The sequence below is a fragment of the Marinobacter sp. MBR-99 genome (assembly GCF_040547575.1).
Classification (GTDB): Bacteria; Pseudomonadota; Gammaproteobacteria; order Pseudomonadales; family Oleiphilaceae; genus Marinobacter.
In genome coordinates this window covers 172,017-229,687 of record NZ_JBEPPY010000001.1, presented here as the reverse complement: position 1 = coordinate 229,687, position 57,671 = coordinate 172,017, and the positions used below count along the sequence as shown (strand labels likewise).

Annotated in this window: 51 protein-coding genes (2 of these 51 cut by a window edge); 7 read left to right on the top strand and 44 right to left on the bottom strand. The window is 57.4% G+C overall.

Features of this window, described 5'->3' with window-relative positions; translation table 11 throughout:
- The 5 genes from ABIE59_RS01090 to leuC all read right to left on the bottom strand — a co-directional run.
- A protein-coding gene (locus ABIE59_RS01090) for a FimV/HubP family polar landmark protein (protein ID WP_354443456.1) crosses the window boundary here: on the bottom strand, positions 1 to 288 show its beginning. Its footprint begins 2,724 nt before the window's first position; 288 of the gene's 3,012 nt are visible here — the first part of the coding sequence; its start codon is at positions 286 to 288; its stop codon lies off the left edge, out of view.
- Between the two features lie 313 nt (positions 289 to 601).
- Entirely contained in the window at positions 602 to 1,717 is a 1,116-nt protein-coding gene (gene asd / locus ABIE59_RS01085) for an aspartate-semialdehyde dehydrogenase (protein WP_354443454.1), read from the bottom strand.
- A 126-nt stretch (positions 1,718 to 1,843) separates the two neighbouring features.
- Complete coding sequence (gene leuB, locus ABIE59_RS01080; RefSeq protein WP_072677381.1) at positions 1,844 to 2,917, bottom strand: 3-isopropylmalate dehydrogenase; 1,074 nt, start codon at positions 2,915 to 2,917, stop codon at positions 1,844 to 1,846.
- A gap of 17 nt (positions 2,918 to 2,934) precedes the next feature.
- A complete protein-coding gene (gene leuD, locus ABIE59_RS01075; RefSeq protein WP_138435589.1) occupies positions 2,935 to 3,582 on the bottom strand; it encodes a 3-isopropylmalate dehydratase small subunit in 648 nt (215 codons plus the stop codon).
- 17 nt (positions 3,583 to 3,599) lie between these two features.
- Entirely contained in the window at positions 3,600 to 5,018 is a 1,419-nt protein-coding gene (gene leuC / locus ABIE59_RS01070; protein WP_354443451.1) for a 3-isopropylmalate dehydratase large subunit, read from the bottom strand.
- A gap of 361 nt (positions 5,019 to 5,379) precedes the next feature.
- Between leuC and ABIE59_RS01065 the strand changes: the two genes are divergently transcribed.
- A complete protein-coding gene (locus tag ABIE59_RS01065) occupies positions 5,380 to 6,255 on the top strand; it encodes a LysR family transcriptional regulator (protein ID WP_354443449.1) in 876 nt (291 codons plus the stop codon).
- Here the strand turns inward: ABIE59_RS01065 and ABIE59_RS01060 are convergent, their stop codons facing one another.
- The 10 genes from ABIE59_RS01060 to ABIE59_RS01015 form a co-directional block, all read right to left on the bottom strand.
- Positions 6,256 to 7,401 carry an MFS transporter gene (locus ABIE59_RS01060; RefSeq protein WP_354443693.1) on the bottom strand — a complete coding sequence of 382 codons (1,146 nt, stop codon included), beginning with the start codon at positions 7,399 to 7,401 and terminating at the stop codon, positions 6,256 to 6,258. It abuts the gene before it with no gap.
- A gap of 30 nt (positions 7,402 to 7,431) precedes the next feature.
- Entirely contained in the window at positions 7,432 to 8,526 is a 1,095-nt protein-coding gene (gene aroC, locus ABIE59_RS01055; RefSeq protein WP_354443447.1) for a chorismate synthase, read from the bottom strand.
- Between the two features lie 36 nt (positions 8,527 to 8,562).
- Positions 8,563 to 9,468: a 50S ribosomal protein L3 N(5)-glutamine methyltransferase gene (prmB, locus tag ABIE59_RS01050; protein ID WP_138435593.1), complete on the bottom strand. Its 906-nt coding sequence runs from the start codon at positions 9,466 to 9,468 to the stop codon at positions 8,563 to 8,565.
- Between the two features lie 78 nt (positions 9,469 to 9,546).
- A complete protein-coding gene (locus ABIE59_RS01045) occupies positions 9,547 to 10,773 on the bottom strand; it encodes a patatin-like phospholipase family protein (RefSeq protein ID WP_354443444.1) in 1,227 nt (408 codons plus the stop codon).
- Between the two features lie 4 nt (positions 10,774 to 10,777).
- Complete coding sequence (locus ABIE59_RS01040; RefSeq protein ID WP_354443442.1) at positions 10,778 to 11,689, bottom strand: DUF4892 domain-containing protein; 912 nt, start codon at positions 11,687 to 11,689, stop codon at positions 10,778 to 10,780.
- Positions 11,682 to 12,602, bottom strand: coding sequence for an alpha/beta fold hydrolase (locus tag ABIE59_RS01035; protein ID WP_072677389.1), 921 nt, complete (start codon positions 12,600 to 12,602; stop codon positions 11,682 to 11,684). The genes ABIE59_RS01040 and ABIE59_RS01035 overlap by 8 nt, the downstream gene beginning before the upstream one ends.
- 12 nt (positions 12,603 to 12,614) lie before the next feature.
- Positions 12,615 to 12,965 carry a PilZ domain-containing protein gene (locus ABIE59_RS01030; RefSeq protein ID WP_058089697.1) on the bottom strand — a complete coding sequence of 117 codons (351 nt, stop codon included), beginning with the start codon at positions 12,963 to 12,965 and terminating at the stop codon, positions 12,615 to 12,617.
- A 106-nt stretch (positions 12,966 to 13,071) separates the two neighbouring features.
- A complete protein-coding gene (gene holB, locus ABIE59_RS01025; protein ID WP_354443439.1) occupies positions 13,072 to 14,103 on the bottom strand; it encodes a DNA polymerase III subunit delta' in 1,032 nt (343 codons plus the stop codon).
- Positions 14,096 to 16,186 (bottom strand): transglutaminase TgpA family protein, encoded by a 2,091-nt coding sequence (locus ABIE59_RS01020; protein WP_354443437.1) that lies wholly within the window; start codon positions 16,184 to 16,186, stop codon positions 14,096 to 14,098. Before ABIE59_RS01020 ends, holB begins: the two co-directional genes overlap by 8 nt.
- A complete protein-coding gene (locus ABIE59_RS01015; protein WP_502915311.1) occupies positions 16,183 to 17,208 on the bottom strand; it encodes a DUF58 domain-containing protein in 1,026 nt (341 codons plus the stop codon). Before ABIE59_RS01015 ends, ABIE59_RS01020 begins: the two co-directional genes overlap by 4 nt.
- 237 nt (positions 17,209 to 17,445) lie before the next feature.
- Between ABIE59_RS01015 and ABIE59_RS01010 the strand changes: the two genes are divergently transcribed.
- Positions 17,446 to 18,060, top strand: coding sequence for a hypothetical protein (locus tag ABIE59_RS01010; RefSeq protein WP_354443433.1), 615 nt, complete (start codon positions 17,446 to 17,448; stop codon positions 18,058 to 18,060).
- Positions 18,061 to 18,197: 137 nt separating this feature from the next.
- Here ABIE59_RS01010 and ABIE59_RS01005 read toward each other — a convergent pair whose 3' ends face one another.
- Both ABIE59_RS01005 and ABIE59_RS01000 read right to left on the bottom strand, forming a co-directional pair.
- Complete coding sequence (locus ABIE59_RS01005) at positions 18,198 to 19,010, bottom strand: DUF6160 family protein (RefSeq protein ID WP_058089693.1); 813 nt, start codon at positions 19,008 to 19,010, stop codon at positions 18,198 to 18,200.
- A gap of 170 nt (positions 19,011 to 19,180) precedes the next feature.
- The gene (locus tag ABIE59_RS01000) at positions 19,181 to 19,759 is read right to left on the bottom strand and encodes a hypothetical protein (RefSeq protein WP_152438074.1); all 579 of its coding nucleotides are present in this window, start codon (positions 19,757 to 19,759) and stop codon (positions 19,181 to 19,183) included.
- 173 nt (positions 19,760 to 19,932) lie between these two features.
- On the opposite strand from ABIE59_RS01000, the gene pabB reads away from it, so the two are divergent.
- Positions 19,933 to 21,294 carry an aminodeoxychorismate synthase component I gene (gene pabB / locus ABIE59_RS00995; RefSeq protein ID WP_354443430.1) on the top strand — a complete coding sequence of 454 codons (1,362 nt, stop codon included), beginning with the start codon at positions 19,933 to 19,935 and terminating at the stop codon, positions 21,292 to 21,294.
- Positions 21,295 to 21,340: 46 nt separating this feature from the next.
- Here the strand turns inward: pabB and thrH are convergent, their stop codons facing one another.
- Positions 21,341 to 21,955 carry a bifunctional phosphoserine phosphatase/homoserine phosphotransferase ThrH gene (gene thrH / locus ABIE59_RS00990; RefSeq protein ID WP_354443428.1) on the bottom strand — a complete coding sequence of 205 codons (615 nt, stop codon included), beginning with the start codon at positions 21,953 to 21,955 and terminating at the stop codon, positions 21,341 to 21,343.
- Between the two features lie 245 nt (positions 21,956 to 22,200).
- Between thrH and ABIE59_RS00985 the strand changes: the two genes are divergently transcribed.
- Entirely contained in the window at positions 22,201 to 22,926 is a 726-nt protein-coding gene (locus ABIE59_RS00985) for a phosphoadenylyl-sulfate reductase (protein WP_061331122.1), read from the top strand.
- A gap of 70 nt (positions 22,927 to 22,996) precedes the next feature.
- Here the strand turns inward: ABIE59_RS00985 and cysB are convergent, their stop codons facing one another.
- On the bottom strand, positions 22,997 to 23,974 hold the full coding sequence (gene cysB, locus ABIE59_RS00980) for an HTH-type transcriptional regulator CysB (protein WP_058089688.1): 978 nt from the start codon (positions 23,972 to 23,974) through the stop codon (positions 22,997 to 22,999).
- A 214-nt stretch (positions 23,975 to 24,188) separates the two neighbouring features.
- Between cysB and ABIE59_RS00975 the strand changes: the two genes are divergently transcribed.
- On the top strand, positions 24,189 to 26,912 hold the full coding sequence (locus ABIE59_RS00975) for a winged helix-turn-helix domain-containing protein (protein ID WP_354443425.1): 2,724 nt from the start codon (positions 24,189 to 24,191) through the stop codon (positions 26,910 to 26,912).
- A gap of 244 nt (positions 26,913 to 27,156) precedes the next feature.
- Here ABIE59_RS00975 and dinG read toward each other — a convergent pair whose 3' ends face one another.
- The 5 genes from dinG to ABIE59_RS00950 are packed head-to-tail and all read right to left on the bottom strand — an operon-like array spanning position 27,157 to position 34,048.
- Positions 27,157 to 29,337 (bottom strand): ATP-dependent DNA helicase DinG, encoded by a 2,181-nt coding sequence (gene dinG, locus ABIE59_RS00970; protein ID WP_354443424.1) that lies wholly within the window; start codon positions 29,335 to 29,337, stop codon positions 27,157 to 27,159.
- Positions 29,337 to 30,050, bottom strand: a complete 714-nt coding sequence (locus ABIE59_RS00965; RefSeq protein ID WP_354443423.1) for a general secretion pathway protein GspB — start codon at positions 30,048 to 30,050, stop codon at positions 29,337 to 29,339. The genes dinG and ABIE59_RS00965 overlap by 1 nt, the downstream gene beginning before the upstream one ends.
- A 3-nt stretch (positions 30,051 to 30,053) precedes the next feature.
- Positions 30,054 to 31,751: an ExeA family protein gene (locus ABIE59_RS00960; RefSeq protein WP_354443421.1), complete on the bottom strand. Its 1,698-nt coding sequence runs from the start codon at positions 31,749 to 31,751 to the stop codon at positions 30,054 to 30,056.
- Positions 31,752 to 31,763: 12 nt separating this feature from the next.
- Entirely contained in the window at positions 31,764 to 33,251 is a 1,488-nt protein-coding gene (locus tag ABIE59_RS00955) for a DUF3336 domain-containing protein (RefSeq protein ID WP_354443419.1), read from the bottom strand.
- Positions 33,252 to 33,274: 23 nt separating this feature from the next.
- On the bottom strand, positions 33,275 to 34,048 hold the full coding sequence (locus tag ABIE59_RS00950) for an MlaA family lipoprotein (protein WP_354443417.1): 774 nt from the start codon (positions 34,046 to 34,048) through the stop codon (positions 33,275 to 33,277).
- Positions 34,049 to 34,137: 89 nt separating this feature from the next.
- Here ABIE59_RS00950 and ABIE59_RS00945 point away from each other — a divergent pair, with 89 nt between their 5' ends.
- Positions 34,138 to 34,545, top strand: coding sequence for an acyl-CoA thioesterase (locus tag ABIE59_RS00945; RefSeq protein ID WP_061331114.1), 408 nt, complete (start codon positions 34,138 to 34,140; stop codon positions 34,543 to 34,545).
- 6 nt (positions 34,546 to 34,551) lie between these two features.
- Here the strand turns inward: ABIE59_RS00945 and ABIE59_RS00940 are convergent, their stop codons facing one another.
- The 3 genes from ABIE59_RS00940 to ABIE59_RS00930 form a co-directional block, all read right to left on the bottom strand.
- Complete coding sequence (locus tag ABIE59_RS00940) at positions 34,552 to 35,673, bottom strand: beta-ketoacyl-ACP synthase III (RefSeq protein ID WP_354443415.1); 1,122 nt, start codon at positions 35,671 to 35,673, stop codon at positions 34,552 to 34,554.
- A 149-nt stretch (positions 35,674 to 35,822) separates the two neighbouring features.
- Entirely contained in the window at positions 35,823 to 39,683 is a 3,861-nt protein-coding gene (hrpA, locus tag ABIE59_RS00935) for an ATP-dependent RNA helicase HrpA (protein WP_354443691.1), read from the bottom strand.
- A 223-nt stretch (positions 39,684 to 39,906) separates the two neighbouring features.
- Complete coding sequence (locus ABIE59_RS00930) at positions 39,907 to 41,583, bottom strand: long-chain fatty acid--CoA ligase (protein ID WP_354443413.1); 1,677 nt, start codon at positions 41,581 to 41,583, stop codon at positions 39,907 to 39,909.
- Between the two features lie 234 nt (positions 41,584 to 41,817).
- Here ABIE59_RS00930 and ABIE59_RS00925 point away from each other — a divergent pair, with 234 nt between their 5' ends.
- Entirely contained in the window at positions 41,818 to 42,303 is a 486-nt protein-coding gene (locus ABIE59_RS00925; protein WP_058089678.1) for a MaoC/PaaZ C-terminal domain-containing protein, read from the top strand.
- 12 nt (positions 42,304 to 42,315) lie between these two features.
- Here the strand turns inward: ABIE59_RS00925 and ABIE59_RS00920 are convergent, their stop codons facing one another.
- The 17 genes from ABIE59_RS00920 to recR form a co-directional block, all read right to left on the bottom strand.
- A complete protein-coding gene (locus ABIE59_RS00920) occupies positions 42,316 to 43,248 on the bottom strand; it encodes an AgmX/PglI C-terminal domain-containing protein (RefSeq protein ID WP_354443410.1) in 933 nt (310 codons plus the stop codon).
- A complete protein-coding gene (locus tag ABIE59_RS00915; protein ID WP_106695666.1) occupies positions 43,241 to 43,729 on the bottom strand; it encodes an ExbD/TolR family protein in 489 nt (162 codons plus the stop codon). Before ABIE59_RS00915 ends, ABIE59_RS00920 begins: the two co-directional genes overlap by 8 nt.
- Positions 43,726 to 44,256 carry an ExbD/TolR family protein gene (locus ABIE59_RS00910; RefSeq protein ID WP_354443408.1) on the bottom strand — a complete coding sequence of 177 codons (531 nt, stop codon included), beginning with the start codon at positions 44,254 to 44,256 and terminating at the stop codon, positions 43,726 to 43,728. The genes ABIE59_RS00915 and ABIE59_RS00910 overlap by 4 nt, the downstream gene beginning before the upstream one ends.
- A 42-nt stretch (positions 44,257 to 44,298) precedes the next feature.
- Complete coding sequence (locus ABIE59_RS00905) at positions 44,299 to 44,946, bottom strand: MotA/TolQ/ExbB proton channel family protein (protein WP_354443406.1); 648 nt, start codon at positions 44,944 to 44,946, stop codon at positions 44,299 to 44,301.
- A gap of 25 nt (positions 44,947 to 44,971) precedes the next feature.
- Complete coding sequence (locus tag ABIE59_RS00900) at positions 44,972 to 45,307, bottom strand: hypothetical protein (RefSeq protein WP_354443404.1); 336 nt, start codon at positions 45,305 to 45,307, stop codon at positions 44,972 to 44,974.
- Entirely contained in the window at positions 45,304 to 45,795 is a 492-nt protein-coding gene (locus ABIE59_RS00895) for a tetratricopeptide repeat protein (RefSeq protein ID WP_152438058.1), read from the bottom strand. The genes ABIE59_RS00900 and ABIE59_RS00895 overlap by 4 nt, the downstream gene beginning before the upstream one ends.
- On the bottom strand, positions 45,788 to 48,583 hold the full coding sequence (bamD, locus tag ABIE59_RS00890; RefSeq protein ID WP_354443402.1) for an outer membrane protein assembly factor BamD: 2,796 nt from the start codon (positions 48,581 to 48,583) through the stop codon (positions 45,788 to 45,790). Before bamD ends, ABIE59_RS00895 begins: the two co-directional genes overlap by 8 nt.
- A complete protein-coding gene (locus tag ABIE59_RS00885; RefSeq protein WP_354443400.1) occupies positions 48,580 to 50,223 on the bottom strand; it encodes a tetratricopeptide repeat protein in 1,644 nt (547 codons plus the stop codon). Before ABIE59_RS00885 ends, bamD begins: the two co-directional genes overlap by 4 nt.
- 6 nt (positions 50,224 to 50,229) lie before the next feature.
- A complete protein-coding gene (locus tag ABIE59_RS00880) occupies positions 50,230 to 50,709 on the bottom strand; it encodes an AraC family transcriptional regulator (RefSeq protein ID WP_323847476.1) in 480 nt (159 codons plus the stop codon).
- Between the two features lie 437 nt (positions 50,710 to 51,146).
- On the bottom strand, positions 51,147 to 52,325 hold the full coding sequence (locus ABIE59_RS00875; RefSeq protein WP_061331102.1) for a vWA domain-containing protein: 1,179 nt from the start codon (positions 52,323 to 52,325) through the stop codon (positions 51,147 to 51,149).
- Between the two features lie 22 nt (positions 52,326 to 52,347).
- The gene (locus ABIE59_RS00870) at positions 52,348 to 53,190 is read right to left on the bottom strand and encodes an AAA family ATPase (RefSeq protein ID WP_061331101.1); all 843 of its coding nucleotides are present in this window, start codon (positions 53,188 to 53,190) and stop codon (positions 52,348 to 52,350) included.
- Between the two features lie 18 nt (positions 53,191 to 53,208).
- Entirely contained in the window at positions 53,209 to 55,236 is a 2,028-nt protein-coding gene (locus tag ABIE59_RS00865) for a VWA domain-containing protein (RefSeq protein ID WP_354443397.1), read from the bottom strand.
- A gap of 40 nt (positions 55,237 to 55,276) precedes the next feature.
- Positions 55,277 to 55,621 carry a hypothetical protein gene (locus ABIE59_RS00860; RefSeq protein WP_061331099.1) on the bottom strand — a complete coding sequence of 115 codons (345 nt, stop codon included), beginning with the start codon at positions 55,619 to 55,621 and terminating at the stop codon, positions 55,277 to 55,279.
- Positions 55,621 to 56,067, bottom strand: a complete 447-nt coding sequence (locus tag ABIE59_RS00855) for a YcgN family cysteine cluster protein (RefSeq protein WP_342632389.1) — start codon at positions 56,065 to 56,067, stop codon at positions 55,621 to 55,623. Before ABIE59_RS00855 ends, ABIE59_RS00860 begins: the two co-directional genes overlap by 1 nt.
- On the bottom strand, positions 56,064 to 56,357 hold the full coding sequence (locus ABIE59_RS00850) for a YcgL domain-containing protein (RefSeq protein WP_342632388.1): 294 nt from the start codon (positions 56,355 to 56,357) through the stop codon (positions 56,064 to 56,066). The genes ABIE59_RS00855 and ABIE59_RS00850 overlap by 4 nt, the downstream gene beginning before the upstream one ends.
- Positions 56,354 to 57,505 (bottom strand): ribonuclease D, encoded by a 1,152-nt coding sequence (locus ABIE59_RS00845; RefSeq protein ID WP_152438052.1) that lies wholly within the window; start codon positions 57,503 to 57,505, stop codon positions 56,354 to 56,356. Before ABIE59_RS00845 ends, ABIE59_RS00850 begins: the two co-directional genes overlap by 4 nt.
- A 16-nt stretch (positions 57,506 to 57,521) precedes the next feature.
- Positions 57,522 to 57,671: the 3' portion of a recombination mediator RecR gene (recR, locus tag ABIE59_RS00840; RefSeq protein ID WP_072677420.1), read on the bottom strand. Its footprint extends 453 nt past the window's final position; only the last 150 of its 603 coding nucleotides appear in the window; its start codon lies off the right edge, out of view; its stop codon occupies positions 57,522 to 57,524.

Here is a 57,671-nt window from a genome sequence, read left to right as displayed (position 1 = left end):
GACGTTAACAACGAGACTGCCGTCGGAAGCGGTAACCACCTCAAACCTCAGCCTGCTCAGAAACTGGTGGCGATCTATGCCAATCCGCTGATAAGCGGCTTCCGGTGCAACATTAACAAATACATCACCGGGATCCACCCCACGACTTTCACGGAGTGATATTTCCGCATCCAGGGGCTCATTCAGCCAGGACTGCAGTTCAATTTCCCCCAGCCCCAACGCCTGAGCGACACCGGAACCGAGCCCTCCCGCCAGCGCCATGGCAACCGCAAGCTTGCGTACCTTCATGCTTTTTCCTTTCCAGTCTCCGTTATTCTTTACTGCTGTATCTCAACAGAATCGGACGAGGTTGGATGACTTCCGTCTTTTTAGTTCTCGTTGTTATATCGCAATTATACCGTTCAGTTTGGCAAGTATTGTTGATAAAGCCTCTTTTATCAATCAATCAGCCGCAATCCTTGCACCGTTTTTTTACCAATCGGGCGGAACTCCTTAACAGCCCTGAAAATAACAGGGGCGGACGCTGAAATCAGCCTCCGCCCCACTCCGGCATACGAAAAACCGGACACAGTTGGCATTAATTACCACTGTGTAACACTATTTAACGTTCCTGCAGAATCCGCAGCATGCGACGCAGGGGCTCGGCGGCACCCCACAGCAACTGATCACCCACAGTAAACGCGGAAATGTATTCCGGGCCCATGGACAACTTGCGGATTCGGCCGATGGGGATACTCAGGGTACCAGTCACCCTCGCCGGCGTGAGCTCCTCCATGGTGGCATCACGATCATTCGGAACGACTTTTACCCAATCGTTCGCCTTAGCCAGAATACCCTCGATCTCGGCAACCGACAGGTCTTTCTTGAGCTTGATGGTCAGTGCCTGACTGTGGGAGCGCATGGCGCCGATACGAACACAGATACCGTCAATCGGAATCGGATTATCGCTGCGGCCAAGAATCTTGTTGGTCTCAACGCCCGCCTTCCACTCTTCCTTGCTCATGCCGTTATCGAGCTGCTTGTCGATAAACGGAATCAGGCTGCCCGCCAGGGGCACACCGAAGTGCTCGGTGGGGAAATCACCGGAACGCATGGTATCGGTTACCTTGCGGTCGATTTCCAGAATGGCCGAGGAAGGGTCCGCCAACTCGGACTTGACGCTCTCGTTCAGCGCGCCCATCTGATTCAGCAGTTCCCGCATGTTCTGGGCACCGGAACCGGACGCCGCCTGATAGGTCATCGGAGAGACCCATTCGATCAGATCCTGCTCCAGCAGACCACCCAGGGCCAGCATCATCAGGCTCACGGTGCAGTTACCGCCGATATAATCTTTTACGCCTTTGTCCAGGGCCGCATCAATCACGTTGCGGTTAACCGGATCCAGCACAATGACGGAGTGATCCACCATCCGCAGGGACGATGCCGCGTCAATCCAGTAGCCGTTCCAGCCTGCATCGCGCAGCTTCTGGTAAACCGCTGAGGTGTAATCACCGCCCTGACAGGTCAGGATAACGTCCATGCCTTTCAGGATGTCGATATCAAAGGCATCCTGGAGTGGCGGAACGCCTTCTTTGCCTACGTCCGGGGCCGGCTTGCCCGCCTGGGAAGTGGTAAAAAACACCGGATCGATGTCGGCAAAATCGTTTTCTTCACGCATGCGCTGCATGAGGACTGAGCCCACCATGCCACGCCAACCTACAAGTCCAACTCGCTTCATGTGCGACCTTTGAACCTCACATTATGCCCGCCCGCTACCGTTATCGCTGGCAGGGACAGGATGGATGATCCCGCAGTGGCAGCATCGCGCCACTGTCGGGTCTCGGTTTAGCGAATCAGGGCTGACTCAAAGCGCATTGAGAACAGCTTCACCCATTTCCCGGGTTGAAACCTTCTTACCACCGTCTGACATGATGTCTGCGGTGCGCAGCCCCTGATCCAGTACCTTGCTGACCGCCGCTTCAATCGCTTCTGCGGCTTTTTCCTCATTCAGGCTATAACGCAGCATCATGGCTGCACTGATGATGGTGGCCAACGGGTTGGCAATGCCCTGCCCGGCAATATCCGGCGCCGAACCGTGGCAAGGCTCGTACATGCCCTGCTTTTCAGAGTTCAGCGACGCCGACGGCAACATGCCGATGGAGCCGGTGAGCATAGCCGCTTCGTCAGAAAGAATATCACCAAACATGTTACCAGTCACAATCACATCGAATTGCTTGGGTGCGCGCACCAGCTGCATGGCGGCGTTATCCACGTACATGTGGGACAACTCGACATCCGGGTATTCCCGCTTCAGATCTTCCATGACTTCGCGCCACAGCACGGTTACTTCCAGTACGTTGGCCTTGTCTACTGAGCACAGCTTCTTGCCACGCTGTTGGGCTGCCTCAAAGGCGACGCGGCCGATGCGGCGAATCTCGGACTCAGTGTATTGATAGGTGTTGTAGCCCTGGCGTTCACCATTCTCCAGCTCGCGTACACCGCGGGGCTGCCCAAAATAGATACCGCCGGTCAGCTCGCGCACGATCAGGATATCCAGGCCAGAAACCACTTCCGGCTTCAGGGAAGAAGCGGAGGCCAATTGCGGGTACAGGATGGCAGGGCGCAGGTTGGCGAACAGCTGAAGGTTGGACCGCAAACCCAGCAAGCCCTTCTCCGGGCGCTTGGCCATCGGCAGGCTATCCCACTGAGGACCGCCGACGGCACCCAGCAGAATGGCGTCGGCATTGCGCGCCTTCTCCAGGGTTTCGTCCGGCAGCGGCGAGTCCGTGGCATCGATCGCCGCACCACCCACCAGAGCCTTGTCAAAGGTCAGGCCAAGATTGAACTGATCATTGACCTTGTTCAGAACCTTTTCCGCTTCAGCAACAATCTCCGGACCAATGCCGTCACCCGGCAGAAGCAACACATTACGGGACATATCAAAATCCTTGTTTATCAGTTTCCAGCGTTAAACAACCAGGGGGCAGTCTGGCGGCGAGCATCTTCGTAGGCGCGAATGGCATCGGCATCTTCAAGGGTCACACCGATATCATCAAGGCCATTGAGCAGACAGTGACGACGGAAATTATCGACATCAAAACTGTAAGACTCACCAGAGGGGGTCGTTACTGTCTGAGCTTCCAGGTCCACCGTTAATTCATAGCCTTCGTTAGCCTCGGTCTCCTGAAACAGCTTATCAACTATTTCTTCATCCAGGACAATGGGTAACAGGCCATTCTTAAAGCAGTTATTGTAGAAAATATCGGCAAAGCTCGGGGCAATAATCACCCGGAAGCCGAAATCATCCAGCGCCCACGGGGCATGCTCCCGACTGGAACCGCAACCGAAGTTTCTGCGAGCCAACAGCACACTGGCGCTCTTGTATCGTTCCTGGTTCAGAACGAAATCCGGGTTCACGGGGCGATTGGAACAGTCCTGATCCGGCTTGCCTTCATCCAGATACCGCAGCTCATCAAACAGGTTCGGGCCAAAGCCCGTGCGCTTGATCGACTTCAAAAACTGCTTGGGAATGATCATGTCCGTATCCACATTGGAACGGTCCATGGGGGCAACAATACCCTGGTGTTGCGTAAATGCGCGCATGGTCTCTCTCCTGTGGATCAGTTCAACAACTCACGAACATCAACAAAATGGCCAGACACGGCTGCCGCCGCCGCCATCGCCGGGCTCACCAGGTGGGTACGCCCACCAAAGCCCTGACGGCCCTCGAAGTTCCGATTGGACGTGGACGCACAATGCTCGCCCTGCCCCAGCTTGTCGGCGTTCATGGCCAGACACATGGAACAACCGGGATCACGCCATTCCAGGCCCGCCTCGATGAAGATCTTGTCCAGACCTTCCTGTTCTGCCTGGGCTTTCACCAGACCAGAACCCGGCACAACCATCGCCTGTTTCAGGCTGGCGGCCACCTTGCGGCCTTTCACCACGGCCGCAGCTTCGCGTAAGTCTTCAATGCGGCTGTTGGTGCAGGAACCGATAAACACCCGGTCCAGCTGGATGTCGGTAATCTTCTGGTTCGGCTGCAGCCCCATGTATTTAAGCGCGCGAACAATGCCTTCACGCTTGATCGGGTCTTCTTCCTTCGCCGGGTCCGGCACATTGCCATCAACACCGGTCACCATCTCCGGAGACGTACCCCAGCTTACTTGCGGCTTGATGGCGGCACCGTCCAGCTCAACCACCTTGTCGAATACCGCATCGTCATCGCTGTGCAAGGTGCGCCAGTACTCAACCGCCTTGTCCCACGTTTCGCCTTTTGGCGAGAACGGACGGCCTTTCACGTAGTCAATGGTGATGTCGTCCACCGCCACCATGCCCACGCGGGCACCGCCTTCGATGGCCATGTTGCAGATGGTCATCCGGCCTTCCATGCTCAGGCCACGAATCGCCTCACCACCGAACTCGATGGCGTAACCGGTACCGCCAGCGGTGCCGATCTTGCCGATGATGGCCAGAACCACATCCTTACCGGTCACACCCGTGCCGAGCTTGCCGTTCACTTTCACCAGCATGTTCTTCATTTTCTTCTGAACCAGGCACTGGGTCGCCAACACGTGCTCAACTTCAGAAGTACCGATACCATGAGCCAGGCAACCAAAGGCGCCGTGGGTAGAGGTGTGGGAATCACCACAGACAATGCTCATACCCGGCAAGGTTGCCCCCTGCTCCGGCCCGATCACGTGCACAATGCCCTGGCGCTGGTCTTTGATCTTGAATTCCAGAATCCCGAACTCGTCGCAGTTCTTGTCCAGAGTCTCCACCTGGGTGCGTGACACCGGGTCAACAATACCGTCGATGCCTTTGTCACGATCGGTGGTCGGCACGTTATGATCCGGCGTCGCGATGTTGGCATCAATCCGCCAGGGCTTGCGGTTGGCCAGGCGCAGACCTTCAAATGCCTGCGGCGATGTTACTTCGTGCAGCAACTGCCGGTCGATGTAGATCAACGCGGAGCCGTCGTCCCGCTGTTTGACCAAATGGTCGTCCCACAACTTGTCGTATAAAGTCTTGCCCGCCATGGTTGCTCTCTCACTCTCTGGGGGTTTCTGTTTATGCTCTCATGTCCCTATCTTACTCTTTCGCCCAGAATAACCTCAATTCATGTTTTTCATTCTTTGCATTCCTTTGGGTTATGGGTCTAATATTCCCGGTGTTTAGTGCACAGCAGAATGAATTCCCCGAGTTCGGTGGCAGGCACAACTGGGTGGGATAGGCTGTAACCCAAAGCTGGAGTTCCGGCTTGCGGGGCACCTTTCCAAAAATCTCGTAGGCCATGGATGGCCGGAGCGAAGCGCACATGGATGTGCTCGTAGCGTTTTTTGGGAGGGGCTCAGTGAAGCTGCTCCCAACTCCAAACAAAGCGGCAAGAGAAGAACCAAAATGGACGCAAACGCCTTAAAAGCCTTCCTGACCATAGTCGACCAGGGCTCCTTCTCAGAAGCCGCAGAAACCCTGCACCTGACACAACCGGCGATCAGCAAACGCCTCGCCGCCCTCGAAACCCAGCTTGGCACCAAACTCATCGACCGAAGCAACCGCGAAATCCGCGTCACCGAAGCCGGCGCCAGACTCCTGCCCCACGCACGCAAAATCCTTGATGAAATACACAACGCCCGCCTCGCCCTCAGCCCAAACGCCGACACCATAGAAGGCGAACTCCAGCTCATCGCCAGCCACCACATCGGATTGCACCACTTGCCAAACTGGCTCCGGCGCTACCGGCGCGAATACCCCCAGGTAACGCTGGACCTCCAGTTTATGGAATCCGACGCTGCCTACCACCAGATGAACAAACGCAATGCCGAGATTGCCTTCGTCACCCTCAGCGACAGCATGAACCCGGAATTCCGGATACTGGTGCAATGGCCAGATCCCATGGTGTTCGTCATCGGTGCGGAACACCCCCTCGCAGATCTGGACAATCCCGGCCTTGCAGACCTGGCCAAACACGCGGCACTTCTGCCGGACACCAGTACCGCAACCTATCGGGTGGTCAGCCGGCTGTTTCTGGAAGCAAACCAGCCGCTGAAACCTCTGATGCCCACCAACTACCTGGAAACCATTAAAATGATGACCAGCGTTGGCCTGGGCTGGAGTGTGCTACCGGTAAGCATGCTGGATAACAGCCTTCGGATACTTGACGTTGGGCACTCGGTTTCCCGGGTGCTTGGCGCGGTTGCACTGACAGGACGCCAGTTGAGCAATGGCGCCCGGGCGCTGCTTGACATCGTCGAGGCTGAAGAGATCGGCAGTTAATTAATGATCAGAATGGTCGCCCGGTGCCGGCATTGGCTGTAAACCACGCCAGGTCACCACAATCGCGATGGCCATGGCGAAGGCGCCGCCCCAGAACGCGGCGGAGGTGCTGATACCTTCCACCAGGAAACCGGACATCCAGGCGCCCAGCGCACCGCCGGCACCAAAGGTCAGGCCGCTGTACAAGGCCTGCCCCTGGCCATGATGGTGCTTGCCAAAGAACCCCTGAATGTATTGCACAGAAATCGCATGCAACGCACCGTAGGACGCTGCGTGAAGCAGCTGGGCGAAGATAAGTATGGGCACGACCATGGTCAATTCGGCAATGAGTATCCAGCGAATCATGGTCAGGAACAGAGCCCCGATAACAATCTGGCGCACACTGAACCGATGCGACAACCGGTGCATCACCAGAAACAGTCCTATTTCCGCCAGCACACCCAGTGACCAGAGCAAGCCAATCGACAGCTTGCCGTATCCATGTTGTTCCAGATGAATACTGAAGAAGGTGTAGTAGGCACCGTGAGATACCTGCAGCAGGAAATTCATCAGGAAGAAGGCAATCACAGCAGGATGGGTGACGATGGCTTTCAGGCTGCCTTTGGGAGCCGGCGGTTTACGCTCGCCCCGCTCTGCAGGCACCAGAAACGCCGATACCGCGATGCCCGCAAAGACGGGCAACAGCAGCCAGGGCAGATAACTGACCGGAACCCACTCCAAAATGGCTCCCACGACAGCCACGGCACCGATAAAACCCACCGAGCCCCAGAGCCGAACCTTGCCGTACTTGTCTTTCCTCGTGCCAAGTGCCCGTAGGGTAATCACCTCATACAGCGGCAGGATCGCGTTCCAGAAGAAGGTGAAGGCCAGCATCACCAGAAGCAGGCCATAGAACCCGGGTTCCATGAACACGCCGGCAAAGAACAGCGAGCCGGTAATGGCGCCAAAACGGACCAATCGCACCCGCTGGCCGGAACGATCCCCCAGCCAGCCCCAGACACTTGGCGCGACAATTTTGGTGAGCTGAATGGTCGCCATCAAAGTGGCGATTTGCAGGTAGGAAAACCCCTGCCCCTCCAGGTAGAGGGACCAATAAGGTAAAAGCCCTCCAAGGAGGGCGAAGAACCAGAAGTAGAGGTTAGACAGCCGCCAGTAGATGGTGTCGCCTCCCTTTGATCAAAGCTGGCCGATGACCGGAGTGCTCACTTCCACATCGCCATTCTGCCCCCGGTGGCGCAGGTAATGGTCCATCAACACGATGGCCATCATGGCCTCGGCGATGGGCGTGGCGCGAATGCCCACACAGGGATCGTGGCGACCGGTGGTAATCACCTCAACCGGATTACCATGCACGTCAATACTCCGGCCCGGCAAACGCAGGCTGGATGTGGGCTTCAACGCAATGCTGGCAACAATCGGCTGGCCGGAGGAAATTCCGCCGAGCACGCCGCCCGCATGATTGGACAAGAACCCTTCCGGCGTCATTTCATCCCGGTGTTCAGTGCCTTTCTGATCAATGCAGCCAAACCCGGCGCCGATTTCCACACCCTTTACCGCGTTGATGCTCATCAGTGCGTGGGCCAAGTCTGCGTCCAACCGATCAAAAATCGGCTCACCCAGTCCCGGCGGCAAACCATCAGCGACGACGTTAATGCGGGCACCGATGGAATCCCCTTCTTTGCGCAGGGCATCCATATAGGCTTCCATTTCTGGCACCTTGTCGGCGTCCGGACAGAAGAAGGGGTTCTGGTGCACCTGATCCCAATCGTGCTTTTCCGCCTTGATCGGCCCAAGCTGAGACAGGTAGCCACGAATGCGAATGCCCAGACGCTGCTCAAGAAACTTTCGGGCGACCGCGCCGGCGGCAACACGCATGGCCGTTTCGCGGGCCGATGACCGGCCACCACCCCGATAATCCCGTACACCATACTTATGCGTGTAGGTGTAGTCGGCGTGCGCCGGACGAAACTGTTCGGAAATCTTGGAGTAATCCTTGGAGCGCTGGTCGGTGTTCTCGATGATCAGGCCAATCGGCGTCCCGGTGGTTTTACCCTCGAACACACCAGAGAGAATGCGCACTTCATCCGCCTCACGCCGCTGCGTGGTGTGGCGGGAAGTCCCAGGCTTGCGGCGGTCCAGATCCTTCTGCATATCGGCTTCTGATAGTTCAAGGCCCGGAGGGCAGCCATCGATAATGCACCCCAGAGCAGCCCCATGGCTCTCACCGAATGTGGTTACGGTGAACAGTTTACCAAATGTATTTCCCGACATAATTCAGCACTTTATAAAGGTTTTACAAAATATTTTTTAACTGTTTCTGACCTGCCATTCGCGCAGGTCAGCAGCCGTTACCAGAAACACGCCATCGCCGCCGCTATCAAATTCCAGCCAGGTAAGCGGCAGGTCCGGATAGGCATCATCCATGGCACCCCAGGAGTTGCCCACTTCCACGATTAACAAACCGTTCTCGGTAAGGTGCTCCGCAGCCCCGGCAATAATACGATGAGCGATATCAAGGCCATCTTTACCCGCGGCCAGACCCAACTCGGGTTCGTGACGGTACTCTTCAGGCATGTCTGCCATGTCTTCAGCATCCACGTAGGGCGGATTGCTGAGGATCACGTCGTAACGGCCTTCGATGTTCTCAAACACGTCCGAACGGATGGTCTGAACCCGACCTTCCAGGCCATGCAACTCGATATTTGAGTCCGCCACTTCGAGGGCGGCCTCGGAAATATCAGACAGATCAACCTCGGCTTCATCAAAGACGGTGGCCGCGCCGATACCGATACAACCGCTGCCCGTGCACAAATCCAGTATCCGTTGAACGGGCTGGCTCCCCAACCAGGGCTGCAGGCCATTCTCCAGCAGCTCGCCAATCGGCGACCGGGGAACCAGCACCCGCTCATCAATGTTGAACGGCATACCCATAAACCAGCCTTCGCCCAGAAGGTAGGCGATTGGTACGCGCTCATTAATGCGGCGCTCGATGCGCTCAACAATCAGTTCGCGCTCTGTGCGCACCAGGCGCGCATCCAGGAACACATTGTTGTTTTCCAATGGCAGGTGGACACTGCGTAAAACCAGCTGCACGGCTTCATCCCACACGTTGTCGGTACCATGCCCGAAATACAACGGCGATGCCGCAAACCGTGACGCGGCGTAGCGCAGAAAGTCCCGGATGGTGTGTAGATCGTCAACTGGACTGGTCACAAAAACGTCTTCCTGGTCAGGCTAATGTAGCGCGGCATTATACGCCTATTAAGCACAGGCCTGCAGCCCACACACAGATTAAAGGGCCAACGGGCCGGAACTGCTGCGGCTTTGCTCAAACCGGTCCAGTGCGGCAGCCATACGCTCCCGGCCCAACTGAATCAGCTCCGGGGCCTTGTGATAATCGTAACTTCGGCTGGCATTCTTGGGGATATTAACCAGGAGATCAGGCGGATACCCGGCAATCTTGTATTGAACCAGAGCACTCTGCATGGTTTCGATGGTCAGGTTCATCACATCAAATTTACCAATGCCCAGCTTGTCCCAGTCAATGGTCTCGTGGTCATCCCGTTTCTGGTGATGAGCGGCTTTCTCGGGCTCCTCATGCCGGGCTTTCAAATCCTTCTCTTTATGCTTTTTCGCCATCTCCCGGGTGATCTTTTCTTCGGGAGATTCCCCGGTATCGAGTTTCCTTGAGGTCAGGGATTTAATGGCATCCCAGTCAAACCAACGGGAGGCTTTATCCCGGATGGCGTCGACCCATTCATCCATATCGCTGCCGGAGTCTTCATCGGCAAATGCCGCATCGGGAATTCGCCTTGGCTGTTCATCCTCGCCACTCAGGTTGACGGCCATGATCAAATCGGCGTGGGCAGAGATCGTCGGGATAATCGGCAGGGGATTCAGCAATGCACCGTCTACCAGCACCCTGCCATCCAGCACCAGAGGCGTCACAACACTCGGGATGGCAATGGATGCCCGGATGGCGCGATCCAGCGGCCCTTCCTGAAACCAGATTTCCTTGTGGGCAAGGAGATCGGTGGCAACCGCAGTAAACGCAATGGGCAAGTCTTCGATCCGGGTATCGCCCAGAATGTCACGGACCACCGAGAAGACCTTCTCTCCCCGAATAGCGCCGACCGAGGTGAAGGTAACGTCAAGCAGTTTAAGGACATCGAACTGGCCAAGCCCGGTCACCCAGTCCTTGTATTCCTTCATCTTGCCAGCCGCGTACATACCGCCGATCAGGGCGCCCATGGAACAGCCCGAGATCGCGATAATGTTGTAACCCCGCTCCTGCAGTACCTCAATGGCGCCAATATGGGCGTAACCCCGGGCACCGCCACTACCGAGGGTCAAGGCGACCGTTTTGCCGTTTCCGGTTTGCGAGGGCTTGCGTGCAGTATTGGCCGGAGCTTCGGCCGGCGATACGTCAGAACTTGCCAATACTTTGCTGACACCATCCTCCGCAGGCACTTGCTCACTGCCGACCTGTTGGTTGTCTGGCTTGTTGTCCCCGGACATTCCCTTACCTCTTGATTACCAGGATTTCGATGCGGTCACCCGTGCGGTTAGGGTCCGCTACCTGAACCCCCGGCCCGATAGCCAGGGTGCGGACCTGCTCCCGGGAAACTCCGGATTTCGCCAGCACGTCGGCCAGGGCGCCCGCAGCCCTTTCCGCCCTTGCGATCGAATCATTCAGGGTTTCATCATTTTCCAGCGAAGAAAACGCGGCAAGCACCACCTCGGCGCCCTCCTCTGCCGCCCACTCTCCCAGCCGCCGGCGATCCGTAGTCGACAGGTCAAACCGATGGGTAACACCGCCCTGCCAGGGCACAATAATGGGGCCCAGCAGTCGTGCAGCAGACGCCTGAAAGCCGGGAATGTCCGCCCCGGCTGCTACCTGGAGGTGTTCAACCCACACATATTCACGCTGATTGCCACGGGTAACGGTGTACACCAGGGTCAACCATCGGTTGCCATCAACATCTGCCACGGCACCGACGAAGTAGTCCTGGTCCTGATCCCGGCCGAGGAGTCTGGGTTGCTCAAAAATCTGGTTTGCCCAGACGTTGCTTCGGCCGCAGGCCACTCCGGAACATTCAAAAAGGATCTGGCCGCCTCGCGCCTGAAGCTCTCGCCGGTAGTGTTCCTGTGCGGCCCTACGGCTAGCATCCCGGTTGATTTCGAATAACTGACCCTTGCCGTTCACCGGCAGCCTGGCCATGACATCCGAGCGGATCTCTCCGCGTATTTCGCGAACCGGGCTCATAAGCACGAGGTGTCCGGACGACCGAATGTCCAGCGCCGACTGAAGGCTCGACTGGGCGAACTTCTCCAATGGCTCGCCAAGCTCCGATGCTGACGCCACTGAACCGCAAGCCAGCAAAGCAGCCGCCAACAGGCTCCGGAGTTTCATTACAACAGCACGATTATTCATTGAATAGAAACCTTTTTATAGCATGTGCAACCGGCGTGGTGTCACCATCCAGGTGACAATGATGCCCCCCGGGAACGTCCACTGTCGTCAGGTCGGGTATCAGCTCTGCACGCTTGTCCAATCCGCCACGGCTGGCCAACAACCCTTCCGACGCTCTTACGAACAGGGTTGGCGTCTGGATGGCGGCCAGCGAGGCATGAACCTGCTCTTCGGTCATCATTAAAGGCGTGGGATGCCTTAACCGTGCATCGGTGCGCCAGACAAAGCCATCTCCTTCAGCCCGCATGTTTCTGGGCACCAGCAATGCTGCAGCCTCGGCGCTCAATGGGCTAAGCCCGCCCTCACGGATCCTCGCCGCCGTCGCCACATCGGGATAGACCGCCGGAGGTGCCGATCCGTTCCGTTTTTTTTGCAAGGCCCGGCGCAACTGGGGGATGGTTTCCTTGGCGGGGCGACTCAGGGCACCCAGGCTGTCAATCATCACCAGCCGCCTCACCCGCTCAGGGAAAGCTGCCGCATACAGGGCACAAACGATACCACCCAGCGAATGGCCCACCAGATCAAGGGGGTACCGTTCGCTTTCCGGGAAATGATGGTCAATCAATTCACTGAGGTCTGCCACATAGTCCATCAGCCAGTAACCATAGCCCGGTGGTCGATGCCCCGAGTGGCCATGACCAGCCATGTCGATTGCGTGAACACTGGCATCGGAGGCCAGCGCTGGCGCCAACCGGGCGAATGTCATGGCGTTATCAAGCCAGCCGTGCACCATAAGTATGGGGGAGCGAACTTCGTGCGAGGGGTCCGTATGCCAGGTCAGGCCGGCAAGGGTCAGGTTATCGAGCGGCCAGCGTGCCTCCCGGCAGCCGGCCGGAATGTCGTGCCCACTGCCGGGTAACACAGTGTCAGTCATGCAAGGCGAGTCCTACATGGTGTGCGTTGGGCGATCAGAGCTCAGCGAGCCTGCCAGGTAAGACTCGATCTTGGTCCTTGCGGATTCATCGTCACCGTTAAACTGGACACCGATGCCTGCTGCACGGTTACCCTGAGCACCCTTCGGGGTAATCCACACCACTTTGCCTGCAACCGGAATTTTCTCCGGCTCGTCCATCAGGTTGAGCAGCAAAAACACCTCGTCTCCGAGTTGATATTGCTTCTGGGTAGGAATGAACAGACCACCTTGCCGAATGTAGGGCATATAGGCGGCGTACAGAACCGCTTTGTCCTTGATGGTCAGGGTGAGAATGCCGCTGCGTGCGCCAAATCCTGGGCCCATATCACATACCTTTTACGCTGGAAGTTCTTGTGTCGTTAAACATTGCCACAATGCTTCAGGAATTTCCTGACATTTCACAATCATAGCAGCTGAAATTGAAGAAAGCTCAGCTTGCTTTCCGCTTCCTTGGCATCAGTTCCCGCCAGGCAATCAGAAGCTGGCTGGCCTCCAGTTCCGGGCTGGCATTATATACCGCGGCACTGCGACTTTCCCTGACCAGGTCCAGAAGCTGATGAGCCCGCCACGGCGGATTGTTGTTTGCCAGATAGCCAAGCATGTCCGCCGCTTCCGGGTCAGATACTGCCCCCCCCACACTGGCCCGCGCCAGATCCGCGGCCCAGCTTTCAAATAACCAGAGCGAATCGTCCAGGCCAAGGGCCTTGAAGGATTTAGCCGCTTCGCCAACCGGGATCTGCCCTTTCATAAACTGCCGGAATGCTTCAAAGGCCTTGTCCCGAAGGGGCAGAAAATCTCCGAGGGCATAGTCCAGCGCCAACCGCGGTGCATTGCCCGCCAGCATCAGGCTTTTGGCCAAGGTCTCCGCCCCCGGCCGGCTTGCCTCATCCAGCTCAGCCACGCGGGCAGCCAGCCATTGCCCACCCTGCTCTGCTGTCGGCAAGGGTATGGTCAGCGCCTGACAACGGGAGCGAATGGTCGGCAGGACCGGCCGACCGCTCTCCTGCAACAGCAGCAAAGTCACGTCCGGCAACGGCTCTTCCAGGGTTTTCAGCAACGCATTGGCGGCATTGATGTTTAATTGATCTGCCCGGTCAACAATCGCGACCTTGTGGTGACCAACCTGGGGCGAAGCAACAGCAAACGTGGAGAGTGCCCGTATCTGGTCAACCTTCACCATGCGCGATTTTTCCGGGGTATAAACCCGCAGATCCGGATGACTGCCTGCAGCCATCAGCTCACACTGCTTGCAATGGCCACACGCCACCGCCGCGCCGGACTCTGATTTGGCCGGTGCTTCACACAACAGCAATCCGGCCACTGCCTGGGCCCAGGCGCGCTTTCCTACGCCACGCTCACCCACTACCAGCAATGCGTGGGGCAAACGACCCTGTGCCAGTCGGCTTTGCACTGCTGACCAGGCGCGGGCCAGCCAGGGCATTTCCTGTGCGATGTCAGTCATGTTTCGGCATCCGGGATCCGGTTTCCTGATTGCGTTTGAGTTGACGCTTCATGGTTTTCAGTAGCCGCCTCAGCCGCCGTGTATCGTCATCAGCCTGACGGGTTGAGGCAGAGCTATAGTAATGGCTGTTCACTGTCCGGGCAAAGATCCGGGCAGACTCCGCCACCGATGGCCGGGCCTCGGCCATGCGCTCCGCCAGCACCACCGGAGTTTCGCCACTGCGCACAGGCACACCGGCCTGTTCACACAGCCGGTGCCATGATCCGACCACGCGCCTGAAGCCATCCTGACGGGCTCCCCGGGTCATTGAAAGCGCCGACACTAACCCGGCCACAAGAAGGGCAAAACCAACCAGCCCGGCGGTAATGTAGCCAAGCTCCTTCATGCCAATGCCGCCTGGCAGCCGGGACATCAGGTTCATCTGGCTCTGGCCCTGATAGCCCACCACCCAACGCTGCCAGTGGTAGTTTATTCGGTCGAGCTGCAGCGACGCCCACTGCAAAACCGCCAGATCACCATACCGCTGGGGAGAGGTCAGATTGTTCTCCAGGAAGGAGCCCTCTTCGGCCATCGCCTCCCGCAATCCGAACTCAATACGATCAGGAGCAATTGCAGCAGTTGGATCAACCCGAACCCAGCCCCGGCCTTCCAGCCATACCTCAACCCAGGCATGGGCATCGTACTGCCGCACAATGAGATAATCGCCCCCGGCGCCGGCATCTCCACCCTGGTAACCCACCACCACACGGGATGGAATACCAGCAGCCCGGAATACAAAGGTGGCAGCACCAGCGTAATGGGCACAGAACCCGCGCTGCTCCTCAAACAACAGGGTATCCACACCATCGTTGGGCATCGCCGGTGGCCGCAGTGTGTAATAGTATTCTTCGTTACGGAATCGCTGCATGAGCTCGTTAACCACCTGGGCCGGGGAATACTGGCCCGCCAGCTCACTGGCTAATGCCCGTGCGCGCGGGTTCCCTTCGCCAGGCAATTGCAGGTAGCGCTGACGCGCTGCCTGGGTGAGCTCACTACCCGGCCGGGGTTGCCCGGGGTCTACCGCCAACCGGTAGCGCACCGGGCTGTCTGCGGGGCGACGGAAACGGAACAGGTCTTCCCCTGCGTCAAACACGTTGTCCGACACCGCAATGGAATTTTCCAGAGAGAAGGCCCATCGTTGGTCCGTCGGCTCCATCAGTACATCGTACTGGTTGCTCGCCAGCGCCCCAATGCCGCCATCCACCGCCACCCTGCCCGGGCGTTGAAATGGCTCCCGGTCGCGCTGTCGCCAGGTCTCGCCGTCAAGATAATCGAGAATCAGCCCTCGCCAATAGCGATCCCGATACTCCGGAATCGAACCACCAAAACTCACGCGGAACGCCCGCTCACTGCTCTGGGCCAGATTGGAGATATCGCCGGGGCGCATGGTATCGGAGATACCGCTGCGAGCCTCGCCGGAAACCAGTGGGACGCTCCACAGCGGCGCCATACGCGGAAAGAACACGAATAACAGGACGACTACCGGCAGGGTTTTCACCATCAAAAGGCCCAGCCGCTTCCAACCCGCCTTCAATGAACCGGGCAAATCCGGGGCATTGAGAATCTGCAGGCCCACCAGCAGGCAGGCAATGGCCGCAAACGTCAGCAGGGCCCACAGGATGTCCTGCTGGAACAGGAAGTTTACAGCCGCCAGGTACACCAGAATAAAAAACAGTACATAGAAGTCACGGGCGGAGCGGGTTTCCAGCCATTTGAGCCCCACCGCCAACACGAAGAACGACGCAGCAGTATCAACGGTAAAGCGGCCCTGAACAGTGCCCAGGTAGACTCCGATCAACACCAGCATAATGCCCGCACGCAACCAGCGCCCCGGCAATCGCACCCGACCACTCTGGGCTAGCCAGCGCCAACCGGCCAGCACCACACAGGCGGCAATCAGCCACCAGGGTAACCGGTTCCACTGCGGCAACAGTAACAGTGCAAAACTGCCAATCAGCCAGAGTAGCGCAGTGCCAGGAATGGCATCTATCGGTACTTCGGAACGGCGGTTTCTACCAAGGAGTACATCGACCAGGCGGCTCATACGCTGCCTCCCGCCGTAGCGCCGTCCACGGTTTTACGGGTACCAAACGGCAATGCATCCTGCTCTCTCGGCGGCTTTTCGCCCCAGACCGCCAGCGCCCGTAGGCACCGGTCTGTATGGATTGGGCCGGTGTCGGGTTCGATGACCTCCCCCGGCAGGTTCAAACCAAACTTCGCGCCTTTCTGTAGCCGGTCGGCCACCAACCAGGCCAGATAGCTGAGCCTGAGTTCAGTATCCGCGCCCGGGAAAGCGTTGAAATCCAGCCAGTGGGGGCTTCCTTGCTCCCCTTCCCAATCGGCAACCACCATCTGCCCGGAGCGGGCAAACCGTTTCCACATGACCCTCTGGCTAAGATCCCCTTCACGCCAGGGCCGAAGGTCGGCATTATCCTGACCGGCCACAGGCGCGGAAGAGCGGGCCTCACTGCCGTCATCCACCTGGCTGATTACCTCCGGCGCAACCAGTGGCCTGGGATAGGCTATGCCGGCCGAACTCGGGCGTAACCAGGACCAGGCCTTGAGCAACCCGAATGGGAAACGGGTTTCAATCCGAACCTTGTCTGGCCGAAGGTAACCACGATGGGCTGAGGGAATGGGCAAAATGACGTCCAAGGCTTGGCCAGCCGGCACATGGACACCTTCCAGCTTTGAATCCACAACCGACAGTGCAATGGCAAGCCCGCTATCCTTGCCAGCGGTAATCCGAAATCGAAACGGTACATCATCCCCGGCCTCGCCCTCGCCGGGCTGAACAAGGGCGAGCGTCAGCCCCGAGAGATTGCGATGGGTCTGATGCATGGCACCGACGAACAGGGCCCCGAGAATGAAGGTCAGCAGGTAAATAAGGCTGTTCTGGTAATTGATGCCGGTGATCAGCATGATCAGAAGCAGAACACCAAAAACCACCCCAGCACCGGTTGGCAGGATGAAGATGTTTTTCTGGCTGAATGTCTGGCTGTCTCCGCGGGGAACCCTGCGGTTAATCCAGTGCTGCCATCGTTGCCGGAGTTTTCGCGTTATCATGCCCATCAGGCCGCATTCTTCCTCAAAAGTTCACCCGTTACCGGCATGCATCAAACCACATTACCCGGCCGCCCATAAAGCTTTACTGCCCAACTGCGGATTCTGATCACAGACCAGGCACTTTCCGGTTGAAAAACTGTCTGACAAACCGAATACTCCGATAAGGAAGCGTATTGACTGAATAGAGTAGTCTCAGCCGCGCCCCTCAACTGATCCGGTAACGCAAGAGGCTATGCCATGACACGCCCAACACTGCTTGCAACGGCCATCACCGTCACTCTCTCCTCTCCGGCCATGGCCGGCGTTCAGACGATGACATCGGATGAGATGGTGGAAACCTATGTTCAGGATTCCGCGGTCATAGTTGTGCCAAGGGTCCAGCAAAGAAACGAAGCGGATCGCCAGCGAATTATCAGGGCGCTGACCATCTCGCCCGGCGAGCCGGTTCTGAGTGAAGCCGAAGAGGAAGCCTACCGCGAAGCGCTCCAGCGCTATATGGAAGATGGCAAGTCCGACGCTTTGAGCAGCGCCGAGGAGGAATTCCTGCGCAGGGCCCTGCTGCTACCCACTGAGGAGCTGGCCCGGGCCCAACCCCCGGCCAATTTTGCCGAGACGATTCCACAGCTGATTTTCGGTCAGCAGCCACAAATACCGGACGAACCTTTTACCCAGACGTTTCTTAACGACCAACTGGGAATTGGTTTTGACGGCCAGAACCTGAACTTCAGTATTGGTAATCCGCCGGGCATTGATCGTATTGATATTCCCCACGGCATCAACGAAGGGCCGATCCAACTGACCCCAAGACCCGGTGGCGGCTTCGACCTGTCCATTCAGGTGCCCGACCGCTGATTCAGAGCCCGCATCTTTAAAAATAAAACGGCGACCTGCTTCGGGTCGCCGTTTTATTTAGGCCAGATTTTTTCTAACCAACTAAAAACGCCCCGCAATGCGGGGCGCTCATCACCTACTCAGGTGTTCAGGTCAGATTAGTGACCGTAAACAGCCAGACGAGTGTCGGAGATGGTCAGGTTATCCATGGCGATGGAACCGATGGAAGCGCCGCCAATCTCGATCGCACCGATGGACATGTCCATGGTGATGTCGTTGATGTCGATACGCAGGACGTCAGTCATAGTGGATGCACCAAGACCATCGCCTTTATAAACATCTACGTTAGCAACAGCGAAAAGACCGGCTGCGCTAACTGGCTGGCCGTTAGCTGCAACTTCTTCAAAGAAGTTACCACCCATGATAGCCATGTCACGGATACCAACACCCAGGAATTCAACATCGAAGTCCATCTGCTGCACGTTGAATGCAACGTCCAGGTTCAGGGTGTCAGTCGCGGTATCAACACGAATGTCCAGCTGACCCAACGCACCGTAGCCACTCAGGTTGGAAACCAGCGTGGTGCTCTCGCTGCCATCAGCTGCAACCAGTTCCATGGAGCTGGCTGTCATACCCCAGTCGATCGGGGCGCCGGAGATGGAGTGAACGGAGATGACTGCGTCGCCATCAGCCTCTACATCGATATCGATGTACAGGTCGTCCAGCAGATCGGAGCCAGGACCGCCAGCAACACCAGAACCACCCAGAACGATATCGTTCACCGTGAAGCTACCTTCATCGGTGTACACGAACTGACCGATGCTGACTTTGGTTTCCAGTTCGATGGTCACACCAGCCTGGCCAGTAACGTTACCCATTGCGGTATCGTCAAGCGCTTTCAGGTCAGCGTGAGCAGCGAATGGCATAGCGGCAACGGCAGTTGCCAGAGCAATTTTCTTCAGGCCTTTCATTATTATCTCCTTGTGAAACTCATTTTATTCTTGTGTGAGTTTTTTAAGTGAAGTCCTTTACTCCACAGGTCCATTTAAGATTGTTTTACAGTCCTAGTCCGTGACTCCATTCACAGTCTTTTACGTTACATTTACAATTGGAAACAAGTATCGATGAGTTCGCATTCTGCTCAGGACTTTCCGCCTTTACCCTCGTAAAACCATTCAAACGGTTTCTCCTGAGAGACCGGCTCAGCCCAGGAAATCGCTCCATTACGAATCTCATAGCCAATCACCTTGTTTGAGGACACGCCCAAACGATGCTCATGCTCTATCACCAGAACTTCCGTCTCATTCCCCTCACTCACCCTACCGGTGTAGAGGATCGCCGCAGCGTTTATCTGTCCTCGCTGGGCAATCGACTTAATAGCTGCCCGATACATCTTTAATTGTGCGACCGCAGGCATGCCAACAGCCTGAGCATCAATATTGATCCGCTTTACGGTTTCACCATCCTTCATCAGCATCCAGGCTTTCGGCGTATTTGCACCCGGTTCCAAGATGGCTGACTGATATTCTTTCGTTGCCGCCTCCGACAACCGAATCAGCTGCTGCTGCGCGCTGAGAATAACCACACCCAACTCATCCTCCGAAATTTTTCCATCAGACAAGGGACCGTCTTGTGGCAAACCCTCCGCCAACGAGTGCGTCGCACCCAGGGCAAACAGACTGAACGTGGCGGCAAGTGCGTGTTTTCTGAAGCGAGACATAGGACAACTTCCGTTCTTGTTTTATGGATTTTCAGTTCATTGGCGTCAAAACCCGGTAAAATACGCCCCGGGCTGATCGGCTCCGTATAACCATTAGATCAGCGCCTGTCCTGATCGGACAACGGCCGTTTTGTGCATCGTGTATCATTCTTCCAATTTTTAACGGAGGTATCTTGGCCTTTCCTCTCTGCCAGCCTGTTACCCGGCAACAATACAACCGACTGTGCGCCCACGCCTCACAGCAACCGGACTTTATTTTTCTCGGCAGCCAGGCACCTTCGGGGGGCCGTGGCGAAGCCAGGGGTTTCAGCTGTCTTGCCGTGGAGCAGGCCGTCATCGATAGCACGCCGAATAGACGAATCGACACGCCCACCCTTGCCGGTGATCTGGAGGCGCTGGCAGATACCTACCGGCAGCCCGGGATCACCGATGCCGAGGTGCCCTGCCCACTCGCAGGCGGCTGGGTTGGCAGCATTGCCTACGAGTTCGGCTATGCCAGAGAACCAAGGCTGAACAGGCTGGCCAGGAACCTCCGCTACCCGCTGTTTTTCGCCGGGCTTTACCTGTGGACGGCCAGTGAGGACCTGGAAAGCGGCGCATGCTATCTGTGGGTCCACCCCCAACTGCCCGCCTCCACGGAAAAAAAGCTGGTCGATTGGCTTGACCACCCTGTTAACGATGATCATGAGCCCTGGTTGATAACCAACCATTTCAACCCAACACAAACACCCGACAATTTTCGGCAAAGGGTCAATCAGGTAAGGCATTACATTCAGTCAGGTGACTGCTACCAGGCCAATCTGTCCCAATCGTTTGAGGGGCACTACCAGGGCAGCCCCTGGGCCGCCTTCAGCGCGCTCAGCGATGCCAACCCGACGCCTTATGCAGCTTTTCTCCGCTTTCGGGGTAACGCGGTAGTCTCAGTATCACCGGAACGATTCCTGGCCATTCGCGACGGTGTGATTGAAACCAGCCCCATCAAGGGCACTCGTGCCCGGGGCCAGAACCCTGAACAGGATGAAGCCCTGGCGCAGGAGCTGCTGGCCTCGGAGAAAGACCGGGCCGAGAACCTGATGATTGTGGATTTGCTTCGTAACGACCTCAGCGTCCATGCCCTGCCCGGCTCAGTCAGTGTGGATGAGTTATTTGCCCTTGAGTCCTACCGCAATGTGCATCACCTGGTTAGCCACATTCGAGCCAAAGTGAAACCTGGCATCAGCCCGTTACAGGCGTTATTTGATGCGTTCCCCGGTGGCTCCATTACCGGCGCCCCGAAAATCCGCGCCATGGAAATCATTGCCGAACTGGAGCCCCACTGGCGGGGTCCCTACTGTGGCTCGGTGTTCTATTACGGTCTTGATGGCCATCTCGACAGCAGTATTGCGATACGCACCCTGCTGTGCGAACCGAACGGGACAGTCAGTTGCTGGGGAGGAGGTGGCATCGTGGCCGACTCGGAGCCGGAATCCGAATACCAGGAAACCCTGGCAAAAGTGCAGCCGCTGATGCGGTTTCTGGAACAACTGAAACTCTGACCTGCGCTACCGGGTTTGCGGCAGCGCAAGTCAGAGCCCCAAAGGATCAGGCCGGGTGAACAGCGCTGGCCTTCAGGAATTCCTGCCGCAGATCATCGAAATTGTGCACTGCAGGGAACTGCGGGAACTCGTCAATAACGTTCTGCGGTGCATGGAACAAAATACCGGCTTCTGCCTGACCCAGCATGGTAGTGTCATTGTAGGAATCACCGGCAGCAATCACCCGGTAATTCAACAACTGGAAAGCACGAACGGACTGACGTTTGGGATCACGCTGACGCAGCAGGTAGTTGGTGATCTGACCACTCTCAGCCACTTCGAGCTTGTGGCACAGCAGTGCCGGATAACCCAGTTTTTTCATCAGGGGCATAGCGAATTCATAGAAGGTATCCGACAGGATCACCACCTGGAACCGCTCACGCAGCCAGTCCAGGAATCCACGGGCGCCAGGCAGTGGGTCCAGAGTGCTGATCACTTCCTGAATCTCCGGCAGACCATAGCCATGCTCGTCCAGGATGCGCAGGCGCTGCTTCATCAGCACATCGTAATCAGGAATATCCCGAGTGGTTGCCTTGAGCTCCTCAATGCCGGTTTTTTCTGCAAATGCGATCCAGATTTCCGGGATCAGTACGCCCTCAAGGTCAAGACATGCGAGTTCCACAACGGTCTCCTGAAAAAGTCATAATTGGCCGGGCCAACAAGGCCCGGGTTGTCTGGGGCGTATGATATGAAAATCCTGGCCGGAATGCATCGTGAATCCCATGGATCACCTTATCAGCGAGGCATAAAGATATAGATGCTCATTCCTTCAAGCTATGAGGCATTTGGTGGTAGCCTTTATTTCAGGTTAGATCACGCCTTTATTCACTCCGTTGATCGCACAGTGGAAAAGCCCCCTGGAGCAACATGACTGATATTGAAAATCTCCGCGCTGAACTCGACGGCCAGAGCCCCCGGGCTATCCTCAAGGCGGCGCTGGCACGCTATGACAACATCGCCATTTCATTCAGCGGCGCCGAAGATGTGGTGCTGATCGAAATGGCCCACAAGTTAACCGACAACCTGCAAGTGTTTACCCTGGACACAGGCCGGCTGCACCCGGAAACCTACGAGTTCATCGAGCGCGTGCGAAAGCATTACGGAATCGAGATTGAAGTGCTGTTCCCGGATGCCGGTGAAGTTCAGGACATGGTGAACCGCAAAGGATTATTCAGCTTCTACGAAGATGGCCATTCCGAATGTTGCGGCATTCGCAAGGTCAACCCTCTGCGCAAGAAACTGGCAACCGTTGATGCCTGGATTACCGGGCAACGCAGGGATCAGAGCCCCGGTACCCGCAACGACGTACCGGTCGTTCAGGTTGATTCAGCTTTCTCCAGCGACAACAAGACTCTGGTGAAATTCAACCCGCTCGCGAACTGGAGCTCGAAAGAGGTCTGGGATTACATCCGGATGTCTGAGGCTCCCTACAACACACTGCACGAAAAAGGCTTCGTCAGCATCGGCTGCCAGCCCTGCACCAGGCCGGTGCTGCCGGGCCAGCACGAGCGGGAAGGCCGCTGGTGGTGGGAAGAGGCCACCCATAAGGAATGTGGCTTGCATGCGGGCAACCTGATCGGCAAATCAGGCTAGACCCATTTTGCACCTGTAAAAAAAGCCCGCACGTCATCACTGACGGCGGGCTTTTCTGTTATTCAGAACTTCAATAAACCGGCAGTTCAATATCCTTGAACAATTCCTGGATTTCTGTGCGACTGCCCTGATGCGCAACCACGTTATCGATCATGTCTTTGGTCAGGTGTGGCGCAAACCTGTGCATGAAATCGTACATGTAACCACGCAGGAAGGTCCCTTTCCGGAACCCGATGCGGGTGACGGAAGGCCGGAACAGTTTGCTGGCATCCAGCGATACCAGATCGGTATCCACTTTTGGATCAAACGCCATGCTGGCAATAATCCCCACACCAAGACCCAATCTTACGTAGGTTTTTATCACGTCGGCATCGGCAGCGGTAAACACCACTTTTGGTGTCAGACCACGTGACTGGAAGGCCTCATCCAACTTGGACCGGCCGGTAAAACCAAAGACGTAGGTCACCAGGGAATACTCCGCCAGCTCTTCCAGGGTCAGCTCCTGCCCTTTTGCCAGCGGATGATCCTTGGGCACAATCACGCAGCGATTCCACTTATAACAAGGCATCATGATCAGATCATTAAACAGGTCCATGCCCTCAGTGGCGATGGCGAAGTCCACAGCGCCATTGGCCGCCATCTCAGAAATCTGCATCGGCGTGCCCTGATGCATATGCAGAGACACGTCCGGATATTCTTCAATGAAACCACTGATCACCGGTGGCAAGGCGTAACGGGCCTGGGTGTGGGTGGTGGCAATACTTAAATCGCCCTTGCGCTGATTGCTGAACTCCTGGGCAATCTTTTTGATGCCCTCTACCCGGCGCAGTATTTCACCCGCTTCCCGGATAATAATCTCGCCGCCGGGGGTGATGCGGGTCAGGTGCTTACCACTGCGGGCAAACACCTCCAAACCCAACTCATCTTCCAGTAAACGAATCTGTTTGGAGATACCTGGCTGGGAGGTGAAGAGGCTCTGGGCGGTGGCGGAGACATTCAGATCGTGGTGCGCCACTTCCCAGATATAACGCAGCTGTTGTAGTTTCATTGAGTCTGTCGCTCCCTGGATGAGTCTTTTACCAGATAATACGCATAAGAAATTAATTTTTCATTCTTTTTGGGTATACGATTTAATCTGTATTCAGTGTAGACCAATTACCGGGATTCGCAGCGCTACCAACGCCTTGCGCCAACACAGCCCTTGACTTGTGTGTGGCAAAGCACACAATCCGGTAACAACGATACCCTGAATTCAGGAAACCATGCTGCTTACCACGAAATTTCTCAGGCCAACACCCGATCCCAGAGCCGTGCGCAGACACCGGCTCGACGCCCTGTTGGAGCCGGAGCAGGGTAAAAGACTGAACCTGATTGTGGCACCAGCCGGCTTTGGCAAAACCACTCTTGCCAGTCAGTGGTGTGCCCGCAACAGCACAAGCACAGCCTGGCTTTCGCTGGATGAGCATGACAACCAACCGGTGCAGTTCTGGCAGTACGTTATCGGAGCGTTCAAGCACGCCGGGCTTATGGGGATTGAAGACTGTGAAAAGTATCTGGCCCGGCAGCAGGGTGACGATCTGACCGCCACCATAACCGGGCTGGTCAATGCCTTGGCCGAAGATCGCAATCCCTGGCATCTGGTACTCGATGATTACCATGTCATCAGTAACGACACCATTCACCGCCAGTTGGCCTGGTGCATGGATTACCTGCCCCCGGGCATTCTCGTCACCATCGCCTCCCGCACCGAACCACCTCTGCCGCTGGCACGATGGAGGGTCAGGCGCCAGGTTCAGGACATTCATCCGGGCCTGATGGCGTTTTCGGAGGATGAATGCAGGGCCTTTTTCCAGGACACCATGGCGATGAACCTGTCTGAACAGGAAATCCGCGCTATTTGCCGACGTACCGAAGGCTGGGTTGCCGCCATGCAACTGTCTGCCCTGGCCGGAAAGACCGAAGCCCTGGAATCCGGTCACGCTGGACACGAACGGATTGGCACGCCGGATGGCGCGCTTATCAGTGATTATGTTCTCACCGAGGTACTGCACCAACTCCCGGACGAGCTTACTGCATTCCTGCTGGACACCGCATTCTGCCCTCGCCTGTCCAGTTCGCTGTGCAATGCGGTTCGCCAACGCGATGACAGCCAGGACATTCTCACTTACTTACTGTCGCTTAACCTGTTTCTGATTCCCCTGGACAAACATAATCAGTGGTTCCGCTATCATGACCTGTTTCGCGAAGCACTGCTGCTGCGTGTGGAGTCCATTAATCCACAACGGGCGCTGGAGCTGCAATCACGAACCATCGACTGGTTGCTCAGCCATGGTCAGGTCCAGGAGGGCATTGTCCAGATTGTCAGCCAGAACGACACTGAGCGCCTTGCCCGAGTGTTAGCGGAGCATGGTAACAACCTGATTCACGGTGGCTACCATCTGCCGGTCCTGGACTGGCTGGATACCATACCGCCCAGGCAACTGGCAGAAAGCCCGCAACTCCAGATGCTCAAAGTATGGGGGTTGTTCTTCGCCAACCGCGTTGAGGGCCTGGAGCCCCTGCTGGCGGAGGTTGAAGATCTGCTCGACCGCCGGGTAGCCGACTCCCACCCGGATGCCGAGGGGGCACTGGCCATCCACAGTGAAATTTCCCTGGTGCGTTCTTACCTGGCCCGTAGCAGAAATGACGAGAAGAATGCGTCAGACCTCACCCGCCAGGTGCTCAAAGACATCGACCAGATCCAGATACCGCTGAAATCCGTGACCTATTACGGCCTTGGCCTCGACTACTTCGGCAAGGGGGAACTCAACGAAGCCGAGGAAGCACTGGACTCCGCGGTCCACTATGGGCAGATAGAACGCAAAGCCAGCACCGCGCTGTCCTCCGGCGGACTGCTGGCGTGGATTCAGTACAACCGGGGCGATATTGAACTGGCCCTGAAAACCACCACCCGCGTTCGTCAGTGGGTAGATGAGCATTTTGCAGATCCAAGCCAACCACGGCTCATTTCCTGCTGGCAGAACAGTGCGCTAACCGAGATCTACCGTGAACGCAATGAACCGGAACTGGCCGCCAGTTACCTTTCGCCCCTTCTGGAGCATGTGGAAAAAGGTACGGAGCCGGGCCAGCATGTGGTCATCCAGTATGTTCGCGGACATCTTGCGTTCAGCCAAGGCAAGCTTGAAGAAGCCATCGAATTGCTGGAGGACGCTGTAACCGTTGGCAATAAACGCCGTGATCACATCCTGTTTGAGCCACCCGCTGCTTCAGCGCTCCTGGCCCGATGCTACCTGGCCCTGGACCTTCGTGATAAGGCCATGTCCACCCTGCAGGCGGCACTGAAAATGCCGGCCACCAACCCTCTTAACCGGGAACAGAACCAGATTGCATTGGCTCGGGTACAGGTTGCCCTCGGGCATGACCAGAAAGCGCAGGAAACCCTGTCCGCCCTGATACCCGTAGCGGAGGGAAATGCCCACAACCGGCATCTGGTGGAGATTCTGCTGGTATACGCGGATGCCCTCGCGCAGGAACATCGCACCGATGAAGCCGCGGCCATGCTGGAGCGGGCACTGGATCGTGCCGAAAACGCGGGTTTTTTAAGACTGTTTGCAGAGGAAAGTCCGAACCTGCGGGCCATGCTGCTGGACTGCCCCCGGCTGAGGACACCAGGGCGCTGGAACCGTGATCTGCTGACCATGCTGAAAGACCAGCAATCCGGTAACGCTAACACCAACGAGCCCGAACGCCAGCCTGAACGCCCCCCGGCGGTGACTGGCGCCCTGGCGGAACCCCTGAGCCAGAGAGAACAGGAAGTCCTGTCACTGATCAACCAGGGGCTCGCCAACAAGGACATCGCCACCAGGATGGCGGTAGCACCCGCTACCGTCAAAGCCCATATCCGAAACCTGTACGGCAAACTCGGCGTTAGCCGCCGCACCGAGGCCCTGGCCCGGGCACGGGAACTGAAAGTGCTTCAGGAGTAAAAGTGTGACCCACATCACACCTTTCGGGAATTAAGCCTCCTCACTACGCCCTTTGGACGATCCGTTTACGCCCCGTTAAGCCCTATTATTCAACCATGGTGAGGTTAACGCCTTGCCGGGAATTCTGAACTTCAGGCCTTCAGACTTCTTGTTCCGCGTTGTTTCGACGCCCGGGTTCGTTTGAACCCCTTTCGATAAGAGCCATCCCTCGAGGGTTGGCTCTTTTTTTATGGACGGTATCGGGTTAATGCTCGATGATCCGCCGGAACGGCGGCAGCGCGTCCAGCAGCAATTGGCCGTATCGACGCGCCACAATACGGCGGTCCAGGATGGTTACCCTCCCGGTATCCTGCTCGGTGCGCAACAGCCGCCCCACCGCCTGAACCAGCTTGACAGAGGCATCCGGCACGGTGATTTCCATAAACGGGTTGCCCCCCCTTTGGGTAACCCACTCCGCCAGACTGGCTTCGATCGGGTCGTCCGGTACAGAGAACGGCAAGCGGGTGATCACCACGTGGTGCAGGTACTTTCCAGGCAGGTCGATACCCTCGGCAAAACTGGCCACTCCGAACAGCACACTGGGTCGCCCTTCATCAACACGGCTGCAGTGCGTCCGCAACACCTCGTTCTTGGCCATGTCATCCTGAGTCAGAATCAACTCAGGGTAATCCGGCGCCAGGGCATCCCTCACCTGCTGCATCTGCCGGCGGGAAGTAAACAGAACCAGGGTGGCTTTCTCACCAGCCCAGAGATCCGGCAGTCGCTTGATCAGCGCCTCAGCAAAGCCATCATCGGTTGGCATGGCAGGCATCGCAGGCACTTCCACCGTGGCCATGTCACCATAACGGAAGGAACTGGGCACCACCAGATAGCGGCTCGCCTCTGGCAATCCCGCCCGGGAACGTAAACGGTCGAAGCGGCCCAGGGCCGTCAGTGTGGCACTGGTCAGAACGGCGCCATAGACTCGTGACCACAGCCGGGAATACAACAGGTTGTCCGCCAGCACCGGTGAGCTGAACAGGGTAATATCTTCTGCATGGTCCCAGCGCTGGCGCACGGCCCAGCGGGCAGACGGTGGACCTTTGCGGACCACCGGCGCGGCTTCCGCCTGCTCTTCGTTTTGCGGAACAGCTGGCCCGGATTCGCACCAGGCCGTCCACAGGCGTAACTGTTCCTCAGCCCGACTATGGAAAGCGCCAATCACCGGATACCAGGAGTCGGCGGTGTCCCGGTCCAGCTCCGGGTCTTTACGCTCATCGAAGGCACTTTGCAGTTCATCCACCAAGGTACCGAGGTGCCGAACCAGGCCGGCGGTAACAATCCGGGTCTCCGCCGCCAGCTCTGCCACCGCCTCCGGCAGCTCGCCTTCCGGGTAACGCCACTGGGCGCTGCGCCGTTCGTCGTTGAATTCCCAGCCTGTGTTCTGTTCAACCTCTTCGTAAACCTTGCCAAGGGCAAGATCCAGGTCACGGCCAGAGGTACTGATTTTCTCAACCGCTTTGGCCGCCTGGGAGCCGCCAGGTAACCAGGGCTGCATCTTTACCAGGGCCTGGGATAACTGTTTGAGCCATTGCCGCGTGGAGTTCAACGGCACCGATGCGGCAAAATGATTCAGCGCTTTATCCGGCAGGTGATGCGCCTCGTCAAAGATGAACAGCGCGTTCTCCGGCTCCGGCAAAATGGCACCGCCGCCAAGGGCAAGATCGGCCAGCACCAGATCATGGTTGGCCACCACCACATCGGCGTCGTCCAGGTCTTTTCGGGCATCGAAAAACGCGCAACTGTCGAAGTAGGCGCAATGGCGGTTGGTGCACTGGCGGTGGTCGGTGGTTACCTGGCGCCAGATCTCATCGGGAATCTGCTCGGGCCAATGGTCCCGGTCGCCGTCCCATTCACGGGAGCCGTAGGTCGCCAGCATCTTCTCAAAAGTTATTCGGCTGGCTGCCTCGTCATCCATGGGCTGATCAAGAAGGAACAGGGGCATGGTGTCGCTGTCACCATGGCCCTCGTCGTGTAACCGGGCCTCCAGGCGGGACATGCATAGATAACGGCCCCGCCCCTTGGCAAGGGTCCAGCTGAAATCCAGTTTGCTGTGTTTGCGAAGATCGGGAAGGTCCTTCAGAACAATCTGATCCTGCAACGCCACGGTTGCCGTGGAAATGACCAGTGTTTTACCCAGGGCCTTGGCCACAGGTATTGCTGCGATCAGGTACGCCAGGGTTTTGCCGGTACCGGTGCCAGCTTCCACCACGCAGGCTGCCGGGGGCGAGGTACGCTGGCCATCGTTGTCGGTGATTTCACCCATGTAGCGGGCAATCTCCGCGATCATCAGCCGCTGGCCGTAGCGGGCGCGAACGTCCTTACCGGCCAACACATCACGATAAGCCTGCTGAATCTGCTGTTTGACGTCGTCGGTCAGCGCCATTATCTCGGGCTCACCCAGTCACGCACCGTCCCTACCCGAAAACGCTGGCCAGACTTGCTCAGAATCACGCCATCTTCGGTGATACGCTCAACCACCAGGCTGGCAAAGGTGTCACCAGGCCTAAGATACTGGTTGTTGATCATGACCCGGCTGGCCATGGGGTCGGACGAATAGATATGGCTATTGAAGGTCAAATCAGGAACGCTCTTTTGAAACGACAGCGGTAGTTCTACCAGGTGCGGCACTCTGCCCTGAGAGTCTGCCGGCGTCAACACCCTTTCCCGAACAGACTGGTCCGGAACAATCACCAGGGGAGCTTCATTGCCGGATTCAGCCAGGGGCTCGTCTGCCACCTCAAATGCTGCAACCACTTCCTGGCTTGGCTCAGACTGTGGCGTAGCCTCAACCGGCGCAGGCGTCCGGCCCGGTTGCCCCTGTGCGGACACCAAGACATCCGGATCGCCAACCAATGGCGCATGTCGGGCCGCTGTTGGCGCGTCGTCAACCGGGCGCGGATCTGACGACTGCGCTGGCCAGAACAGGTAAGCCATCGCAGCAGCATTGAGCAACAGCGCCAGAACCACCCAGACAACGGGTGATAACGGCTTCTTTTTGGGCCGATAGACCATTTGTACCTGCTGCCCCAGGTCTGGTGCCTTGCCCTGTCGCCGCTCGGCTTCGGATTTTCTCAACGCATCAAGAATATATGACATAGCCTACCCGCTATTGCCCACACGGGCCGCTACCAGCCGGGGTACATTCGTGCCCAGGTCATTATTGATCTGGATAATGGTCATCGGCCCGGCAATCCCATCCACCGTCAGTCCTTTGACCTCCTGATACCAGCGCACCTGTTCTTCGGTGGTCAGCCGCTTTACCCGGGCGCTCTCTGCCTGGTTCGGCGATATCCGATCTGCCAGCTCCATCATCCGTGCGCCCATCCATAGCTGTGCCCCGGAAGTTCCGGCAAAAAAACCATCACCCGACATATATTCGGGCATTCGCCACAGCACCCGGAAATCACCGTACCAATACTGCTCTAACTGGCGAAACGGAATCTCCCGGGTTTCACCCGTCAACTCGATACTGGCAGTATCACCCTCCAGAGATCGCAGCACCACATAGCCGGTGTCGCCTCGATCATTGCGAAGGTGCAGAATCGCCGGGCGATCCAGAAACTCCAGGCTTCGTCGGCTGCCTTGCCGTTCCAGGCAGCCAAGGCGGACGCTCCGGGCGTAATCGCAGGCAACCGGAAACTGCCGGGCGTCATACTCTTCGCCCCAAACGCCGAACAGCTGGCCAAATGCCTCGGTCAGCGCTTGGGTGTGGCGTTCAAACTCAAAGGAGGTTACACCGGGTTCCGCTGGCTCCGGAAGCGTATTCGGCTCAGCGGTGTCGAATTCGGGCTCAGCCACCACCGGATCACTGACACGCTCGATGACGCCGGAGATGGCGGGTACTTCGAGGTCGTCAGCGAGGGTCTGCTCGGTTACCGGCAGCTGGAACAACCAGATGGTGCCGATGATCGCCACCAGAATCGACGCCGATAACAACAACAGATGACCCGCGCGGGAAACCTCCCTGCCACCCCCGGTGGTCTTCAGGCGGCTGTTACCATGAACTTCCCGAGCTGCCTGTCGAATGTGGTCGGCCGTGATCTGGTGTTCACCCTCAGCATAAGCGCCCAGCAGCGCACGATCACTGATCAGGTTGATCAGGCGGGGAATTCCCAGGCTCTGGCGATAGAGTTTCCGGACGGCGGCCGGGCTGAAGATATCCCCGCGCAGCCCGGCGACACTCAAACGGTAGCGAAGGTAAGCCGGCAGATCTGCCTGCTCAATGGCATCCAGATGATACCGGGCGGTCACACGCTGGTTGAGCTGGCGTAATTCGGGCAGTGCCAGCATCTCCTGTAACTCAGGCTGACCCAACAGCACAATCTGAAGCAGCTTTTTCTCGGCAGTTTCCAGGTTGGTGAGCAGGCGCAATTGTTCCAGCACATCGGCGGACAGGTTCTGGGCTTCGTCAATGATCAGAACTTTATGACGGCCCGCAGCGTGAGCCTTGAGCAAGTCCTGATTGATGCCATCCACCAGTTGCTTGATCGTTGCTTCCGGCGCATGGTCGATTTCCAGCTCATCACAGATCGAAGACAACAGCTCCCGGGCAGACAACCGCGGGTTCAGAATCAGTGCAATATCAACATGCTCGGGAGCATTCTCAATAAAACAGCGGCAAACGGTGGTTTTACCGGTGCCCACCTCACCGGTAATCACGATGAAACCGCCCTGCCCCTGCACGCCGTACATCAAGTGCGCCAGTGCTTCCTTGTGGCGATCACTCAGGTACAGGTAGCGAGGGTCCGGTGCGATTGAAAACGGAGGTTCCCTAAAGCCGAAAAAATCGTAGTACATGGTTCCTCAGGATCAGGGTTTAGCCTTGTCGGCTCCGCTGACCAGTCGTAATTCAGCGGCCTTTCGGTTCTGTTGTTTCAGGCGACGAACGCACCGTTCAAGCGTTTTCGAAATGCGTGCGTGGGAGCGAATCATCGAAATTTTCGGCCAGGTTGCGCGCTCACCGGCCAGAATCATCTCACGAACATACTCCGGACTGGGGTTGGACAGCATACGACGGAAGTCCCGGAATGCATAGGTGGGCGCAATCGTCACATCACCGGAGTAGCGTTGAGCCATGATGGTGTACATCTGACCAGCCATCTGCCGCATCAGTTCCGGGCGAACCCGCTTTCTCAGATAATCGAACACACCCTGGCCGTGGAACTGGATCTCGGACTTCACCAGGTGCATCGGCAGCCTGCCCAGGGACAGCTTTTCGTCACGGCTCTGCTGGCTGAGGAACGGCACAACATGGGGATTGGTCTGACTGACGATGGTGAAGTTCACATCGTACAGGTGGACCAACCGTTCAATGGGGAGGTCGCTGACTACCGAGCCATCCACAAACTTCAACCGGGGCATATAGGGCAGCGAATTACCGTAAAGATCTTTCTTCATCAGCGTAACGGGAGGGAAAATGCCCGGCACAGCGGCACTGGCAAGAGCCGCACTCCATACCTGAATATAAGGTGAGGTATAACCACACAACAATCTGGCCTTTTGGTGCGTCTGTACCGGCGACACACTGATATTGATGCTTCGCCCGGTGCGCTGGTAGGCCTCTTCAAAGGTATAGTCGCCGATGTTTGCCCGCAGGCAATTTTTCAGTGTTTCCTGATCCATCAGGCCATCACCTCGCATGGCGCTCAGGATCCCCCGCCACTTCCAGGCATTGAGGTTATGGTTCTCAGGCACCAGCATTTCAGGGATTTCCGCATCGGTATGTACCCCGAGGATACCCGCAATAATGGCACCAATACTGGACCCCGCAATCACCTGAGGCAAGAGGCCTTTTTCCCAGAGCGCCTTGATTACCCCGAAATGGAACATGCCCAGGCTGGCGCCCCCACTGAGTAACAGTGTTGGCCGGCCATAACTGGTCAGGGTATCCCTGAAAAACTGGAGTTTGTCGTAGACGGAAAAGCCGGGCACCGGATGGTCACACAGGTAATCCAGAGCCTCGCACACCTGGGTGATGTATTCCTCAATGAGGTGCTTGGTGCCAACCCGGGAGTGGGTATATAGCGCGGGATTGCCCATGTTACCCAGGTCATGGTGGAGGCCTTCCCGGAGCGCCCGTTTCAGCCGCTCGAAGTCGTTCTGCTGACGATACTGTTTGATGTTGCTGAGTCGGTCGTAGATCAGCTCATAGTGATAAAGGTCAGAGGCGAAATCTTCTTTCCACTCCGCATTGCCTTCAAGAAAATCCAGCTCCAGCGCAGCGGCCTTCCACTGTTCGTAATTGGGAGCCTCCGCCAGAAGTTTTCGGAATCGGGCTATTCTGGGGTCCTTGATCACCTGCGGCCTCCCGGCATGAACGCTCAGAAATCCTCGAGCATGAAATCGTCATCATCAGCGAAGGGGTCTTGCGTGATCTTACCATCGTTAATCAGAAATTCACGACGCTGCAGAAACGCATTACGCACAAACGTGTACCGGTCACCAGAAATGAAGCCCTCTGCCGGGATCAGGTCGGCCCGTTTGTCTACAAGCTGCAGTGCCCGCAGGTAATACCACTCCGGACTGCTGACCTCATCCCAGGCTGATGGTAACAGAAACCCGTCGGTTGCCATGCCGGTAAAATAACGAGGAGTCGCCGGGCCGAGAAGCGGCATTACCAGGTAGGGGCCAGAGCCAACGCCCCAGTACCCCAGGGTTTGACCGAAATCTTCCGGGCGTTCGGGCAAGTCAAAGGCAGTGGCCACATCGAAGAAACCGCCAAGGCCAAACACTGTGTTGTAGGTGAAACGCCCGGCGGCAACCACCGCCGACTCCCCTTTCAACTGCAGCAGGCTGTTGCTGAAATTGCGGATTTCGGTGAGATTATTGAAAAAATTGGTAATACCACGGTCAACAAACGTAGGCGTGACGATGCGGTAGGCTTGAGCGACTGGGCGGAGAAACCAACGGTCAATGGCATCGTTGAACGAAAACACCTTCCGGTTCCAGTTCTCGTAAGGATCATTGGTATTGACCGGGGTGGAACCCTCGGAAACCGGCTCCTGCATGTTTTGGGCGTGTAACTGACCACCTGCAAACGTCAGCAGGAACAAAGCAGCCAGCATGGTCAGGCGCCGGGTTAAAAGGTTTCTCATTTTGCTCTCTTGGGTTGTTTAACCTGTTTCAGTTCGTCGACAATACCGGCCCTGGGTTTTTATTATGAGAGTCATCCGGAGGAAATCAGATGTCAGTACCGGGAAATCCCGTCAGTTCCCTGACCATGTCGCTGCGATGGGGCGATATGGATGCATACGGCCACGCCAATAACACGGTTTACTTCCGCTTCTTTGAAGAAGCCCGGATTGTCTGGCTGTCGTCACTGGAACTGGGTGGCGCGGAAGAGCCAACCGGACCGGTCATTATAAAGACCAGTGCCACATTTCTGAAGGAATTGACTCACCCCGCCAACGTCGTGGTTGAAACATACGCGGACAAAGCAGGAAATACCAGTCTGGATACCTACCACCTGCTGAAAGATTCAGATACAGGGGTGGTTTACGCGGAAGGCTACGCCAAGATTGTCTGGATGGATCGGGCTTCCCGAAAGTCCACCCCCCTGCCAGACACCCTCAGGGCGCTGGCAGCGAGGTAACAGGCCTTATCGGTGGCGAACAACCACGCTACCGATGGAATAGCCGGCGCCGAAGGAGCAAATCACGCCCAGGTCGCCGGTTTTCAGGTCATCCTTGTGTTTATGGAAGGCAATGATCGAACCAGCCGAACTGGTGTTGGCGTATTCGTCCAGAATCACCGGCGCTTCCTCGACCGTTGCATCCCGGCCGAGAACCTTTCTGGCAATCAACTGGTTCATGTTCAGGTTGGCCTGGTGCAGCCACATGCGTTTGAGGTCTTCAGGCGTCAGCTGCAGGGATGCCAGATGGCCCTGAATGGTGTCTGCCACCAGGGGTGACACCTCTTTGAACACTTTGCGACCCTGCTGGATGAATAGCTTGTCCGGCTTGCCAATACCCGATTCGTCTGCCCGGTTCAGGAAGCCAAAGTTGTTCCGGATATTGTTGGAAAACTGAGTCTTCAGGCGGGTGCCGAGAATTTCAAAACCCTGGCCTGCCTGGGTGTCCTCTTCCCTTTCCACCAGAATCGCCGTGCAGGCATCGCCGAATATGAAGTGGCTGTCCCGGTCCCGGAAGTTCAGATGCCCGGAGCAGATTTCCGGACTGACCACCAGAACCCCTCTGGCGCTACCGTTTTCCACCGCGTTCACCGCAGCCTGGATGCCAAAGGTGGCGGAGCTGCAGGCCACATTCATGTCATAGGCAAAACCGTCGATGCCCATGGCTTGCTGGACTTCAATGGAAATAGCCGGATACGCCCGCTGCAGGTTGGAACAGGCAACAATCACCGCATCCACATCCGCCGTGGTTTTGCCCGCCTGCTCAAGTGCTTCCTTGCAGGCCACAATGGCCATCTCGCACTGAACTGACGGTTCTTCGTTATCCCGGTCCGGAATATTCGGTGTCATGCGCCTCGGGTCCAGAATACCGTCTCGGTCAATCACATGACGGCGCTTGATACCCGATGCCTTTTCAATAAAGGCAGATGACGAAGGTTGCAGAGCCGTCAGTTCACCGCGGGCTATCTCTTCCGCGTGTTCATCGTTATACAGCTCTACGTATTGATTGAAGGCTTCAACCAGTTGATCGTTTTCAATAATGGCGGGTGGCGTATACAGGCCGGTTCCGCTGATGACGGCTTTAATCACAATAACCCCACGTCATGGTTGTAATAAGACACTATGCTGTCAGAAATACTAACACACACGGCCGGAATTGCCCGCCTGACCAAAGTCCAGTAGCACCAGAACGGTGCAGCCTTCCCCCATACTGGCCCGAGAAGCACCCTGTTCAGCTCCTACACCCGTGTATTCTGCCACTGTTTGTCGAGTCGCTTGGCCGATACGGTCATCGCCGTGCCCAGTTGTTGGGCAAAGAATGAGACCCGGTATTCTTCCAGCATCCAGCGATACAGCTCCAGTTCAGGGTCCTGCACGCCCTGGCGTTTCTGCTGTTCGAGCTTGGTGGCATAGCGTGCCCAGAGAGGTTCAATGGTGTGCAGGAATTCCCTCTCGCGCCCCATCTCCCGGGGCATTTTCTCAAGCCGGATCAAGGCCGCCTCGAAATACACCCCGAAGCGCTCCAGCCATTGTGACGGCGTGGCCACCAGAAACCCCGGGTAGACCAGGTGCTGAAGCTGGAATTTCAGATCGGCCATGCTTTGCGCCAACGCCAGATTGATCTTGCCTTTAAGCTGTTTGGCCACTTTCTGATAACCGGCCATAGCCTGATAAAGGCGCTCGTCGGCCTGCTCAAGCGCCGGAATAAAATCGCCGCGGTGGGCATCGAACACTCGGATAAAGCTTTCTTCGTCTCTGGGCAGGCTTCCGGGCAGGAAGTGTTGCATCACCGCAGACAACAACAGATCGTCCAGCAGCACCTTTGCCTGTCCTACCGGGGCAAACAGCAGCGCCGACTGTTTGAACCGGGGCAGCTTTCGCTCAAGGTCCGCGAGGGTGTTGCCAAACCGGTTGATGATCAGCCGGGCAATACCCCGGCGCAGGGTGTCCTCAGCGGTTAACCGGTCCAGGCAGCGAATGGACCGTACCTGCTTACCCAGGTCCTCAAGGGCGGGATAGACCGTTACCTGCATACCACCTTTCTCAGTCTGCACCTGCTCGGGCATCTTGCCGAACTGCCAGTCACTGAATTCTTTCGGTGCTTTTGAACGATCATCATCGCTGGTAGCCGAGGCCAGCGCCGCTTCCGCCCGACCCTCCAGCTTGGCCAGCAAATCGTCGGTATCCCGGCTCTCTGCCACCACTTTGCCTTTGTCTCCGGTTACCCGAAGGTTCATCCGCAGGTGCCGGGGCAGTTCGTCCTCCGGCCAGGCTTCCGGATCAATCTGCACACCCGTCATCCGGCGCAGTTGATCCCCCAGCTTCAGGGCCAGGGGTTCGTTGCCAGGCTGCATGTTGGCCAGGGCCGCATCCACGAAATCCGGGACCGGCACAAAGTTACGGCGCAGGGATTTGGGCAACCCTTTCACCAGGGCGATACATTTTTCTCGCAACAGCCCCGGCACCAGCCATTCCAGCCGGCGAGACGGAATCTGCTTGAGCGCCATCAACGGCACCTGCAGGGTTACCCCGTCCCGCTCGCTGGTGGGCTCGAATTCGTAACTGAGCGGGTACTTGACGCCTTCCCACTCCAGATAATCTGGATATTGCTCCGCAGCGCCCTGGTCCAGCGGGCGCTGCAACACATCGGCCTCGGTCAATTCCAGTTTGCGAAGTTCGTCGGCAGACAGGCCCTTCCACCAGCTTTCAAAGTGGCGGCCGCTAACAATGTCTTTCGGCAGCCTCTGGTCGTAAAAGGCCACCAACACCTCGTCATCCACCAACAGGTCACGGCGGCGGGTCTTCTTCTCCAGATTCTCGACGGTATCGAGCATCTCCCGATTGCGGGCAATAAACGGAGCTTTCGAGTGGTAATCCCCCTCCACCAGAGCGCGCCGGATGAACAGATTCCGGCATTCTTCCGGGTCCACCTTGGCGTAGGGAATGCGCCGCTTGGCGACGATATCGAGTCCATAAAGCGTCACCTTCTCGTAACCCATCACCTGGGCACGCTTCTGCTCCCAGTGAGGTTCGAAAAAGTGGTGTTTCACCACATGGCCCGCCAGGGGTTCAACCCATTCCGGCTGGATGGCGGCAACCATCCGGGCGAACACCTTGCTGGTTTCCACAATTTCCGCCGCCACAATCCACTTGGGCCCGGACTTGGCCACCTTCGAACCGGGGAAGATCATCACTTTGCGGTTGCGGGTGGCCAGGTACTCCCGTTTCTCTACCTTGACCGCAACGTGGCCCAGCAAACCGGCAAGAATCGCCTTGTGCATGGACTCATAGCTTGCCGGCTGCTTGTTCAGTGCCAGTTTCTGCTCCCGACAGATCAACGTCAGTTGCCGGTGAATATCCCGCCACTCGCGCATTCGCATCCAGCTCAGGAAGGTTTTCTGGCACAGTCTCTTTAGCTGGTTCTGGGATTGCTCCTGGCGCTGTTCCTCAAACCAGTTCCAGATATTCAACAAGGTGGCAAAGTCTGACTCCTTGTCGTTGAACGGGGCGTGGGCCTGGTCGGCTGCCTGCTGTTTATCCTGGGGCCGCTCTCTTGGGTCCTGGACACTGAGGCCGGCAATCACAATCAGGACTTCGCTCAGGCTGCCCTGCTCGGCGGCGGTCACCAGCATTCGGGCCAGACGTGGGTCCAGCGGCAGGCGAGCCATGGTCCGGCCGAGACGGCTCACTCGGCGTTTGTCATCAACAGCGCTCAGCTCTTCCAACAATTTGTAGCCATCGTTCACCTGGCGGCGATCCGGCGCTTCCAGGAAGGGGAAATTCTGGATATCGCCCAGGCCCGAGGTGGCCATTTGCAGGATGACCGAGGCCAGATTGGTTCTCAGGATTTCCGGATCGGTATACTCGGGCCGGTTAAGAAAATCGGCTTCATCATAGAGACGGAAACAGATACCTGGCGCCACTCGCCCGCAACGCCCCGCCCGCTGGTTGGCGCTGGCCTGGGAGATTGGCTCGATCGGCAAGCGCTGAATCTTGGAGCGAACGCTGTAACGGCTGATTCGCGCAACCCCGGTATCGATCACGTAACGAATACCGGGTACCGTCAGCGAGGTTTCCGCCACGTTGGTGGACAACACAAGCCGCCGGCCTTTATGGGCCTGGAAAACCCGGTTCTGTTCCTGGTTACTGAGCCGGGAATATAACGGCAATACTTCGGTGTGTCGCAACTCCGCATGCCGCAGCACTTTACTGAGCGCCCGAATTTCCCGCTCACCCGGCAGGAACACCAACACATCTCCGGGGGGCTGTTTCTCTTTACGCTCGTGCTGCTCGATCTCCTCAAGGGCCGACAGCACACCGTCTGTCCAGCCTTGGTCCCGGTCGTCTTCATCACCGGTCAGGGGCCGATAGCGCACATCCACAGGGAATGTTCGGCCGCTGACCTCAATAACCGGTGCTTTATCGAAGAACTCGCTGAAGCGATCAACCTCAATGGTGGCAGAGGTAATGATGACTTTCAGATCCGGCCGTTTCGGTAACAGTTGCTTGAGATACCCGAGCAGGAAATCGATATTCAGGCTTCGTTCATGGGCCTCATCGATAATCAGGGTGTCATAACGATCCAGAAAGCGATCGTGCTGGATCTCCGCCAGCAGGATGCCATCAGTCATGACCTTGACCCGGGACGCCTCCGAGGTGTTATCGGTAAAGCGCACCTGGTAACCGATCTGCTGGCCAACCTGTTCACCAAGCTCTTCGGCGATACGGGCGGCGACACTGCGCGCGGCAATCCGGCGCGGTTGGGTGTGGCCAATAAGCCCACGAACGCCACGGCCATGGTTCAGGCAGATTTTCGGGATCTGGGTGGTTTTACCGGAGCCGGTTTCACCGGCGATGATCACCACCTGATGGTTACGGATAGCCTCGCTGATGTCATCAACCCGATCACTGACCGGAAGCCCGGGCGGAAAACTTGCCGGGCGGTGCAATGCCTGGCGCTGGCGCACCTTCTCAAGCCCCTGCTCCAACCAGCTCGCCATGTGCTCCAGGTCTTTCTGGCCCGGCTTGCCCTTGGTTCGGCCAACCCTGCGGATAATGCGCGCCGCCTCCTGCTGGTTACAGACATCCAGCTGGCTCATAAAGGCCTTCACTGCGGCCTGTGGATCAACGGCGGTTGATCGGGCGTTATCGGGGGTTGTTTTATCAGTCATTGAACGGCAACAGACTCATGGATTGGTGGATGCATCACAAGGCGCCACAGTCTAGCGGGAAATCCGAACGGTAGAAACACAAAGACCCTGCCTGAGCAGGGTCTTTGTGGGATGGGAAGCGGTGCAACCTGACGGTTGCACCATTCGCCGTTTACTTGGCGTTGGCTTCGTCCCGCAGTTCGCGGCGCAGAATCTTGCCCACGTTACTCTTGGGCAGCTCATCCCGGAACTCAAAGTGCTTGGGCACTTTGTAGGCGGTCAGGCGCTCGCGGCAGAACTCTTTCAGTTCGTTTGCAGTTACGCCTTCTTTTGTGGGCACCACATAGACCTTCACGGCCTCGCCACTCTTGGCGTCTGGAATGCCTACGGCGGCACACTCAACCACCTTCGGATGGCTGGTTACCACGTCTTCAATCTCATTCGGGAACACGTTGAAGCCGGACACAATGATCATGTCTTTCTTGCGATCAACAATGCGGATGTAGCCATCTTCCTGGATCAGGGCAACATCACCGGTTTTCAGGAAACCATCCTCGGTGAAGGACTTCTGGGTGTCTTCCGGCCGCTGCCAGTAACCGCGCATGACCTGCGGGCCCTTGACACACAACTCACCCGGCTCACCGATGGGTGTCTCGTTACCGTCGTCGTCAATGGTCTTGATCTCGGTGGACGGGATTGGCAGGCCGATGGTGCCGATCTGGATGGCGCTACGGGGATTGAAGGTAACCACCGGAGAGGTTTCCGTCATGCCGTAACCTTCACTGATTTCACAGCCTGTCACCCGCTCCCACATTTTTGCGGTATCGCTGGTCAGCGCCATACCACCAGAAGCCGTGAGCTTCAGGCCAGAGAAATCCAGGTCCTGGAAGTCCTCGTTGTTACACAGGGCAACGAACAGGGTGTTCAGGCCGATGAAAGCAGAGAACTTCTGCTTCTGCATTTCTTTCACGAAGCCCGGAATATCCCGCGGGTTCGGGATCAGAACGTTGTGGGCACCGGCTTCCAGCATGATGCCGCAGTTCAGGGTAAACGAGTAGATGTGGTACAGCGGCAGCGGCGCAATCACCACTTCCTTGCCCTCTTCTACCTGGTCTTCCATCATCGGGCGCACCTGGGTCAGGTTGGCCACAAGGTTCGCGTGAGTCAGCATCGCGCCCTTGGCAACACCCGTGGTGCCACCGGTGTACTGCAGTACAGCCAGATCATCCAGATTGATGTCGACCGGGGTGAACTTCTCACGGGCACCGGCACTGAGCACCGCCGGCAGTTTGTGGGCAGTCGGCAGGTTGTAGGACGGAACCATCTTCTTGACGTGCTTCACCACAGCGTTCATCAGGGTACGCTTGATGGGTGAATGCATATCGGCAATTTCAGTCACGATCACGTGTTCAATGCCGGTATGGGGCAGCACTTTTTCCGCGTTATCTGCCATGTTGGCCAGCACCACCAGCGCCTTGGCACCGGAATCATTGAACTGGTGCTCCATTTCACGGGTGGTGTACAGCGGGTTGGTGTTAACCACGATCAGGCCAGCACGCATGGCACCGAAGACAATCACCGGGTACTGGGTAATGTTGGGCATTTGCACCGCAATGCGATCACCCGGTTTGAGATCGGTTTTGTTCTGCAGCCAGGCCGCAAAATTACGGCTCTGAGTATCAAGATCCCGGTATGTCAGGGTAACGCCAACCGCAGTGAACGCAGGCTTGTCTGCAAACTTCTTAACAGCCTGTTCAAATACATCCACCATGTTTTTGTATTTCTTGAGATCTACCTCACGGGGAATGCCGGCGGGGTACTTGTCTTGATAGAACTGCTCAAAATCCATCACCATCTCCTGTCTGATTGGCGCTATTGGGGAGCAACCGGATGGGTTCAGAAACTCCCTGATTGTAATGTTTTGCCAAGGCCGAACTGGTCAAAAAATCAACCCGACAAAAGTCTCAGCCTTAAAAAGTCGGGAGAGAATAGCAGTTTTGTTAACGATGAGGTAGTTTTCAAAGCGTTAACCGGTACAACTGTATACCCCTTTCAAACACTTCTTCCGTCACCGGAGTCTGTGATGAGCGACACCCTGGATACCCTTGAAAATATTACCTATGACGAATTGAACGAGGGCGATTCTGCCACCTTCACCCGGACACTGACCGAAGATGAGCTGGTATTGTTTGCTGCGGTTTCGGGCGATGTGAACCCGGTACACCTGGACTCCGAGTTTGCCGCGGAGTCCATGTTCAAGGAGCGCATTGCCCATGGAATGTGGAGTGGCTCTCTGATTTCTGCCGCACTGGCCACGGTCATGCCCGGCCCCGGCACCATTTACCTTGAGCAGAGCCTGTCGTTCAAGCGCCCGGTCAAACTGGACGACACGCTGACCGTCACCCTCACCGTACTGCGCAAAGAACCGAAGAATCGCGTGGTACTCCAGTGCGATGTGCGCAATCAGAATGACAGCCAGGTGGTTACCGGCGAGGCGAAAGTTATCGCCCCCACCGAGAAAATCTCACTGCAAAAGCCACGCCTGCCGAAAATTACTATCGAAAGCTGAGGTCGGATTCTGTCAGCCCGGGAGGAAATCAATCGGGAACCGAACCTTCCGGGTTTCGACATTGTCAGCACCAAAGTTGAACATCTGTACCCGCATGGCAATGCGCTGCTCCAGGGCCGGGTTGCCCAGCTCTGAGCTGACCACCTGGCATGCGGACACCGAGCCGTCCGGCTCTATCACCAGCTCCAGGGTGACCTTGCCCTCCAGCGTCGGGTCCTGTCGCAGCTCCCGCTGGTACAGGGCATAGAGCACACTTTTCTGGGTATCAAACACCTGCCGGATATTGCTCATGGCCCGCTCACCTACCGAGGGCCTGGCCGGGGTTGCCGGGGCAACCGCCACTTCCCGGGGCGCCGAAACGGTTTGCACGCTCTGCTCTGCCAGCGCCACTTCCCGGGCCGGCCCCTCACGGCTCTGGACGCCGCCACTGCCGGCTAACACCCTGGAGCGGTCGTCTATCGGTTGCTTTACCCCTGCCTGTACATCACCAATATTAGCGGTTCGGTTCTCGGGCCGGGCTGAGGGCTCAGGCGCCCTCAGTGCCGCAAGCCGGTCTTTCATGGCAAACAAACCAGAACGGGCGGCGTTTTCCCTCGCCTGTTCAGTGGTCTGCTCCGGGGGTGTCGAGACCCTGGTTTCCGGACGGGGTTCCGGGTCGGCCACGACGGGTTCAGCTTCTGCCCGCTCGGCTTCAGGCTCCGGCTCTGGCTCTGGCACTTCAACTACAACGGGTTTTGGCGCCTCCACCAATTGCGCCAGCCGCGGCGGAATGCGCTCTGCTTCGGACCGTTCCCGTTCGGGTACATGCAGGTTTGGAATGATGAGTGCCGGCACCAGAAACAGCGCAACCACGACCGCAAGTATTACACCGAAACGCGCGCTCTCCCGTCCATCACTGCTCCAGGGAAGGCGGGAAATTTGTGTGCTCGGCTTGCGTTCAGCCATTGCGCACCTCCGCCTCTACCGCCAGCCGGACCTGTCGGAAATCCTCGTCCACGCAGGTTTGCATGATCTTGCGCAGTAACCGGTAGTCGGTCTCTTTCCCCGCCATGATGGTGACTTCCAGTCCCTGATCTGGCACTTCCGCCCAGCGGCCCCGGCGATACGCCAGCTCCTCAGACAGGCCCGCAATGTGAGTGTCCGAGGCCTCAATGCCGTCCAGCCTTGCCACTTCCCGGCCCTGAACCAGAATAGACCGGCCACTGATCTGCACGGTCAGATTCTCCACGGCTTCTTTCTCCGCCGTCGAGGTGGGCAAAGGCACGTCTGCCGTATTCTGCATGACCTTCACATCGGAGGAATTCACCATCAGAAAGAACACCAGAATGGTGAAGATATCCATCAGCGACACCAGGTTCAGGCCACCGGCCTTGTGCATCCTGCCGTAATGGCGTTGGCGCAGACGGGCGCGGCGTGATGCCTTCATACGCCACCTCCGTCTGCTGCCGGGGCACGCTGAGCCAGGGAGCGATCTTCGCCTGCATCCATCAGGGACACATCGGGGAACAACTCAGCCTCCACCACGCTGGCGGCAACGACTGCCGGGTAAGAGCGGACTGTGTCCATAACGGTTACCAGTGTCTGATAATCCACATCCGGGCCTACTTCCAGGGTTACGTCGGTCTTTTCGGGCATACGGGCCTTGATCTGCTGAAGAACAGTGCTGAGCCCCTGGTAGTCCTGGCCCCCATCCTTGACCGGAAGCACTTCAATCAGCCCACGCTCACTGTCGGCCACTTCCAGGCCACCCGGAATAACAGTGACCACCAGCCGGAAATTTTCAGAGGCTGGCGCCTGCCCGGCTTCCATCCCGGGAAAATTCAGCTCTATCATGCGGATCTGGGTGAATACCATGCCCAGCAACAACACCGGTACCAACACAATCATCAGGTTCAGAAACGCGGTAATGTCCAGATCCGCCTGAGCCGTCAGCCTGCGATGTCTGCGTCTCATATCGCCATACTCCTGTTTACCCTGGCTGAAACACGAAGTGCATCAGGCGGCTACCCTGCCGGCGTCGGGATCTGACACCATATTCAACAGCTTGACCCCGGCCATCTCGAAGCTGTCCACGATTTCATTGGTGCGGGTTTGCAACAGGGCATGGAACAACAGCAAGGGAATGGCGGATATCAGGCCAAACGCGGTGGTGTTCATGGCTACCGAGATGCTTTCCGACAACAGGGTGGCCTTCTGGGCAGGATCGGCTGCAGCAACGGCGGTGAACGCCGCGATCAGGCCAATGATGGTGCCAAGCAGGCCCAAAAGAGTGGCCACATTGGCCAGGGTTGCCAGGTACTGAGTGCGCTTTTCCAGGCGCGGCAGTACTTCCATCAAACCTTCTTCCATAGCGTATTCGATATCTTCACGGCGGCTGTTATTCAACAACCGGGAAATACCCGCCCCGAGCACCGAGGCAATGGCACTGTCGGAACTGGTTGCCGCCTTCATGGCGCGCTGGTAGTCACGTTTTTGCAGCTCGGGCAGAATACCGCGCTCAAACGCCAGACGATTTCGCCGCCGCACCGACCCCAGATACAGAAACCGTTCAAGCGTGATCGCCAGCCCCAGCGCCAACACAATGGCAATGGGGTACATGAATGGACCGCCGTCCTGAAAAAATCGAATGATGGTATCGAACATGCCTTTGTCTCCGTTTACTGCAGGGTCACGGTTGGCCCGGACCGGCCGCATTCACGGCTGGCTCCAGGACCAATGGGTTCAGGGATTCCCGGAACTGGCGATGATTCTCCAGCACCTGAGGGGAAAGGGGTTGGTTAAGCTCCGGCGCCTGGCTATTGAGCTCTGCCCTGGGCCTTCTGGGCAGCGTCGGGTTCTGCCAGGGCAGAATGTAAAGCACCCTGGGGTCATCGTCCCCCACGCTGGCAGACAAACCGCTCACTGTCAGGGCCGATTGCTCCCGGTCTTCGGCGGTGGCCGCCTGGAAAAAACCACTGGCCAGCACAACAATGCAGAGGCGGAGAAGATTCCGGCCGATGCTCATTGCAGCCTCCGCTCAAGGTCGGCGATCCAGCCAGCAACCAGCTTGTCTTCCTCGGCGGTCAACGCCCGGTATCGCTGGTAATGAACCAGCGCCTTATCAAGATCCAGTAGATAAAGCTCACTGATCACCGCCAGGTTGTAATGCAGCTGGGCAACGTCCGGAGCCGCCTCCACGCCCTGCTCCAGCAGGTTGGCCGCGTCCCGGAAACGGTTTTGCTGTTTCAGCAAAAGCGCCAGGTTATTGACCGTTGTCGCGTCGCTGGGGTCCAGGGCCACCGAGGTCTGCCAGGCCTTGATGGCCCCAGGGATGTCGCCGTTCTCATGGGCGTTCACCCCCTTTATGGCCCACTCTCTCGCCTGTTCCGGTGAATGCACAGGCTGCACCGCGGCCCGCTCGGGGGCTTTGCCGGGGCCAGTAGCGCAAGCGGTCAAACCCGCCAGCACCGAGATGATCAGGGCACGTTGCGCGTAGTGAAAACCTCTATGCACCTTCGTTCTCCTCCATGTTCCAGCTCATCCAGCGAAGTTCACGGTCGTAACGCCCCGGGTGCATGACGGCCAGCGCCTCCAGGCTCTGACCAATCCATTCATCAAAACCCTGGCTGGCAATGCGCCCGTGATTCCTGGAATGCAATTCCATTGCCCGCTCTTCCAGCGGCCAGGCTTCTTCTTCCAGAAGCATCTGGTATTGCATGGCTTCCAGCTCATTGAGTTCTGACGGTACCTCAGAAGCCATTAAGTCTGCCGCCAGGGTGCGATAGAGCTCGGCCCTTCGGTATAGCACCTCTGATGCTACAGTTTCTCCGGCAAAGGATTCCGCTTCGAGGAAATAGGCCTGGGCCTGCTCCATTGCCTTTTGCTTGCGTTCAAGTGCCCGCTCCAGGGGATGTTCCAAGCGGATGGCAGCAAATTCCTGAGCCACCGAAGCACCCAGGGCCAGCGCCGCCTTGCCGGCCCACAGCAGGGTTTCTTCCGAGTGCCACTGGCTCGCTGCTTCACGGGTGACCATCGCTTTCTGCTGGCGCACGGAATCAACACCGGATTCAATCAACCTATGGCGCATGGTTTGCTGCTGCACATGGTCAGCCGCCGCATCCGGATCCGGAGCAACCGCCAGCCAATCCATATAAAGGGCATTGCGCTCGGGCAATTCACCGGCCTGGTGGTAGAGCGCCGCAGCGCGTAGCTTCAGCGGCCAGGGTTCTTGCGCACGTTCAGAGGCAGCCATCAGTTCACCGGCTGCTTTCAGAGGTTGGCGGGATTCATGGTAGGCGTATACCAGCTTTTCACTGACCTCTTCCGTGAGCTCATGGGCCGGGTAGTCGAGCCGGAAACGGTTCAGCTCGTTAATGGCCGTTTGCCATTCAGAAGCCTTGAGCAATGCATTACTGGCATCAAAGCGCGCCCGGATGGCAATCTCGGTATTGGGCACAACGGAATTCACACGCTGGAAATGGGCGACTGCCACGGCAGTGTCGCCACTGGCTGCCGCTCTCTCACCTTGCCGGTAGATGGCCGTCGCCAGTTGCTCACGAATCTGTTCCGGTTCGTCCGGAGTTGTGGCCAGATCAGGCTCGCTGTCCACCAGCAACAGCGCCTGTCGCCAGGCCCGCTCTTCCAGCCCGAACTCCCCGGTTCTCTGGCGTACCCGGGCGGTCACCAGCCAGGTGGCATAACGTTCTTCGGTCTTTGCCGATTCAAGAACCAGTGTCGAACGGGCATACGCCAGTGCCTCATCATAGGCACCAACCTCGTACCAGCGGTTTGCCAGGTCAGCCCTCAAACCTGAAAGCCTGGGGTCCTGCGTAAAGGTTTTGCCGAATTGTTGCTCCTCACTGGATAACTCCGCCAAGACGCCTCTGGCTGCCCCGGCAGCGCTTTCCTCAAGGGTCGATTTCAACACCTTGATAGCAGCCCAACCCGCCTCGGCCGCATCGGGGTACCGCTGCTGGCCGCCCCCACGGGCGCCGTAGGCGGCGCTGCGATAGTTCTCCAGAGCCTTGTTGCGGTTGCCGGCCTGTAACCGGGCATCGCCGGCCAGGTGCAACAGTTTGCCAGTGTCGCCGGAATGGCCTGCAAGTACTTCATAGTAGCCAGCCGCACTGGTCCAATCCTGTGCGGCATAATGGTAATCCCCCAGGAAGCGTGAATAGTCCCGCCAGAGAGCCTGCTGTTGGCCCCTCAACTCTTGAAACTTCGGCTGTGACTGGTATCGGGCCACATAATCTGCCCTCGCTTCACGAGCCTTACTGGTGTCGCCCGCCATCCGCCAGTAATCCACACTCTGAGCCAGGAAATCCGGAGCGGCTGAATGCTCGGGATAGTTCCCGGCGAACGCCTGGTTAATGCCAACGGCCAGATCAAAACGCCCTTCAAGGGCGTGCAAATCAGCCAGCCGGTCGTAAAGCAGGTGCGGCCAGGCCACTGGCGCTCGGTTACCAAGCCACGCCGCCAATGTCGCAGAGTTGTCAGCCCGGGCGGCAATCAAAGCCAGCACCCGAAAACTGTCTTCAATCATGTCCAAACCAGTGTGCGGCGGATCCAGCAACGTGGCTTCGCTGGGAAGGTGTTGATCCAGCAATGCCATAAACGTCTCGGCCGACCGGTTCCAGGCCGCGGGCCCCTGTTTGAACTGGCTCCAACCCAGCATGTAACGGGCTTTCATGGCCAGGTCCTGGTGACCGTCACCTTCAATCAACTGCCGATACCCGGTTTCCGCTTCCTGATACTCGCCGGCGTTATAGGCAGCTTCGGCAATCCGGAACCGGGCTTCCGGCACCAGTGATGAGCGAGGGTACAGGCCCACCAGCTGTCTGAGTCGTTGGATGGACTCTTCATGTTGTCCAGTCAGTGCATGGGCTTTGGCCATCTGATAGAGCAACTCGTCGAGTTTGCCGGAGAAGGATCCGCGGGCCAGGATGCTCTCATAGCTGGCCAGAGCCTCTTCATAGACCGCCGACTGCTGCTCATCGGAGAAGCCAATATCCTGGCCGGAACGGTCTCGGATGTTATTGAGGCGATTCAGCGCATCAATACGGACTTCAGGTTCGTCGGACTTCTCGAACAGTTTCTGATAGCGACGAGCCACCTCTTTCGGCGAGATTGCAGGCAGGGGGCGGCTTTCAAACTTGAGAAACACCGGGCGCATATCGCCCAGGGTTTCGCCATCCCGGCCAAGTTCCACACGGAACGATTCTTGGGCCGCTACGCTCCCACCTGGAACTGCAGATATCAGGATTACAGCGAGCGACAACCGACGCATAAACTGACGATTCATCGGGCAGCCTCCCCGATGTTTTCCAACGCAAGATACTCGTATAGGTGCGCAATCTGTTGTTCGGTTTTATCCAGGGAGTGGGCCATCCGCTGCTGTTCAGCGGCAACCAGGGCCAGCGCTTTTTTATCAAGGTAGTCAGCAGCCCGGGTGCGGGCTTTGCTCACACGGGTCTGCAGGCTGGAGATCTCGTCCCGCAATTGCCGGGCCTCGGCAAGGTTGTCCCGCAACTGCTCTTGCCTGCCGGCTTCACGACGGGGCAAGGACGACAGACGCTGCCCTCCAGACTGAAGCAAACGCTGCAGCTGCCGAAGCCGGGCGATGTGATCTGCACTCAATGGGCGATCCGCAAGCTGTTCAAGTTGCCGGGTTAACGTGTCTTGCTGCTCCTGCAACGCGGCCAGTTGGCTGCCCCCACCACCATAATGGTTGTTTTCCAGGGCACCGATAAATACATCGAGGTCATGCTTGCTGCTCTCCAGGGAGAACGCCAGATCATCAAGCCGGGCTACGCGGCCAACCGCCGACTGCCCCTCGGCGCTCTCAAGGAAGCGAAGAAGGTAAGCCAGCCGGGGCTGGGTCAACGTTCGGCTGTCGGCAAGGAACCATTGGGTATCTGCGCCCCGTGCGTCTGCCACCAGCGCCTTGTAGGCGCCTTCAGCACGGATTCGCTCTGCGAGCTTGCCAAGCGTTACCCGCTCCCCTTCGTAAGCAGCGTTGGCAGCAAGCCAGGCTTCACCAGCCTGCCCCGGATAGCCCGCCAGATCGTATCCACGGCCCATTCCTATCCAGGCATCGGCCACCCCGGGAAACGCCAGCGGGAATTTCTTGGCACGGTGCCAGCTCTGCATCGCCGCTCGGTGATTGCCCTTTTCGGACAGGGCGAAACCATGCAGGTACAGGGCCTGGGGGGTGTAATAGCTCTCCAGAGAGACTTTCTCAAGGAAGTCTGTGGCCTTGTCGTAATCCTGATTGCGCACAGACAAATAGCCTGCCCGGAGATAAAGCTGATTGCGCAGATCCGCGCTACGGGCACTGTCGGGGTCTTTCGCAGCCATGGCCATGGCAACCCTCAAAGACACCAGGGCCCTTGATGGATCAAGGTCATCCCGGGCGAAATCGCCCGCCAGGTTCATATAGCCCACTGCGGCCCAGTAACCGTCGTCCATACTGGCAAGGTATTGGCCGGCACGATCCGTTTTTCCCTGCTGCCGCTGTGTTTCCGCAAGGTTCAGCAGTGCTCTTTGGCGAACCTCGCCAAATCCGGTTCGGACAACCTCCTGATACCACCGGTCAGCTTCGACCTGATCCCCTCCCGCCTCTGCCAGTCGGGCAAGCTCCAGAGCGGCTTCGGCGCGATGAACGTTGCTGTTGAACACACGCTCCAGCAACCGTTTCGCCTCACTGGTCCGGCCACTGGCCAGCAACACTCGCGCGTTAAGGTAGTCGGCGGAATCGCCTTTGACCTGGCCGGCCAGAGGAATAGCCTGTGCGATATTCCCGGTATCCAGCGCAAACCGGGCAACACCCGTGGCCAGCTCTGTCGGCACAGACTCAGATGCGCCTGCCTGAGGCACCGCCAGCGTACAAACCACCAGCAAAGCCCGGGCAGCGCAATGAACGGTGCGAACAGGTCCCGTCATGATCGGCTACTTCCATTCCTGGAACGTGACTTCCGGCTCGTAGTCCGGAGCCCGGGCATCGAGATTCATCTGTAGCCGCAAAGTACCCGGACGTTTATCAAACCGGTGAACCACCTCACGGCGGACAAAGCGCTTGTTGGCAGCGCGGGCGTTGATCACCGTCTTCAGCTGGTGGTTGCCGTCAGCCATATTGCCTACGAATAGCTGCTGCACCCCACCCTGCTCCAACGACGTTCGCTCCGTGGCGCTGTATAGATGGGACGCTACGGGCTGATCGTTGATAAAGAGTTCAACAGAATCAAGATTGAGTGCCTGCCGGTTCCCCAGGGTCAGGAATACCGAGACACGGGTATCCACCGGGTGCAGCAAGCGTTGCTCAAGGGCATGCACCGATGCCGAATGACGGGTAACGTCCGCTGTCAGGCGGTCGATTTCATCGTCCAGCGATGAAGCTGAAACAGAGCCGAATGCCAGTGCGGCCATCATTCCGGATATCCAAAGCCCCTTGGTCCCTGGGACAATCCGGCAGTGTTGTGATTTTTGTTTGCCGAACATAATTTTCCTGCCGTGCGATCTCGGGCCCCGGCAAAACCGGGCACCGTTACAATTCGAAATAAAGAGTAACACCCGCTAACAACCAAGAACGGTATCCAATTCACCAAATGAAACTTTCGCCGGCAGTGGCGTAGGAATAAGTGTCGAGTTATTTGACAGAACAAAAGGCGGGAACGAAGAGGGCCAGTGGATATGGCCGAACTAAAATGGTAACCAGTTGATAATTAAAGCCTATTTACCAGTGGCCCAAGGCTTGCTACGGGGAAAGCGGCGGGAGCGCCTTCTGGCAACCCCCGCTTGAATATGCCGAGCTTTGCCGATGCCCTCAACCGCATCGGCTTTTTTTGATCCACCCACCTCGAACAGAACTACTTGCTCAGGTGCTTCATGGCGGATTCAAGCCCCTCAATGGTCAGTGGGTACATATGATTATTGACCAACTGCTTGGTTATGCCCAGCGAACCACCGCTACCCCAGTAACTTTCCGGTAGTGGGTTCAGCCAAACCACCTTGCGGAAATGCTCCGACACCCGCTGGAACCAGGTGGCGCCGGCTTCTTCATTCCAGTGCTCGATAGACCCACCGGGATGGGTAATCTCGTAAGGTGCCATGGTGGCGTCCCCAACAAAGATAACCTTATAGTCCGGGGTGTACTTGTGCAGGATGTCCCAGGTGCTCAGGGTCTCATTCATGCGGCGAATATTGTTCTTCCACACACTCTCATAGATAAAATTGTGGAAGTAGAAATACTCCATGTGCTTGAACTCAAGCCTGGCGGCGGAGAACAGCTCTTCACATACTTTGACGTGTGGGTCCATGGAGCCGCCGACGTCGAAGAAGATCAGAACCTTCACCGCGTTGTGCCTCTCTGGCACCATTTTCAGATCCAGGTAGCCGGCGTTGCGGGCGGTGGAACGGATGGTGTCATCCATATCCAGTTGATCTGCCGCCCCCTGTCGAGCGAATTTACGCAACCGGCGCAGGGCCACCTTGATGTTGCGCAGCCCCAGGGTGATGCTGTCGTCGAGATCACGGTATTCCCGTTTTTCCCAGACCTTGACGGCCCGGCCGTGGCGGCCGTTTTTCTGACCAATCCTAAAGCCCTCAGGATTGTAGCCGTTGGCACCGAAGGGAGACGTACCGCCGGTACCGATCCATTTATTGCCGCCAGCGTGGCGCTCGTTCTGCTCTTCCATGCGCTTCTTGAAGGTTTCAATCAACTCCTCAAGGCCGCCCAGGGATTCAATCTTGGCTTTTTCTTCTTCGGTAAGGTGCTTCTCGAATTCGGCCCTTAACCAGTCGTCGGGGATCAGGGCTTCAAGCAGATCGTCCAGGTTCTCGATGCCTTCAAAATACGCTTTGAAAGCCCGGTCAAACTTGTCGAAGTGCCTTTCGTCTTTGACGAGGCACACCCGTGCCAGGTAATAGAACTCCTCCATGTCTGCAAACGCCAGACGCTGCTGGATAGCCTCCAGCAGGTCGAGGAACTCTCGCAGACTGGCCGGAACCTTGGCCCGGCGCACTTCGAGGAAAAAATCGATCAACATAAAGCGAAACTCTTGCCAGAGATCAGTTGCGGCGACGTGCCATGAACGCCAGCTTCTGCAGCAGGTGAACATCCTGCTCGTTCTTCACCAGGGCGCCATACAGAGGCGGCAGTGCAGAACTGCTGTCCTTCTCCTGAAGCGCCTTGGCAGACAGCTCATCGGCCATCAGCAGTTTCAACCAGTCAATCAGCTCCGAGGTGGACGGCTTTTTCTTCAGCCCGGGCACCTTGCGCACGTCAAAGAACACTTCGAGGGCATCACGCACAACCTGTTGCTGAAGGCCCGGGAAATGCACATCCACGATGTCTTTCATGGTGTCGTGGTCCGGGAAGCTGATGTAGTGGAAGAAGCACCGGCGCAGGAAGGCGTCTGGCAGCTCCTTTTCGTTGTTACTGGTAATGACCACAATCGGGCGCTTCTTCGCTTTCACGAATTCCTGGGTTTCGTATACGAAGAACTCCATGCGGTCGAGTTCCAGCAGCAGATCGTTCGGGAACTCGATGTCGGCCTTGTCGATTTCATCGATCAGGAGCACCACCTGCTCATCGGCCTCGAAGGCCTCCCAGAGCTTGCCCTTGACGATGTAGTTGCGGATGTCCTTGACCTTTTCATCGCCCAGCTGGGAATCACGAAGGCGGGATACCGCATCATACTCGTACAGGCCCTGCTGGGCCTTGGTGGTGGATTTGATGTGCCAGGGAATCAGGCGCATACCCAGCGCCGCGGCCATTTCTTCCGCCAGCAGGGTTTTTCCGGTGCCGGGCTCGCCTTTGATCAGCAACGGGCGCTGGAGCGCGATTGCTGCGTTTACAGCCATCTGCAGGTCATCGGTGGCTACGTATTTATCGGTACCGGTAAACTTCATGTGTCTGTTTCCTGTTGGTTACTTTTTCTGATCTTCGTCGTCTTTTTCGGTGTCGTCGGCCTCGGACTTGTCCGTGGCCTCGTCATCTGCTTCGGATTCGTCCAGCTCCGGCAGGTCATCGAACTCCGACAAGTCAAAGTCTTCAAGACCAAACTCATCATCGTCATCTTCCTCTGGCTCTGGCTCTGGCTCTGGCTCTGGCTCTGGCTCTGGATCAGTCTCGGCCAAAGTCTCATCGTCTTCCGGCTCTTCGTTAACCGCATCATCGGCAACGGGAATCTGGTCATCTTCCGTTTCCAGAATCTCATCGCTTTCAAGCGATTCGGTCAGTTCCGGGACATCCTCGGACTCCGGCGTTTCATCCGGTTCGCTGTCTGGCTCAGCCGCTGCCACCACAGGGATCTCCGGCTCTTCCTCCGGCAGATCCTCGAGGGTCTCTCTCTCCGCTGCGGCGGCCTGCTCAGCCTCCGCAATGGACTTCTTCTGGCGCCAGGCGAAAAGCCCCAGCCCGATAATGGCCACCAGCAAGGCGGCACCCGCCCCAAATGCCCAAACCGGTATTCCCCACAACGTGCCTTTCTCCGGTACGTGAACCGGTTCAGGTTGTGGCTCCGAGGGAGCTTCTGCCTGTTCAGGCTCAGATTCTGGCACAGGCATTGGTTCCGGGTCCTCGACAGGCACCGGCGCCTCGACCGGTTCTGGCTCAGCCGGCGCCTCGGGTTCAACCTGTTCACTGAGGTCAGGCACCAGAGGCTCAGACACCACCGCCAGCTCAGGCTCCTCGCCCGGCAAAGTGAAAGCGGTCATTGCACTGAATTTCCGGGAGAACGTACCGCCGTCAGCCACCACATCAATCTGGTACCGCCCGGGAGCAGGCAGACGCGTCACCGTGTCCCGATAAACGCCGTCTTCCGGTGGCTGATCACCAGACAGCACCTTGGTGCCCCGCCGGCCATCATTGGCGGTGATCGACAGGCTTACCTGCATCACACCCAGAAAATCCGAATTCCTGATCTGCTCGGATTCCTCGAAAAACACGACCTCCAGATTGAACGGCGTTTCTTCCGAAAATTCTGGCGGCACCTCACTCACGGCCATGCGCAAGTCACTGACAACCGTCACCCGGCTACCTTGGCCGAGGTCTCCAACAATACGCCATCGCCCGGCGGCCGGTTCAGTTACGGTAATCAGGTCGTAACCCGGCTCTACCGCCCACCGCACGTTGTCTGGCAGATTATTGGCCGTGAACGGCTCACCATCCGGCTCAGAGAGGGCCAGGCTTCGCGCTTCGGAGTCGGAGCCGCCCGTGAAGATCAAAGCTGTAAATTCCCGGACGCCAGCATCTACGGCGAAGCCATCGCCCTCAATGGGAATCTGCTCCTGCGGCACGGCCGTGTTCAGGGCATCCGCAAACGCCAGATTGAGTGCTTCAGCGGTTTTGGCCAGCTGAAAGCTGCCGCCGGTTTCCCGGGCCAGACGCTGCAGGAAGGTGATGTCTGCCAATTCCGACAGGCCAACGGTATGGATAGTGGCGCCTTTGGCTTTCAGGGAAGGCAGCAGGGTTTCAAGGATGCGCCGCTCCTCTTCACGGCTGGCAGCCTCTCCGCCCGGAATATCGACCTTGCCGTCACTCAGAAGAATCAGGTGGGTGTTTTCCAGGGTTCCGTCAGACAACCAGTCGTCGCTGGCCTTTTCCATAGCCAGCCCGAGATTGGTATAGAGGGCGACGGAATTGATCTGCTCGGAACGCTCAATAACCCTGTTACGCCAGACATCATCAACAGTGGCGTGGGGTACCAGCATGTTGACATACTGGCCGAAGGTCCAGACACCGGCTTCAGCACCCGCTGGCAGCATCCGGGCCAACAAGCGCACCGCCGGCCGGCGAAGGTTCTCCGGGTCGGTTTCTTTCATAGAGCCGGAGATATCAACAATGATGCGCACGTCGGCCTGCTCGGGTAATGTCAGACCTGAATCCTGGGCACTGGACTGCGCTGGCACAAAACTGGCCAACACCAGCATGAGGATTACCTGAACTCGCTTCATAGCTACCCTTACCTGTCTGACATTTCGCACGTTCTTGGAGTTATTTGCGCACCAGCCGATACCGGACGAGATCCAGAATCCAGACCAACAACATCACCAGAGCGGCAATGCTGAAATTCAGCAGTGCCCTGCCCGCCGCGTCGGCGTCTCCCAGAATAAGTTCGTAACCGGCGAACAACCAGGCGGGAATCCACCAGCCTGCAAGCTCTGCAGACTCTACGGGCGTCAGAAATAAAACAACCAGAGCCGACAACAGCAGCGTCCGCACACCATAGAATGGCAGTATCCGAAACAGCGCTTTCATCATGTAGAACAGCACAACGAAAGCAACTGCATAGGCCGCCCAGAAAATTCCGTAAGCTAGTGAAGCATCAGTATCGATCATTACAGAACCCAGTGAATAATGTGGTCTTCCCAATCCTCTTCCGGCACGCTGTCCTCAGAGACGACTTTGCCCTGAACGGATACCCCGGCACGATGCACGGAATCCGGATCACCGGATCGCAAGGGGTGCCAGTCCGCAAGGGGCCGGCCTTCCGCCAACGTTCGATAAGCACAGGTATACGGTAACCAGTGGTAGTCTGATACCGTTTCCGGTGTCAGAACCGTACAACCTGGAACTTTCTTCAGCCGGTCGGAATACACGGTACAACGGCAGGTTTGCGTATCCATGTAACCGCAGACCAGGTCGGTGTGGTACACCTCGCCGGTGTCTTCGTCTTCAAGCTTCTGCAGGCAACAAAGCCCGCAGCCATCACACAGAGATTCCCACTCCGGCCTGGTCATTTCGTTGAGGCGCTTACGCTGCCAGAAGGGAATCTCTGCGATCATTGTCCACGCTGCTCGATTTTACGCCGAAAATCAACAATGTAGGTTTCCTGTTCTTCCGGCATTTGCAGAAAGAAATCCTTCTCGGCCAATGCCTCCAGCACTTCTTTGCCGGTGGTCCTGGCGAGCTTTTTGTCCGGGCTCAACAGCAGATCCATGGCGTGAACCGGCTGCCCGAAGATCGAACGCAAAGCCTCGGGGAGATCGTCCCAGTTCTGGCCGCGGCGAACATAGATGTAGGTATCGCTTTTTTTACTGCTGCGAAACACCGATACAAATTCACGGTCTTTCATTGTGCGAGAAGCTCCTCAATTTCCGGGACGACCGGCGCCAGTATGTCTCTGCGCCAGCCTTCAAAAAACGGATTACCTGCCATGGTGCCATCTTCAATAACGCCTTCAAGGCGTTTTCTTGGCGCCAGCAATTCAATTGGTATATCAGTATCGTCTGCCACTTTTCTGAAGCAACGCTTAACTTTCTTGAACAGCGCCTGCTGATCTCGGGTCAGCGGCCTGGGTATGGGCTTCAGATCGGTGTGGTCGGCTTCTCTGGCACCCCGAACCAGTTCCAGCAGGTGTTCACCATAACGCTTTACAATGCCGCCCGGAACGCCCTGCACATCATTCAGGGCTCTGAGCGAGCCAGGGCAGCGCTCGGCAATGGCTATCAGCAAGCCATCATTCAACACCCGGTTTCGGGGGCGATCCAACCGCCGGCACTCCTGTTCCCGCCACACCACCAGGGCTTGCAGAACCGCCTGCTGTTCCCGATTCAGCGTCCAGCCACCGCGAAGTTTCAGGTAGTGTTGTCCGGCGTCCTCCAGGCTGGCCGCTTCATCCGCAAAGCGCTGTGACTCGTCGGCCATAGCCTGCTGCAGCCCGCGCTGGCGCAAGCCGTGGCAGACCCACTCATACACCGGTTGCAAAAAACGAATATCATCCAGAGCATAGCGCTCTTGTTCCGGGCTCAATGGCCTGGCTACCCAGTCGGACCGGGTAACAGATTTATCCAGGGTTTCGCCGAACAGGGTTTCCACCAGGCGGGCATAACCCACGGAAAACCCGGCACCGGCCAGTGCCGCGCCAATCTGGAGGTCCAACACACCTTTAGGCATCACATCCAGCCAGTGCCGGAACAACTCAAGGTCTTCGCTCATGGCGTATAGCAGCTTTGGTCGCTGACTATCCGCCAGCATCGCCCGAAACCGTTCGGAGGCCTCGGCTACATCCGGATCAATCAGCCAGAACTCACCGCCGCCGCCCAACTGCACCAGACCGGGAATGGGATAGAAAGTAGACACCCGCTCAAATTCTGTGTCCAGCACCACCGGTACCCCGGGCTCGAGGGCGTCCAGCCAATTGTCCAGGGTATCTGGCTCGCGAATCCAGCGAACAGTGTCAGGGGCCGGGGGAACGGTAACGGCCGGTGCAGAAAGAGTCATGAAGGAACCTGAGACGTTATTCAGACAGGGGCTTGCGGCCCCGGAATGCATGGGTAAGTGTAAAGCCGTCTACATAGCCCAGCTCGCCACCCACCGGGATGCCATGGGCCAGACGGGTGATCAGGATATTCTGGCCATCCAGGCGGTCGGCGATGTAGTGGGCAGT

Bases quoted from the DNA above. Each gene is read 5' to 3' on its own strand.
- leuC (WP_354443451.1), bottom strand. From the start codon at position 5,018: ATGGCGGGCAAGACTTTATACGACAAGTTGTGGGACGACCATTTGGTC.
- ABIE59_RS01015 (WP_502915311.1), bottom strand. From the start codon at position 17,208: ATGATAACGCGAAAACTCCGGCAACGATGGCAGCACTGGATTAACCGC.
- ABIE59_RS00910 (WP_354443408.1), bottom strand. From the start codon at position 44,256: ATGAGACGCAGACATCGCAGGCTGACGGCTCAGGCGGATCTGGACATT.
- ABIE59_RS00870 (WP_061331101.1), bottom strand. From the start codon at position 53,190: ATGAAGTTTACCGGTACCGATAAATACGTAGCCACCGATGACCTGCAG.
- ABIE59_RS01000 (WP_152438074.1), bottom strand. From the start codon at position 19,759: ATGTCTCGCTTCAGAAAACACGCACTTGCCGCCACGTTCAGTCTGTTT.
- ABIE59_RS00945 (WP_061331114.1), top strand. From the start codon at position 34,138: ATGTCAGTACCGGGAAATCCCGTCAGTTCCCTGACCATGTCGCTGCGA.
- ABIE59_RS00850 (WP_342632388.1), bottom strand. From the start codon at position 56,357: ATGAAAGACCGTGAATTTGTATCGGTGTTTCGCAGCAGTAAAAAAAGC.
- leuD (WP_138435589.1), bottom strand. From the start codon at position 3,582: ATGCGCGCATTTACGCAACACCAGGGTATTGTTGCCCCCATGGACCGT.
- ABIE59_RS00930 (WP_354443413.1), bottom strand. From the start codon at position 41,583: ATGGATTTTGAGCAGTTCTATCAAGACAAGTACCCCGCCGGCATTCCC.
- ABIE59_RS01020 (WP_354443437.1), bottom strand. From the start codon at position 16,186: ATGAGCCGCCTGGTCGATGTACTCCTTGGTAGAAACCGCCGTTCCGAA.
- holB (WP_354443439.1), bottom strand. From the start codon at position 14,103: ATGACTGACATCGCACAGGAAATGCCCTGGCTGGCCCGCGCCTGGTCA.
- ABIE59_RS00860 (WP_061331099.1), bottom strand. From the start codon at position 55,621: ATGATCGATACTGATGCTTCACTAGCTTACGGAATTTTCTGGGCGGCC.
- ABIE59_RS00900 (WP_354443404.1), bottom strand. From the start codon at position 45,307: ATGAGCATCGGCCGGAATCTTCTCCGCCTCTGCATTGTTGTGCTGGCC.
- ABIE59_RS00885 (WP_354443400.1), bottom strand. From the start codon at position 50,223: ATGACGGGACCTGTTCGCACCGTTCATTGCGCTGCCCGGGCTTTGCTG.
- ABIE59_RS00960 (WP_354443421.1), bottom strand. From the start codon at position 31,751: ATGTACTACGATTTTTTCGGCTTTAGGGAACCTCCGTTTTCAATCGCA.
- ABIE59_RS00905 (WP_354443406.1), bottom strand. From the start codon at position 44,946: ATGTTCGATACCATCATTCGATTTTTTCAGGACGGCGGTCCATTCATG.
- ABIE59_RS00965 (WP_354443423.1), bottom strand. From the start codon at position 30,050: ATGTCATATATTCTTGATGCGTTGAGAAAATCCGAAGCCGAGCGGCGA.
- ABIE59_RS00855 (WP_342632389.1), bottom strand. From the start codon at position 56,067: ATGATCGCAGAGATTCCCTTCTGGCAGCGTAAGCGCCTCAACGAAATG.
- ABIE59_RS00875 (WP_061331102.1), bottom strand. From the start codon at position 52,325: ATGTTGATCGATTTTTTCCTCGAAGTGCGCCGGGCCAAGGTTCCGGCC.
- ABIE59_RS01030 (WP_058089697.1), bottom strand. From the start codon at position 12,965: ATGGGCCCAGGATTTGGCGCACGCAGCGGCATTCTCACCCTGACCATC.
- ABIE59_RS00985 (WP_061331122.1), top strand. From the start codon at position 22,201: ATGACTGATATTGAAAATCTCCGCGCTGAACTCGACGGCCAGAGCCCC.
- ABIE59_RS01065 (WP_354443449.1), top strand. From the start codon at position 5,380: ATGGACGCAAACGCCTTAAAAGCCTTCCTGACCATAGTCGACCAGGGC.
- ABIE59_RS00865 (WP_354443397.1), bottom strand. From the start codon at position 55,236: ATGAAGCGAGTTCAGGTAATCCTCATGCTGGTGTTGGCCAGTTTTGTG.
- ABIE59_RS00950 (WP_354443417.1), bottom strand. From the start codon at position 34,048: ATGAGAAACCTTTTAACCCGGCGCCTGACCATGCTGGCTGCTTTGTTC.
- ABIE59_RS01035 (WP_072677389.1), bottom strand. From the start codon at position 12,602: ATGACTGACACTGTGTTACCCGGCAGTGGGCACGACATTCCGGCCGGC.
- ABIE59_RS00975 (WP_354443425.1), top strand. From the start codon at position 24,189: ATGCTGCTTACCACGAAATTTCTCAGGCCAACACCCGATCCCAGAGCC.
- ABIE59_RS01005 (WP_058089693.1), bottom strand. From the start codon at position 19,010: ATGAAAGGCCTGAAGAAAATTGCTCTGGCAACTGCCGTTGCCGCTATG.
- ABIE59_RS01010 (WP_354443433.1), top strand. From the start codon at position 17,446: ATGACACGCCCAACACTGCTTGCAACGGCCATCACCGTCACTCTCTCC.
- ABIE59_RS00925 (WP_058089678.1), top strand. From the start codon at position 41,818: ATGAGCGACACCCTGGATACCCTTGAAAATATTACCTATGACGAATTG.
- bamD (WP_354443402.1), bottom strand. From the start codon at position 48,583: ATGAATCGTCAGTTTATGCGTCGGTTGTCGCTCGCTGTAATCCTGATA.
- leuB (WP_072677381.1), bottom strand. From the start codon at position 2,917: ATGTCCCGTAATGTGTTGCTTCTGCCGGGTGACGGCATTGGTCCGGAG.
- ABIE59_RS00920 (WP_354443410.1), bottom strand. From the start codon at position 43,248: ATGGCTGAACGCAAGCCGAGCACACAAATTTCCCGCCTTCCCTGGAGC.
- ABIE59_RS00845 (WP_152438052.1), bottom strand. From the start codon at position 57,505: ATGACTCTTTCTGCACCGGCCGTTACCGTTCCCCCGGCCCCTGACACT.
- ABIE59_RS00915 (WP_106695666.1), bottom strand. From the start codon at position 43,729: ATGAAGGCATCACGCCGCGCCCGTCTGCGCCAACGCCATTACGGCAGG.
- ABIE59_RS01045 (WP_354443444.1), bottom strand. From the start codon at position 10,773: ATGTCCGGGGACAACAAGCCAGACAACCAACAGGTCGGCAGTGAGCAA.
- dinG (WP_354443424.1), bottom strand. From the start codon at position 29,337: ATGGCGCTGACCGACGACGTCAAACAGCAGATTCAGCAGGCTTATCGT.
- ABIE59_RS00880 (WP_323847476.1), bottom strand. From the start codon at position 50,709: ATGATGGCCGCACTGGCATTCGGCTCTGTTTCAGCTTCATCGCTGGAC.
- asd (WP_354443454.1), bottom strand. From the start codon at position 1,717: ATGAAGCGAGTTGGACTTGTAGGTTGGCGTGGCATGGTGGGCTCAGTC.
- hrpA (WP_354443691.1), bottom strand. From the start codon at position 39,683: ATGAGCCAGCTGGATGTCTGTAACCAGCAGGAGGCGGCGCGCATTATC.
- aroC (WP_354443447.1), bottom strand. From the start codon at position 8,526: ATGTCGGGAAATACATTTGGTAAACTGTTCACCGTAACCACATTCGGT.
- ABIE59_RS01040 (WP_354443442.1), bottom strand. From the start codon at position 11,689: ATGAATAATCGTGCTGTTGTAATGAAACTCCGGAGCCTGTTGGCGGCT.
- cysB (WP_058089688.1), bottom strand. From the start codon at position 23,974: ATGAAACTACAACAGCTGCGTTATATCTGGGAAGTGGCGCACCACGAT.